The sequence below is a fragment of the uncultured Microscilla sp. genome (assembly GCF_947493425.1).
Taxonomy (GTDB): domain Bacteria; phylum Bacteroidota; class Bacteroidia; order Cytophagales; family Microscillaceae; genus Microscilla.
In genome coordinates, this window is the sequence record NZ_CANLRP010000007.1 from 1 (window position 1) to 57,671 (window position 57,671).

Below are 57,671 nucleotides of genomic sequence, written 5' to 3' on the forward strand. Positions count from 1 at the left end.
TTAAAAATAAGCCCAAGTGCCTATTTAGGACTTGAACAAGTTTCATTTTCTGATTCCCATTTGGGCGAAACGTAAGTGGCGAAGCTTAGAAAACTGCAATAATTTTTCTGGCAACTTACCCAACACATTATTACGCAATTTCAGTTCTTCAAGGTGTCTAAGTTGCAATACCCATGCAGGTATTTCACGCAGGCGGTTATAAGACAAATCCAGTTGTTTGAGTTGCGTAAAAACGCTCCAGTCAATATGTTGGTTTTCTTCTACCTGAGCAGTTGTAAGCCCCTCAAGGTAAGAGAGCTTTTCAAGCTTTTTGGGTATTCGAGCGTGCCTGTTTCCCAGGTTCAAATAGGTACACTGTGGCATTTGCAGTAACAAATCAATCAAATGATCCAAGTCTATGTCGCCATTGTCTGATACATCCAGTCTTTCAAGTTTTTGTAGCTTTACAAAACTGTCGGGTAGCTGATGAAAGTGGAGACGTCTGATGTGTAACCCAAACCGTTGGGTTGCCTTTGCCATTACCTTGCATACATTGAAAAGCGACAAGTCAAAGTTTTCGCTCAAGTCAATCGTATGAAGGCAAGGTAGTTTTGCCATACTTTCGGGCAAAGTGTTCAACTGGTTGGCATAAACAATCAAAGTTTTTAACTGGGTAATGTGGTGAATAGTTTCGGGCAAGGCTTTCAAACGATTACGTCTGATATTCAAAAACTCTAACTGGGGCATTTGCATTAGTACTGCTGGAACCTGGTGTAAATTATTGCTGCCTAGCTTGAGGTGTTTGAGCTTGTGAAGTTGGGCAAACGAGGCAGGCAAATCTTTGAGGTTGTTGTAAGCGAGGTTTATTTTTTCTACATTTTTCAACGTACCTATGTTATCTGGCAACGAACGAATACTTTTTTTAGGTAAGCTGAGTGCTATGACATCCTCAGGGTTTTCTAAGGCTTGTTGTAGGTTGTGGTAGGTTTTCATGGTGTTGGTATAATTAATATACTGCTTATCAGTAGCTTGGCTGTCATTTGTGTTATTTTAGTGATTTTTGCAAGGGCGATTTCTCCATTTTTTTTGCCCTTTGCCAGTAATACTTATTACAAGTCAATAACAACTCCTTTTACCCAACAATTTAACACTATAAACAATGTTATGAAAAATGATTTGTCTTTATTCTCAAAAGCATTTGACTGATAAATAAGCAAGTGTACATACCTGAGCTAATTATCAGTATTTTAAAGTTATCGTAAGTGAAGTATATCGTAAAATGTAAACTGTCAAACACCTTGTCGAGAAATGTCGGCAAGGTGTTTTTTTGTTTTTTTTAAAAGCCCACGCAACCTTTGTTGTTTAGCCTGCATCATTCATGTAAACGCTATTGATCCATTTTAGGAATCGCTACAATATCAATGGCTAAACCCATATAATTTAAAAAGATATGATGCATTTGTTCAAAAAAGTGTGTGTTTTACTGGTACTACAGTTATTGTGGTTACCTGCCACCCAAGCCCAAGACCAAGGCTTTATTTATGGAAAGCTCACCACTGTAGACGGTAAAACCTATACCGGGCAAATTCGCTGGGGCAAAGAAGAAGCCTACTGGAGCGATATGTTCAACTCTTCTAAAACGCATAATGATAACCTTGACCACCTGTCACGCAGTGAAATGAAAGCCCTCAGGAGACAATCACGTCAGCGAGATTATGGTTTCATCAGAGTAGGCAATCACTATAGTTACGAGCATACATTTGCTTGTCGCTTTGGCGATATTCAAACCATTAAAATAACTGGTCGTAATAGGGTAGAGCTATTACTGAAAAACAAGATGCGTATCAAGCTTAAGGGAGGCTCTAACGACATAGGGGCTACGGTAAGAGTGATGGATAAAGAGCTGGGTGAACTGGCTATTAAGTGGAGCCGAATAGACAAAGTAGACTTTATGCCTACGCCAGCCAAACTGAGTGCCAAAATGGGTAATGCTTTGTATGGTACGGTAGAAACCCGTAAAGGTAAATTTACTGGAATTGTGCAGTGGGACCACGACGAACGTTTAAGCACCGATATACTCAATGGTAAGAGCGAAGATGGACGAATGAAAATACCTTTTAAAAACATAAAAGCCATCAAAAAACACCGATGGGGTAGTTTGGTTGTGCTTCGTTCAGGGCGTGAAGTGTACCTTACTGGAACCAATGACGTAGAAGATGGCAACCGAGGTATTATTGTATCACATCACTTGTTTGGTAGGGTAGATATTGACTGGGATGATTTTAAAAAAGTAACCTTTGATTCTAAGGCTCTCTCTGGCAAAGGTTATAACGACTATAAGGCGCCTGTAATGTTGAAAGGTACCATCACTACCACTGACAAGCGTACCTTAAAAGGAAACATTATTTATGACTTAGACGAGAAACTGTCAATTGAAATACTGGACGGTAAAATAGATGACTTAAAGCATCAAATCCCTTTTGGTATCATCAAGAGCATTACACCCAAAAATCGTGTTTCTTCGGAAATAGAACTAAAATCGGGGCAAAAAATGATATTAGGCGAAAGTCAAGACGTTTCTGACCGTCATACAGGCATAATCGTATTGATGGACAAAGAAAACAAAGAATATATTCCTTGGGACAAGGTAGCAAAAGTTAATTTTGAGTAAATAAATATTTATGGAAAAAGCCCTCTAAACACAATGAACTTGTGTTTAGAGGGCTTTTTTATGTTAGTCTGCCACCAGCACCTAAAACAGTTGATACTTTACCCCCAGCATTATTCCAGTAGTTTTGAGGCTTACTTTACCTGCCCCTACTTTGCCTAAAGGTACTTTTAAGAATGGTTCTGCCTGGATGCTCCATTTTTTGTTCAGGTTTTTTTGCCAACCTACCGATAAGTTCAAAATGCTTAACATGTGTTTATTTTCATTATTCGTTCTCCAACCATAGTTATACGTTTTATCTTCATAGCTAAAGTCATAACGCTCACTAAGCATCCAATACGACGATAGTCCACTGCTGATAAATAAACGGTGTTTGGGTTGGTTATGAAAATAGTAACGTAAATTGATGGGAATCTCTAGCACGTTACAAGTTGCCTCGATGTTTTCTGGTATTTTGCCCCATCTCCATTGTCCGTCTTTAGGAGTGTAAGCTTGAGCACTTGCCCCATAAGCCTTCATCGAGTAGTTTACCCCAGTATTTAGGCTTAGGTTTTTGAGCAGTTCATATTCTACCAATACTCCAGCGTTCCAACGGGTATCAGTCATGGCCATTTTATCTACCATGCTCAAGTCAGGTGCTATTTGTGCAATGACACTGAGCCTAGACTTGAACCTTTTCTGGGTAGGTTTTTTAGTCTCTACCTTGGTTTTTTCTGTCGACATAGAAACAGGCAAAACAGCTGTAAGTGGTAGAGTTGATTTATGTGCTATCACTTGGGTTTTATGAAGTTTACGGTTATTCTTTTGCTCGTTACCAAGAATTATCAAATTTTTATTTTGTTGAGGAGCAGGTGTATTGACAGTAGTGTTTGTAATAGTTGGTTTTTTGGGTGGATGGTTTTTACTCAAAGGGGTAAATACTTTGCCATAGGTATACCCTTGCTGGGGTAAGTTAGATGCAGTATTAGATGACACTTTGGGCGACTTTTTGTGCGAGTGTATAGGCTTAGCTTGACTTGTTGCACCAGTTTTTACCTCATCACTTTGTGTCGAGGCTGTTTTTGTGTTTTTTTTAGGTAGCTTTTGCGTGTCTGTTTCCAATTGTTGAGGAGTGATGACAGCCCCTTGGTTTACGCCATTTTTCTGAGCAATGTTATGGTCTGTTTTGGCAGGAGCAACTGCTTCTTGTTTAGCGGGTTGCAATACATAATAATTTACAAAAATAATTGCCAACAACACCAACAACAATCCACCAAGCCAATACATACCCCTACGCTTGGCATTGCTTCGCTTTATATGCTTACGCATGCTTTGCCAGGCTTCTTGCTTAAATTCATACTGTACATTATCGACAGCCGTTTTAAACAATTCGTCCAAATCATTATCGGGCATATCTTGTATATTCATCCTTGTAATTTTCTCTGAGCAACTTTCTTAAGTTGGCTCTGGCTTTTGATAAATTTGACTTGGACGTACCCACCGAAATTTTGAGCATTTCAGCTATTTCTTCATGAGTATATCCATCAATTACATATAAGTTAAACACTGCGCGGTAACCAGGCGAAAGGAGTTGAATCAACGCAACCAGCTCTTTGTATTGCAATTGACTATAAGTGTCGTCTACTGCATGTTTGTCTGATGCATGCTCTATTTCCTGACCTTGTTTATGTTTCAGGTATTTCTTCTGGTTGTTGAGCGCAATATTGATCATAATGCGACGTAGCCACGATTTGAATGGATAAGCAGAATTGTATAGTTTTATTTTTTTAAAAATTCTCATAAAACCATCATTCAGCACCTCCATGGCTTCGTCATAGTTGGCGGTATAGCGCATACAAACGCTTAAGGCATAGGCATAAAAGTGCTTGTACAGTTGTTCCTGTGATTGCACGTTTTTTTTCCTACACCCATCGACCAATTCCTGAATATGTTTTTCTGGTGGGTTCAAATTTTCTCAAGTTTCAAAACCAATACACTAATGGAGGTTGAAATGGTTGGCTGAGGGGTAAAATTTTTTTTAAAAGATATTGAATAGCATAGTACCAACCTCAACCCCTAGCAAAAACCGTGATAGTTTGGGTTTTAGCATTAAAAAAACACTTCACAACCAGGCAATACTTTGCGTAATTGTTCAATTGTATCTAAGGGCAAGGGGTTACGACTGAGGTAAAGCTGGTGGAGATTTGGAAGATGACCAATAGACGAAGGGAGACGAGTAAGTTGGTTTCCTTCCAAACTTAGTTCTTTGAGTTGATACAATTGTCCTACTTCTTCGGGCAAAGTCTGAAGTTGATTTACACTTAAGTCTAACTCTTGTAATGCCTGGAGTTTACCAATGCTTTTAGGAAGTAGAACAAGCTGGTTATGATGCAACCAAAGTATTTGTAGTTGGGCTAAGTCACCAATTTCGGAAGGCACTCGTTGCAAAGCATTAAAGTTTAACTTCAACTCATTCAATTGTGTCAATTGCCCAATTTCGGGGGGGAGTACCTGTATATCAGTATTATACAAAGTAAGCGATTGTAATTTTTGCAAGCGTACGATCTCTGGTGGTAATACCACTTGATGCCCAAATCTACGCAACGCTGGTTGATTAAAAATTACCAAATGGGCGGCTGTAAGTGGAACAGGCCTAACACCTAAGAAACACTCATATAAAGTAGCATAATCTGCCAGGTATTGATCAAAGCCTGAGCGCCCTTTTAATATTTCCAGCCCCACCGCCACCGATTTTTCGTCGGTTGAGTTGAGCAATTGTAAAAGTTTGTCAGTGTGCTCCATAGTTGGCAATATAAGCAAAAAAACGACCCATAAAATGAGCCGTTTTTTACAAAATTTACAATTTATACACAAAATGAGGCCGTTTAACCAACCTCAAAACCTTAAACCCACCCTTCCAAAAATTGAAGATCAAACTTAAAGGGCTTAGCCGTTTCATCTACTATTTTGAATAAATGCGGGTAATATTTTCTCAACTCACGAATGTACAAGTCGTAAGGCAAATCAGCGAAATCGCCATAATCATGTACATATTTCAAATACTTGTGCTTGCGTCTGTGATGTTTTTTAAATAGCTTCTCTTCTGGAATGCCAAAATCCAGCGGGGGCAAGTCCAGGTAGTCACAAGCCTCTCGGTTAAAAGCAGGAGAGAGTTTTACCCAGTGATTGCCCATCCATAGTTCTACATAACTATGAAAAACCAGCATGTCAGACTGTAATACGTTTCCAAGTTGTTCAGCGGTAAGGTTACTACGCAAATTGGCAAAACTTACCCGACTTGGTATACCTACTGCCCTTGCTGCTGCTGCTAACAAAGTACTTTTTTCTATGTCGGTACCTACTCCACGTTTTACCAAAGCACTGGCTTTGAGTTTGCTTGGGTGTAGGTCTATATGTCCTAAATCAAATTTAAAATCGTCGCGCACCGCATAAAAAAGCTCTACAGCTTTTTCGGTGTCATATTTCAATCCATTGGTTACCTGATGTGCATAATCAATCACTGCAGGATTATTACTGTCAATAAACTCAGCAGGTGTTAAGTATGCCTCTAATGCATGATCTGTTCTCATTCTCTCTTAAATTTATATATGCCTTACTTTCTGAGGTTAAAAAATGAACCTCACTGGTTGAAGAGAATTTTTTACTTATTATTTTTCCCCATCAAATGAGGGGTGTGTTATGCTTGAATGACTACCTGAGCATTGAGCCACTCTACACTATCAGCCCAAAGCGAGCCCTTAAATTTTTCTCTGAAAAAACCAAAATGATCAATTCGATTGACACCTAAATCCTGAGGAGCCAGGTGACGATGCGTAATATCAGCTTTTTCGTAGCGATTGAGCAATGCTTTTACTGCCTTGATTGGGGCGTATCCATCATCGGTAAAACTCCACGAAAGCAAGGGTACTTCCAGTTCGCCATGTTGCTTGGGTACTTCAAAATCATACCCAAACAAGTAGTCAGGATGGCTTCCCCATTGACTCCACTCCATTGCCACTCCCTTGGGCAGGTTTTCAAACAACCCTAGTTTTTTTGCTGGAAAATAACCAAACAGCCTAGCCAAAGAGGGAAGCATATACTTCCAAAAAAACTTAAGTTTAGCCCTGCCTTTGTCCCAGTAAGTCCAGTTGCCCACTTGCGAAGCTACCAGCATAACTGCCTGTACCTTTTGGCAAGAAGGAGCCAACCCTAAGGCTTGCCCACCTACGCTGTGTCCTATAGCTGTGAGCGGCAAATTGGGGTGTTGCATGGTGGCGTACTCTATCATTGTATTCACATCTACAATGCCCCACTGGTGAATACTTGCCTCAAAACCTCGCAATGATTTTGGGCTTGACCCACCAATACCGCGATAATCATAGCTGTATACTTGAAACCCTTCATTTGCCAAAAATGCAGCAAACTTATTATAATATTGCCTGAGTACTCCCATTGCGGAGTTAATCAGCACCACCGCTTTAGGAGCGCCTGCCGGGTTAAACGATGTAACCGCAAGTGGGTGACCATCAGGGGTGGTTATTTTTAATTCTTGCATCAGTGTTGTGTGTGAATGAATATTGTTAGTTTTATTTTACATCAAGTCAAATTGTTTCAAATGATGACGGTAGTGTTTGTGATGCAATTGTTGTAATTCTTCAAAAGACAGCGCCCCCATAGTCGGGTTATAAGGTTGTAAGTCAGGGTTTTGTGAAAAAGCCTGATAGAACCGATTTATAGCCTCAACTGCTGCTTCACGGGCTTCGTCAAAAGTAGTATAGTGCAGGTCTTCCAGTTTACCTGTCTTTGCATCATTCTTTTTAAACTCCCCTTCATTTACAAAAGCCTTAAATTTGAGTTGCCCTTCGGTAGGTTCAGCAGGTGGAGTGCCGTATTGTTTGACGCTTGCTTTAGTGATTTTAGCCAGGTGTTCGAGCATGTGTTGGGCAGTCATCATACCCCACTGAGGAGTTGCATCCGCTTTAAGTTTTTGGAGTATGTTGGGTACTTGGGTAGTCAAAAATTCCCGGTGACTGACAGTTGTGTTCATCATAGTATATTGTGTTTTGTTGATTGATTCTGATAATTATCTATTCATTCAGGCGTAAGCACAGCTTATCGCTAATTATTTAGCTGTTTCCATCACAGGTTTTTTCTTATTTTTAGGAATCCATGCCCACAACATCTCACATTCTACAGGTGCCACCCCTGCCTCATCGGTTACCACCACTTTTACCAACACCTCTCCTTTGTCTTCGCTGTGCAGCAATTGGATTTGTTCGGGGGTAAGCGTTGCAATTGCTTTCATCGCCCCTTGCGATCGTTTTACATAATTTACCTTCATTGTTTTCATCAAAGGCAGTTTATCATCCGGCAGGTTCATGCCTACCATCATTCCTGTAGCAGTTTCGGCAAGTAGTGCAGTGGCTGCGGCATGTATTTGTTTGATATGATTGCGAACTTTCTTGCGGTTCTTGAGCGTAATTATTACCTCCTCAGTGCTCATTTTTTCAAACCTGATTCCAGCCGTTCCTACAAATGGCACGGTGCGTCCTATAGTCCAGGAAAGCAAAGGTTTGTACCAGGATTTAGGGTAGCTTTCCAGCTTTTTTACTGCGCGTTGTAATCTATTAGGCTTTGTCATATCAGTTTATTGAATAGTCATTAAAAAATATATAAACTTTATTGTTCTTACTTGGTGCTTTATTTCAGGTTTTTCAACAATTTTACGCTTATAAGTGTATTTTGTAAATAAATTTATTGAACAGTCATTCAATTTTTAATGCAAAAAATAATTGCCAAATTGCTATTTATCTTCAAGTTCTAAAGAACAACTTAACAATCAGGGCTTACTTATAGGCTAATCGAGTAACCTCGTTCCCCTGTCAAGGGCTTTAAAAAAATACTTAGGATCATTGTAGAGTCTCATCAACATAATGCCACCTTCTACATCCTGCACTGCTTGTTCGGCTTTTTCTACAGCAATGGCTTCTACATATTTTTCTTTGAGTAAATGAGCATTGGCGGCAATCCAATCATCAAAAAAGGCACGTATAACCGGGATAAACTGTGGTTGATCTTGTACCATTTCTAACACCGTATTTGCCATAATACAGCCACCTTCGGCTCTTAAAAAGACATCTCTGGTGATCTCTACCATTTCGTTGAGTCGTTCACGTACTGGCTTATCTTCTTGATAAGCAATACAAAACACCTTACGGTTAAAATACCCATGTACTGCTTTTAGTATTTCTTCCAGCAAGTGTTCTTTACTTTTAAAGTAATAGTAAAACAACGATTGTTTAATGCCGCAAGCTTCTGCCAGCTTTTTAATACCTGTATTGTAGTAACCGTCTTTTCGAAATACTTCCAGACAGGTAGATATCATCTCCTTCTTTACGTCAGTATTCTTAGACATAACATTGAATAATATAAAGTGATTTTTCTGATGGTCGCACAATTATATTTATTGAACGATCATTCAAATTTATGAAAACTTCTCTGAAACTCAAAAAATATTTCCTGGAGGTAGTGTAAGATTGGGGCTTATTTGATTTTTTTTGATGAAACTGTAATAATAATTAACCAAGTGTGACTAATCTTTCAGATATTTAAAACCAATCAAACCCATTTTATAAAACTTAAATTACTCTAATGAAAAAATATTTTTCTTTATTAATAGCCTTAATGCTAATCAACGCAGGATTTTGTGTGCAAGCCCAAACAGTAGACAAAATATTGAATAGTTATTTTGAAAATACTGGCGGTAAAGCCAAGTGGAATAAACTGAACTCTATGATTATGGAGGGAAAAGTAGAGGCGCAAGGGCAACAAATTCCGGTAAAAATGTATAACCAACGTCCTAATTTTCAGCGTATGGAAATGGTGTTTCAGGGCAAAACAATAGTGCAACGTGCTTACGATGGCAAAGATGCCTGGGCGTCTAACCCCATTGCTGGCAAAACGGTAAAATTGCCTGAAGAGCAAGCCAAAGAATTAGCCGAAGATATGTTCGAACCTGCTTATCTTAACTATAAGGCCAAAGGGCACAAGATAGTGCTTGATGGTAAAGAAGAGATAGAGGGTACTGAGTGTAACAAGCTAAAGTTAACCAAGAAGAATGGCGACGTAGAGTACTTGTTTTTTGACACTGAAAGCAATGTATTATTAATGCAACGTACTACCGTAAAACAAGGACCTTCTAAAGGTACTCAAATAGACTCTTTTATGAGTGACTACAAAGAAGTAGGTGGCTTAATGATACCTCATGCTTTGACTCAAAAGATGGGTACGAACACGTTTACGGTTACTATGGATAAGATTACGTTGAATTCTAAGATTGATAAGAGCTTGTTTTCTTTCCCAAAAAAGAAATAAAATAAACGCTCAATAAACATTTGACTCCCTTCAATCAGCTATTGGCTCCTTATATTGGCAGGTTTACCCACTTACAATAGCGAGGAAGTGTTTTCATTGGTAGTTTTAGTGATAGATTAAATCATTAAACACACGCTACAATAATGAAAAAACATACCTGGGTTATTCGTGGAATTTTATTGGGAGTTTATTGCCTGGTGGCACAATTGACTTATGCCCAAACACTCAAAGAAGTTATTGCATTGCACCAAAAGAGTGTACAAGCTACTTCGAAGTCAAAGCTTACTTCTATGGTACTCAAAGGTACAACTACTATGGGAGGGATGGAGTTTGTGACTCAAGTATACCGAAAAACACCTCATTTTTTTAAGGTGGAGGTGACTATACAGGGCAAAACTCTGGTCAATGCGTATGACGGGGCCAATGCTTGGCAGATTTATCCTTTTCCAGGGGGCAGTGATAAACCTCAATATATGGCAGGCGCCGCAAAAACAAGTACCATCATAGATGCTGACTTTGAGTATGAGTTTATCGATGCCGCTAAAAAAGGACACAAGGCAACCTTGGAAGGTACCGAAGAGGTAGAAGGGTCTACTTGTTATAAAATAAAAGTGGTAAGAAAAGACCAACAGGTAAAGACTTTCTTTTTGGATACAGACTCAGGGGTTTTGATTATGGCACGAGGCAAGTCGGTACACCCAATGAAACCTGATGTATTGGTAGAAAAAGAAACTTACCAAAGCGATTTCAAAGAAGTGAACGGTTATATGATTGCCCACTATATGGAAGAGCGTATTGATGGAAAAGTAATTGCCAAAATGCAATTTGACAGCGTTCAGGTAAATGAAAAAATCCCTAATAAAATATTTACATTTTCTGAAAAACAATGAGGTATTTGATGTTGTCAAATGGAGCAGTAGATATAATATAAATAACGATTGTCAGGTAATGAAGTAGCGAAGGCATACTTAGTTGTCTGACATTTTTTTTTGAAAAAGAAACTTAAACTTCTCTGAAATGAATATCATACAAAAAACCAAGTGGGCAATGCTTGTTTGGTGTGGAATACTATGGTCTGGAATGACTCTTACCTATGCCCAAACCAAAAAGCCGCTTAAAGGAGGTAAAATATTTGGAACGATGCAAGCGCGTCATATCGGGCCGGCAGTAATGAGTGGACGGGTAAGTGATATTGATGGGGTAAACAGTGACCCTAAAACTTTTTATGTAGGTACAGCGGGTGGTGGAGTATGGAAAACCACCAGCGGAGGTGTTAACTTTCGCCCTGTTTTCGACAAGCACTCACAATCTATAGGCAAGGTAACTGTAGATCAGCAAAACCCTAAAACTATTTGGGTGGGTACTGGTGAGCCTTGGGTACGCAATAGTGTATCGGTGGGCACAGGTTTGTATAAGACTACCGATGGAGGTAAAAATTGGAAGTTGATGGGTTTCAAAGATTCGGAACGAATCAGTGAAATTATTGTACACCCCAAAAACTCTGACATTGTGTATGTGGGTGTATTGGGGCATTTGTGGGACGCACACAGAACCCGTGGAGTGTATAAAACCGAAGATGGAGGTAAAACCTGGAAGCAATTGTTATATGTAGACGAAAATACTGGGTTGGCTGATATGGCAATGGACGCTAAAAACCCAGAGGTAATTTATGCTTCTATGTGGCAGTTTCGTCGCTCTCCCGATTTTTTTGAGTCTGGTGGCAAAGGCAGTGCCTTATATAAAACAACTGATGGGGGAAAAACCTGGAAAAAAATCCATAATGGTTTTCCTAAAGGCGTATTGGGGCGCATGGCAGTACAACCAGCTCCTTCTAAACCAAATATAGTATATGCTACTGTAGAATCAGAAAAAAGAGCAAAAAATGGTTTATATAAGTCTACCGATGGTGGTACTAACTGGAAACTGATTAATACTGATTTTGGGGTAGTAGTACGTCCTTTTTATTTTGCCCGTTTGGTGGTAGACCCAAAAGATGAAAATAAAGTTTTTAAAATGGGGCTAAACCTCATTATAAGTAAAGATGGCGGCAAGCGTTTTCGTACGGTAGGCAGTGGTGTACATTCTGATATGCATACAGTGTGGGTAAATCCGCAAAATACTAAGAATATATTGGTAGGCACCGATGGTGGTGTGTATCAGTCGTTTGATGATGGAATGTTTTTTATGCACTTAAAAAACCTCCCCATCTCTCAGTTTTACCGCGTAAGCGTAGACAATGAACGCCCTTATAATGTATATGGAGGTTTGCAAGACAATGGTAGCTGGGTAGGTCCTTCTCGTTCGTCTAATGGTGTGCAAAACCGTGATTGGAGCAACCTGGGAGGAGGTGATGGTTTTGTGGCAATGCGTCATCCTAAAAACAAAAACCTGGTATACTGCGAAATGCAAGGAGGTAAAATGTGGCGCTATAATCTAAGTTCGGGGCAGCGAAAGACCATTACCCCAATGCCTCAGCAAAACGATCCTAAATATCGTTTTAACTGGAATACACCTGCCGTATTAAGTGTACACAACCCTAATAGATTGTATATGGGGAGCCAGTTTTTGCACATTTCAAATGACAATGGTGAATCGTGGAAAAAAATCTTACCTGATTTAACTACTAATAGCCCCAAACGACAACGACGTGCATCGGGTGGGCTCACGCCTGATGTATCGGCTGCCGAAACCAATACTACTATTTTTACAATTAGTGAATCGGTACTGGACGAAAAAGTGATATGGGTAGGTACTGATGATGGCAACCTACAGGTGACTATGAACGGAGGTAAAAGCTGGATGAACGCTACGCCTAATATCAAAGGTTTACCTAAAAACACTTGGTGTAGTAGTGTAGAAGCCAGCCGTTTTGATAAAAATACAGCTTATGCAACTTTTGATGGGCATCGTACTGGAGACAAGAAAGCGTATGTATACCAAACGACTGATGGGGGCAAAACCTGGAAGTCGCTTGCTACGGCTGATATTAAAGGCTATGCCCACGTGATTCGTGAAGACCTGAAAAGCCGTGATTTATTATTTTTGGGTACTGAGTTGGGCTTGTATATAAGCATAGATCAAGGCAAAAATTGGTCACGTTTTAAAAATAATTTGCCTATGGTAAGTATTCGTGATATGGTACTACAAGCCAACGAAGATGACTTGGTCATGGGTACACACGGACGGGGTATTATTATTATAGATGATATTTCACCTTTGCGACAAATAACGCCTGAAATAGCCAGTAAAAAACTTCACTTCTTAAAGCCTAAACCTATCATTATCCGCACTTTGGGTGGTGGACAAGAGTTTCCTGGAGCAGCAGAATTTGTGGGCGAAAACCCTAACCCTGCTGGAAAGATCATCTATTTTCAGAAGAAACGCCACATTTTTGGTTCTATGAAAATAGAGATATTTGATGCTAAAGGTAAAAAAGTGAGTACTGTACCTGCGGCTAAAAGTGCAGGGCTCAATGTGGTATACTGGAACCCTCGTCTGAAGGCTCCTAAAACGCCCAAAGCCAAAACCTTTACTTTTGGAGCATTCAATGGCCCATTATTGCCTGAAGGTACTTATACAGTAAAGCTAACCAAAGGCAAAGACAAGTTTGAAACTACTATAGAGGTAAAGGCAGATCCCAACTCACCTTATACTGCGGCAGACCGCAAGGCTTACCAACAAACTACCATGCATTTGTACAACCTGATAGAAAAGTTAGCTTATACTGCCAATGTAGTACAAACCATCATGAAAAGTACGGCTGCCAAAGCTAAAAGCGAAGTGAAAAGAAATAAACGTTTAGCAAAAAAGCTTAAAACAATGTCTAATGAAATGGCTGCTTTTAACAGTGAGTTGGTGATCACAAGCGGCGACAACTATACAGATAGTGCTGAAGAACGTTTGAACGAAAAGTTAGCAGCATTGTATGGTGAAGTCAGCGCGTATAGTGGACGCCCTTCAAAAGATCAATTACAGCGTGTTGATGTGTTGGAGAAAAAGGTAGAAGCCGCTTATCAGCGTATGTTGAAGATTAAAAACAAAGATTTAAAAAGTATGAATGCTCGTTTGGCAAAAGCCAATATAGGAGAGATTAAGGTAAAAACAATGGAAGAGTTTAAGAAGAGCGATAAATAGGCACTTATTTTCTTTACTAGTGCATTGGGGATTAAATAAATATATTATTTATTCGATGGTATTTTGTTTGCTGACGCACTTCAAAAAGTGCGCATAGTTAGTTTACAATTCCGATGCATATCGCATTGGTCAGGGCTTAAAATTCCGCCTGTAAAAACCAGCTTCAAGTTGTGTTGAATCACAATTTTTATGGAATCGTTCAAAACTCTTTGCTCGTTTTTATGCCACTTATTACGAATATTAGCCCCAGTGGGGAGAAACCTTGGTAGAAAAAATAAACGAAACGGGACACGGCTCCGTAGGAGTTGCGCCTAAAAGAGTCGTTTTTGATGATTTTGACGGTATTTTAAGTATTCGTAAAATTAAGCTTTGACGCATGCGATGCATATCGGAACCAAAGCTACGTAAGCTTTTTGAAGTAAAGTAAGCGGGCTAAAGACTCCGAATAATATGATAGGAATTTAGTTTCCAGTGCACTGGTTTTATAAACAGGCCCTGTTCATTGAGTTGAGCAGGTTTTTTTATGTTTGGAGAAGGGCACTAAAGTAAAAAACGAGACCCTAACAGAATCTCGTTTTTCTTTCCTAACCACAAAGCTTATTAAATATCTTTGATTAATATATATTCAAACCAGATACCAAAATCATTTTTGCTTAGAAAATATTTTTTAAGTATTTGATAGTCAGTGTTATAAAGTTGTAATTTTTTATTTTCACGAAAGTGAACGGGCTGCAAAATAATTGTTTTTATACGTTATTTCGTAACGATTGCGGTATTTCGTTAATGCTATGGGTTTACTACCCTCCGCGAAGGTCTTTGACCTGAGCAATGCCACTCGAGACATTGTGTACGACTTGTGTAAGAGCTTTTAGGTTAGCAAGTGTGGGTCAAAAGACCAACCCCTGAGACGGTATTTTTTTGTTGAATTGCCTGTGAAATGAACAACGAGTTTAAGGTAAAATAAGGAAGGAGAGTGTAGGGTAATCCTTGTGTTTGCCTTGATGTGTAACCACCAAGTATGATAGATATATAATGATTTGGGAAGAGTACTAAAGTAAAAAACGAGACCCTAACAGAATCTCGTTTTTCTTTCCTAACCACAAAGCTTATTAAATATCTTTGGTTAATATATATTCAAACCAAAGACCAAAAGCTTTTTAGCCTGAAAGTTGTTTTATAAGTAATTGATAATCAGTGAAATAAAATTTTATTTTTTCAATTTCATAAAAATGAGAGAGGCTAAAAGTGAGGATTTTTCTACGTTATTTCGTAACGATTGCGGTATTTCGTTTATGGGTTTACTACCCTCCGCGAAGGTCTTTGACCTGAGCAATGCCACTCGAAACATTGTGTACGACTTGTGTAAGGGCTTTTAGGTTAGCAAGTGTGGGTCAAAAGACCAACCCCTGAGACGATATTTTTTTGTTGAATTGCCTACGAAATGAACAACGAGTTTAAGGTAAAATAAGGAAGGAGAATTCCTTGTGTTTGCCTTGATGTGTAACCACCAAGTATGATAGAGATATAATGATTTGGGAAGGGTACTAAAGTAAAAAACGAGACCCTAACAGAATCTCGTTTTTCTTTCCTAACCACAAAGCTTATTAAATATCTTTGATTAGTATATATTCAAACCAAAGACCAAAATTATTTTTACTTGGAAAATATTTTTTAAGTATCTGATAGTCAGTGTTATAAAGTTGTAATTTTTTATTTTCCCAGAAATGGGATTGGCTAAAAAGAGTGATATTTATACGTTATTTCGTAACGATTGCGGTATTTCGTGTCGAGTATTATCCCATAAATTTGTTACCTTTAAAGCAAACCAATACCATGAAAGAATATGACTATAGAAGAATTGAAACAATTTTTTGACGAACGCCCTTCATTGAGTGTCAATGGGGTAACATTGGAGGCAGGGCTTTCCGAAAGTTATTTGAGTAAAATTTTGAGAGACACTAGACCTTTATCCAGCAAAACAGTGGATAAATTAAAGCCTGTACTAAAAAAATATGGCTACGGTTGTAAATAATTAGTCCCGAAATTCGGTACTTTTTACTCCTTTTTACTATATTTGTATCACTTTTTCGGGTGAGAAAGTAGCCAATGAGTATAGCTTGGAACCTGTCTCATTGGCTTTTATTCACGTTAAACAACACGAATAATGCAATGTACACAACCCTCATTGAATAGTCAAAATATGTCGTTACAAAACGATGCTAAAATACACCTAAACTCCCTTATTGATAATTTATGTTATAGTTTGCAACGCAGGCTTGAAAACATTTCGGCTTTGAGCCAAGACTCGCTAGAGTATTTCCAAGCGCAAAATTCTTCACAAATTGATCATCATTTATTAATGTTAGAGGATGAGCTACGTCTTGCCCGCAACGATTGGGCGTTAATAGAGTGGTTGGGTAGGTAGGCGGTAAAATAGAAACACCTTTTCAGACCACCGCATAACGGTTTTTGAGAAGGTGTTGATTATATGGAAAAGAAACCGAGCCCTAATTAAAACTGTTCTGCTTCTTGAATAATTTCTTCTAACAAGTGAAGCTTTTTATTTTGCAAAGTTTCTATTTGTTGTTGAAGTTCTTTCATTTGCTTCAATTTACCTTGTACTTCACTTGGGGCAGTAATGGCCCCTGTAATCCAGTACTCAGCAATTTTCATTTTTTCGTCCTGAGTTGCAAGCATTTCCATAATTGTACGATTTATACATTCCTTATAAATAACTAGAGTTATTTTATAAATCTAAATTACAGAAATTTATTTTTTATTCCAATAGCTTTCTTTTTCATTAGGGAAGTCCTTTTGCTTAATATCGCTCACGTAATTTTGAATAGACCCCGTAATTACAGAATGTAAGTCGGCATAGCGACGTAAAAAACGCGGTTTGAAATCCTTATTTATTCCCAGCATATCTTGTAGTACCAATACTTGCCCATCAGTATCAACCCCAGCTCCAATACCAACGGTAGGAACTTTCAAGGACTCAGATACTTTTTTGGCAAGTGGCGCAGGTATTTTTTCCAGTACTATTCCAAAACAACCACACTCTTGTAAAATAAGGGCATCTTGAATAAGCTTAGCAGCTTCTTCTTCTTCCTTGGCGCGCACAGTATAAGTACCAAATTTATAAATAGACTGAGGGGTAAGCCCCAAGTGTCCCATGACTGGTACACCAGCACTTAATACCCTCGTTACCGATTCTTTGATTTCGGCACCACCTTCCAGTTTTACTGCGTGGGCGCCCGACTCTTTCATAATACGAATAGCTGAGCGCAATGCCTCTTCGGAGTTGCCCTGGTAAGAGCCAAAAGGCAAATCAACTACAATCAGGGCGCGTTTGGCAGCTCTTACTACTGCCGATGCGTGGTAAATCATTTGATCGAGGGTAATAGGCAAGGTAGTTTCGTGCCCTGCCATTACGTTAGACGCAGAGTCACCTACTAAAATAACATCTACTCCAGCGCCATCTACAATTTTGGCCAGGGAGTAGTCATAAGCGGTAAGCATAGATATTTTTTCGCCTAGGGTTTTCATTTCCTGAAGCGAGTGAGTAGTTACTCGTTTGAGTTCTGCACTATATGTAGACATAAGGTGTTGGTTTTTTTTAAGTAATGCGATTGGGTCAGACGCATGAGGCTTTGGTTAGCCAGTACCCAATAAAGTGATACAAATATTGATAAGAACAGAAGTTTTGGTTGGTTTGATGGTTAATTACTGCAATAAAACTACCTTTACCCCTGTTTTCTGTGAGGGTCAAATGTAGTACAATTTATTGAGAAACCGAGAAAAGATTTGGCAAAGCCATCGGCTATGCAAGGGGTTTTTAGTAGCTTTGTGGAATTTTTTGACACAATAGATCACTAATTTAAGAATGCTTAAAATCAAAAAGATACGGGCATATTATCAGGCATACCGTAAAGATTTGGCAGCTACCCTTAAGCTAAGTTACCCTATTATGATAGGGCAGGTAGGGGTAATGCTCATGTCGTTGATAGATAATGTAATGGTAGGGCAATTGGGCGCAGTGCCTTTGGCAGCTTCTTCTATAGCCAATGCCATATTTTTTATGCTTACCATATTTGGGTTAGGCACTATTTCTATAATAACTCCGCTTGTGGCTACTCGCCACGGCAAGCAAGACAAAGATGCTTGTGGGGCTCTATTTTCTGCGGGCATCAAAGTAGCCTTTGCTTTTGGGGTATTGTTTGTCGGTATTAGCTACTTGTTGGTATCTTATTTTGACATATTTGCTCAACCTGAAAAGGTAGTACCACTTGCCATTGAGTATTTGATTATTATTGCTTTTTCGGCCATTCCTATGATGCTGTTTATGGTAGCCAAACATTTTGCTGAAGGCATATCAGCTACCAAACCTGCCATGTATGTGACCTATGTCAGTGCGATAGTAAATGTTTGTTTGAACTATGTGCTTATTTATGGGAAGTTGGGTGCACCCGCATTAGGGTTGGCTGGAGCAGGGTATGCTACCTTGATTACTCGTGTACTAATGGCAGCAGGTATGTTTTGGTATGTGTTTACTAAGCCACGTTTTCGCCCTTTTCTGCGTACATTTACCCTATTTAAAGCCACTTATTCACAAACTAAAATCATACTTCAGCAAGGCTTGCCGGCTGGTTTTCAGCACTTCTTTGAGGTGTCAGCTTTTGCTGGGGCGGCAATTATGGTAGGTTGGTTGGGTGCCAAACCATTGGCAGCCCATCAAATAGCCCTCAACCTTGCGGCGGTTACGTATATGGCAGCTACTGGGTTAGGGGTAGCAGGTTCTATCAGGGTAGGCAACGCCGCCGGAGAAGGAAGCCCAGCTCGGATATTCAGGGCGGGTACCAGCGCTTTTATGTTAGTATTTATATTTATGAGCATTACTTGTTTGTTGTTTATTTCGTTCAATTACTTTTTGGTAAAAGTATACATAGACGATCAACAAGTAATCAATATAGCCGCTTCGTTAATGATTATTGCAGGTTTTTTTCAATTGTCAGATGGCATTCAAGTAGTAGGTTTGGGGGTATTACGAGGCATAGGCGATGTAAACCTGCCTACTGTTATCACCTTGGTATCTTATTGGTTCATTGCTTTGCCAGTGGGTTATATCTTGTGCTTTCACTTCAATTGGGGCGTAGAAGGCATGTGGGTAGGGCTACTACTAGGGCTTACTGTCTCGGCTATTTTTCTCACTTTACGTTTTTACCGGCTGGTATACGCCAATCGCAAGCAAGAAGCCACAATGCATTAATTATGAATGGGAGGTCTTTGGTGCTTGTCAGAAAACATTATTGCTTGGTTGGTGGTATCTTTCAATGGGGCATAATCAATCGATGGTTGTTCCTTGACCGACTTTATGGGGCGAGCCACTTTTTCCTCATTTTTTTTTAATGCCTCAAGCGCAGCTTTGGCGTGTTGGTGACTAGCATTGATATTGATGATAGGGGCAGGATAGTCTTTGCCAATAGTACATTTATAAAAAGTTTGTTCAATGGTAGTCATCTTGCTCAAATCGTGGATGAGCCCCGCTGGAATGTTTTTAAGCTCAGGTACCCATTTTTTTATAAATTGGGCTTCAGGGTCACACTTTTTAGAGACTTTTATTGGGTTCAAAATTTTCACCTTATGAGTATCTACAGCTCCTGCCTGCGCCTGAAAGCGAACAAAGTGCACACCTGGTTCATAGTCTAAAAACTGTTGGGCAAGGTAATGCACTCCAGTATGCCACGATTGCCACAAGTGGTGGGTAAGAAAAGACACGATTAATGAACGCATTTGGAAGTTGAGATAACCTGTTTGCTGTATACAACGCATGCTTGCATCTACCATAGGAAAACCTGTTTGCCCATTTTTCCAAGCCTCCAGCAGGTCATTTTTACGGGGGTGTTCCAATTGTAGGTATGCCTCATTCCCTGCCTCAAACTCCAGGTAATCTTCCATTTCAAATTTTTGTATGGCTTGACAATGCAGGCGCAAATGATGCAGATATGCCTCAAAGTTGGCTCGATGAGGTGAGTCTACCATCAACTGTTGGCAATGTTGGTATACTTGCCGTACACTCAGGTTTCCCCATGCCAAATAAGGTGATAAATGGCTATTACTCTGGTTGCTTAATGCAGGTTGTTTATGTTGGGTTGTATATTGTACAATACGTTTTTTGCCAAATGCCTTGAGGTACTTTTGAGCACTGCGTATGCCCACTGGTTGGTAGTTCTTGGGGTAAAGATGAATTTTTTGTCCGGTCACATAGTCAAACAAAAAAGCAAAATCAGTCACTTCATAAGGTATAGCATTTAATTGGGCTAAGTTGGGCGTAGCCAGTGGTTCTTTCATAAATATTTGCCAATCTTGTGCCCAACCTCGGCGATTTTTTCTACCCCTTTGTATGCCATTTTGTTCAAACTCTTGCCACTCTATGTCTTTTTGTTCAAAAAAATGTTGTATTTGACGGTCACGGTCATAAGTTAGCCGAATGCCTGTTTCCTGATGCGAAAAAACTTTGTCAATTTGGTGGGTTTTTAATATATATTCGAATACATCAGAGGCTTCAGCATGGAAGCAATGAAGCTTGGCTTGATGGTCTTCCAGTTCAAAATTGAGGTCTTCTATAGATTGATACACAAATTGCCAATGGCGTATGTTCCAGTCGGGGCTTTGTTGCAAAGAGGGCTCAAAAACATATATAAGTAAAACAGGTAAACCCGCTTCGATAGCAGCTTTGAGTGGGGCATGGTCTTCGAGACGCAAATCGCGTTTAAACCATACCACATTGATCATAGAAGTGTCTGTGACAGGGGTATCAGTCGAATCGACATTTTCTTTTGGCTGCTCCATGCAATTACCCAAGGTTTTAGTCATAGTCCAGTGTATAAAAGTGAGGTGCATTGACAACAATATGAGTATTTATAAAGTTTGCCTATCAATGTTTAGCAAAAATACAAAACCCAAACAGATTTTGCTAACTTTTTGTGAGCGTTTGTGTATAAAATGGGCATATAAAGTAAGGCAGGTACTATTTCTTTCAAAATTCCCCAAAACCTCTCTTTAACACTACTTTAACAAGTCAATAACTACTCAGTAACAGGGGTTTTTTGTACAAACTAATATCTTTGAGACTTCAACTTAAAAAAACAAACATCTAATTCTGTAATCTTATGAAAAATCACCTACATTTATTGTTTTCAGCGATTTTCTTTTTGTCTGTTACTACATTGGCCATTGCTCAACCCAAACTACCTGCGCCTAGCCCTGGTGCTGAGGCAATGCAAACTGTAGGTTTAACCGATGTAAAAATTGTATATTCTTCTCCTGCGGTAAAAGGACGTACCATTTGGGGAGGACTCGAAAAGTATGGCAAAGTTTGGCGTGCTGGAGCCAACACTCCTACAAAGATTTCTTTTAGCAATGACGTGAAAATCAACGGTAAAAATATTAAAAAAGGAGACTATGTGTTAATGCTCGACCTCAAAGACGCGAATAACTGGGAGTGGATGTTGGCTACTAAAGGGAGCGCCTTTGGTTTTAAGGAAGCCGATGTAGTAGTAAGAACTAAAGCTACTGTCACTAAAGGTTTACGTAACAGAGAGCGTTTGACTTATTATATTTCTGCTGGTACCAATGGCGAAGGCACCGTGAACCTTCGCTGGGAAAAAATAGAAGCTTCTTTCTCTTTTACAAGCGATATAAAAGGACCTTTGATGGCAAGTGTAAAGAAATTTGCTGGTCAGGCAAACTGGTTTAACTTAGGGAATACTGGTTACCAAGTGGTGTTAAACTCTGACAAAGAAAAAGACCTGAAACTAGCCAAAGGTATGATTGATGCTTCGGTAGCTATGGGCGGCGAAAATATGATTAACACTTGGTGGAAGGCCGAATTGATGGCTAAAATGGGCGAGAAAAAAGAAGCTTATAAACTAGGTAAAAAAGTAAAAGAGCTATACGCCAAAGAGAAACGCAACGGTTGGAAAAACTTCTACAAAAACACCATTGATCCAAGTCTTTCTAAAGGAATGAAAGCGTGGAAATAATTTGAATATATTGATATATTATCGAGGGGAAATGAGAATTTCCCTTTTTTTGTGGCTTTTTTGTAACAATGCCTACAACAGGTGCATTGAATTATGCGAAGAAGTTGTATCGAATAGGTCATATCCTTATTAATCAAAATACATATTATATTCTTATGGCAAAACACAATACTTTGTTTTTACTGGTTTTGACCTTGGTTTTTGGGAACTGCCTGATGGCAAAAGCCCAATCTTTGGCAGAACCCCGCCCCCAAATGAATGTTGCTGAAATAAAACTGGCGCTCAAAAAACTACAGGTAACAGGTACCGCCATGTACCTTGCTGCTCACCCTGACGATGAGAACACCCGTTTGATTGCCTACCTTGCCAAAGGAAGGTTATACCGAACGGCTTACTTAGCCTTGACACGTGGCGATGGAGGGCAAAACCTGATAGGTACCGAAGTAAGAGAGTTGTTGGGAGTTATTCGCACTCAGGAGCTACTGGCGGCTCGCCGTACCGATGGAGGGCAGCAGTTTTTTACCCGTGCCAATGACTTTGGTTACTCAAAGAATACCCAGGAAACCCAGCAAATATGGGACAAAGAAAAAGTAAAGGCCGATATGGTATGGGTAATTCGTAAGTTTCAACCTGATGTAATTATCACCCGCTTTTCGCACAACGAATTTACCAAGCGCAACCATGGTCATCATGTGACCTCGGCAGTATTTGGTGCCGAAATAAGCAAGTTAGCCGCTGATCCTACCAAATACCCTGAACAATTGAAGTATGTAAAAGTATGGAAGCCCAAGCGGGTTGTTTGGAACACCTATCGTCACTATATGAGGTTTACCGGGGCAAAAACAAAACCTGATATGTCGAAATATCCTAAAGTAGACGCAGGTGCATACAATGTGCTGTTAGGCAAAGGTTATGGTGAAATAGCTGCCGAAAGTCGTAGCATGCACCGTAGCCAGGGGTTTGGATCTGCCAAACGTCGTGGGGTTCAATATGAATACTTTGAGCATGTAGACGGCAACAAAGTAAGTGGTGGACAAGCCGATTTGTTTGAAGGGATAGATGTTACCTGGAAGCGGGTCAAAGGAGGCAAAAAGTTAATCCCGATATTGGCGAAAGCTTATAAAGAGTTTGATGTGCAAAACCCTGCTAAAATAATTCCTACCTTGACTAAAGCCTATAAGTTGATGCAAAACCTCCCCCAATCGGCATTGGTAGAGGCCAAGCTAGAAGAACTTAAAAATGTGATTTTTCAATGTGCAGGAGTATGGTACGAGGCACTCAGTCCAGTATATGGAGTAGCTGCTGGTGACAAGGTTCAGCTAAATATGCAGGTAATCAAGCGTTCAAACTATCCAGTTACTTTACAAAAAGTAGATGCCATATTTGCGCAAAGCAATGCATCTAAAGAGCTTAAGAATAATCATTTAGAACGAATTAAATTAAGTGTAACAATACCCACCAATGCTCAAAACTCTCAGCCTTATTGGTTGCACGAGCGTGCCAATAAGGGAATGTTTAAGGTAAAAGAACAAACGCTGATTGGTTTGCCCGAAAATAAGCCTGCCATTCCAGTAAAGTTTACCTTTAAGATTGGTGGCTTGGTGTTGACAGATATAGTTCCTGTATTTCATAAGTGGGTGATTCCGCAAAGGGGTGAGCGTTACCGTGCCTTAGAGATTACGCCACCAGTGACTGCCAATATTGCCAATCCAGTATATTTATTTACCAGTAAAGTTCAAAGCATAGAGGTGGTAGTAAAAGCGCATACCCACAATTTTGTTGGGAAAGTAGCCTTACAACTGCCCAAAGGCTGGAAAAGCAGCCCTGCATCGGTAGAAGTAAACCTGAAAGAGAAGTCCCAAGAGCAAAAGGTTAGCTTTAAAGTAACCCCTCCTGCCCAGGCGTCCGAAGGAGTAGCAAAGGCAATAGTAACGGCAGGAGGCAAAGCTTATACTTATGGTTTGCTCACCATTGATTATCCTCATATCCCTATCCAAACTATATTTCCGGTAGCAGAAGCCAAAATTGCCAAGCTTAAAATTGCCAAAAAAGGGGAGTTGATTGGGTATATTATGGGAGCAGGCGACAAAGTCCCTGAGTCGTTGCGTCAGATTGGTTATAAGGTAGATTTATTAAAAGATGCTGATATTACAGCAGCCAACCTAAAAAAATACGATGCTGTAATGGTAGGTATCAGGGCATATAATACTAAGAAACGGATGAAGTTTCACCAAAAAACATTGCTTGAATATGTGAAAAATGGAGGCAATATGGTCGTACAATACAACACTAGTCGCCGTACAGTTACCAAGCAATTGGGGCCTTACCCTTTGAAGCTTTCGCGCGATAGAGTGACTGTAGAAGAGGCAAAAATGAGTTTTGTTGCGCCCAAACATCCAGTGCTAAACACTCCCAATAAGTTGACTGCAGCTGATTTTGACCATTGGGTACAAGAGCGTGGATTGTATTTTCCTAATCAGTGGGATGAAAAATACCAACCTATTTTTTCGTGTAATGATCCAGGCGAAAGCCCCAAAAAAGGTAGCTTACTGATTGCCAAATACGGCAAAGGTTATTATGCTTATACTGGTTTGTCGTTTTTCCGAGAATTGCCAGCAGGTGTAGCAGGAGCCTATCGTTTACTTGCCAACATCTTGTCGTTGGGTAAGTAAAAGAGAGCATATCCTCCCAAGAAGTGCAATTGGGAGGATATCATTTTTATGTTCCCAGAATTATTTGAGAGAGGCAAGAACAAGTTGCATGATTTTCTCAATACTTACCAGTTTTAGTTTCAAGTCTGCTACTTCATCTTGCAATGATGTGATTTTTGCTGACAACTCCTGCTCAAGAGCGGTGTTTCCGGATAACGGTTGATTCAAATCTCTCATGCCTTCTTGCGAATTGTTTGAGTTAACTTGAGTTTTTGGTGATACAGAGGCAGAATGAATCTTTATTCCCTTGGGTATTTCGCCAAGTAAACGATCTACTTCAGCCATTTCGGCTTCCACATCTATCCTAAACTCGGCAACGCTTGTATAGTTTGTATACGAATCGTTGATTTCCAGCACATCTCGTTTTGCAGATGAATTAAGAGTAGTAGCAGGAGTAGATGTTTGATTGAGCGATTGTGTAGCAGAATTGGAATCCAGGTGAGCAAACAATCGGTCAACCTCGGCCATTTCAGCTTCTACATCTAACCTAAACTCAGGCAGATTAGTGAAGTTGGTATAATCGTCGTTAATATTTAAGTTATGCTTGTTTTCCAATTCTTTAGCAGTTAAATCAAGGTTTTCAAGTTGTTTGTCAAGTGATTGTTACGCAATAATTGCTCCTTTTTACTTTAATTAGCTTGGCAGCGTTGACGCTTTGTTTTGTAGCTTTGTCTCCTTAAAAAAACAGTCAAGTAGCATAGCAAGCTTCAGCTCAACAAAGCTAAAAGGGAACCTGTATTTTGCATAGGTCACTAAATACACTGGAACTTAAATTTTTATTTTAGACTTAAACAAAAGTGGTTTTTTGGACATATTTTGACCAATTGTCTGAATACCAACATTAATCAACCTAAGCTATTTCTAAATCCCGGTTCATCGGGGCAGCTTTGCTTTGCTGAGCTCTGCTTCAGCTAATCCTGTAAATCTTAAAACCGAGTCTACAGCTTGCTGTGACGAGCTCACCACAGGTAATCACTTTAATCTTAGTATAATGATGGATTTTTAAAATTTAAACCACCTTAAAACCAGCTATTTAGTTCTGACAGGTTTTTGCAGCCTGTCAGAACTGGTCAAGTGTTATAGTGTTAAATTATTTTTGTTCCAAGGTACTTGTATACATTGTCTAATAAGTTTGATAATATTCCATTTCTTGTATGGTCTTATCGAAACGAGACAATACAATGTCCTCTTTGGCAAAGGCTTGGAGAGTTTTTAAGAAAAATATCAAGTCATTTAACGCAATGTACTAAGTCTTAGCGCATCATTTCCCGGTAAGGAGGAAAATACTCAGTTGCTTTATGTTGGTATTTAAATACCTCCTCTACTACTTTCATTCCCCGGTGGGTAATGCTCGCCTGGTACTGTGTTTGACTTCCAGTGCCAGAAGTAGCCATAGAAGGATGCATACGTATCAATTCGTGCATATACAAATACTTGTAGGCAGCTTGAAAAGCCATATTACTAATACCTACATTAGAGGCCAATTCCTGAATATTGGCTATAAAATCCATGTCAGAATTGCTAGTCTTGTATAATTCCATAAGAATCTGAAAACGATAAATTTGATTCTCTTGCACAATATTTTGCATGTACGTTGATATTTTAAAAAGTTAATACTATCTAGAAAAGAAATAAAATGAATACAACCATATGAACAAGCGTCAAATTACCTTCAAGTTATTGGCCAATAAAGCGAAATACCTGGCGGTTCATATCGTAGCACTTCATCAAGATCTAACCCTCAATCATAAGGAGTTTTACTTATCCCAAAAGCTCATAGAAAATGGGACAATCATTGGCGAAAAAATCACAGAAATGTCAAGCTTACCTTCTAAAGAAGCGATTCTCCAACATATTTCTCAGGTTTTAGACTATTTGCATAAAACACACTATTGGCTCAATCTACTTTTTGAATCAGGTAGAGTAAATGAACCTGATTATGAACTTGTAAATCAGGAACTTGCTCAGCTTGAACAAATTATTCAGGAGAATTTCACAATTACTTAAGTACTGTATGTTAGCGTACAAAGTGATGCAATGTTTGAGGCTCTGAAATACATTTTTTGCACGACAAAAACCAATAACTGTAAGGCAATGCCTATGACTAAAATTATTGTCATCAACCCCTCTTTATCACATTGTGAGCAAATCAAAGGTGAGTATTTCTCACCCAGGGCAGCCAGGCTAACAAGTACTCAATGTTGCATCTCACGAAAAGCCGGAAAGTAATACGTTGGCTCGTTTTCGTTCAAGAAGACTTCTTCTATGGCTTTGAGGCCCGAATGGGTCAAACAAGCTTGATACCTTCTTGTTGATCCTCCAAAGCGTACTCGAATAAGTTCTTCCATTTGTAAATATTTCCAGGCAGGCAAAAAGTCCAGTAGTTTGATTCCCTGGCTCATAGAAAGCTCCCGTAAATCATATACTGTATCTATATCGGCGTTGCTCCTCTTATAAAGCTCGAAGAGAATCCGAAAACGATGCCATTGCCGGTCGAACACTATTTGAAACATGGCATAAATTGTTTATTATTAATTGTTTAAGTTGTAATTGCTTCCTTGAGAGACTCGCACATTTTAATATCCATTTGATGCACTGTGCTATTAGGGTATTTTCTCCTTATTTCGGTTCGTCCTACTTCCACACATTTGCGAAACCATTCTTCAGTAGTAAATAGCTTTCGATGTATTCTCAACCCAAATTTTTCTTCCATTTTAGGCTTCCAAACTGCATAATACCATTCCATGGAAGGTTGATGAAATCCTCTAATTACTCGTTTATCGAAGATGAATTTTCTACAACCAAATTGCTTGATGAGTAGTCCTTTTTGTAATAGTAGATTTTTAAAATCCTCGATAGGCATGTATGGCAGTAATACTTCACATATAAAAATTTGTGTGCTTTGACTCACATAAATTTTTCCAGTTTTATCTTCATACTGAGTAACAAAACCATTTTCCTGAAGGATTCTTAAGTCATCTTGTATCATCTTAATTCGTGAATTTTCGTGTTAAAACAGCAAAAGTGAATCAATTGGCTAAAATCCAAAGCCAGATATGAAATACTCATGAATATTGTTGGTGGATATTTGGGTGTTTAGCCACTGATTGAGGTGCTCTTTTTGGGTTACAAACTCAGTGTGACCTATTTCTTGTACTTTTTGAATAGCTTCTGAACGAAATTCCCCGACTTGAGGGAATACATAAAAGCGACTACCTCTTTGAATCTGTAGGCTTTGTTTTTCATTCAAATCACTGTGACTAGATGAGCTACCCAACATGGGAGGACTTGTGTATTCCTGAAAACTATCTTGTTGAAAAGACAGCAAGGTCATGTTGGAGCCAATATAGTCTAAACGAGAGTTTATTTTGTCAATGACACAAACCCCATATTGAATCGTATCGCGGAACTGCTGACGGTCATTATGCATCTTGTTCAAATAAAAATCAACTCTATTAAGGATAGATTTTACATCTATTAAATGGCTTTCCAGTACAATGGTGTTGGTCAAGTGATTACAAACAATCGCTTGTTGCAATCTGTCACTATCGGTACCCTCGCAAAAAGCAAAGATTAGATAGACAAGACCCATTTTTTCTTTTGCCCACACAAAGCTCCCCTTCAGATTGTCCTGAGACGCCTGTAAAAAGAAAGATTGAGGAAGTAACTGCTGAAGTTGATGTTCAGTAGTAAAAAGAACATCTCCCAAGTAGTCAAACTTAGAGGAGGAGGGCAAAGATGCCTGTTCATTATTAATAGCAGAATAGTTTTGCGTAGTGTACTGACTAAGCTCTTGCGCCAGACCGTTTATGGTCATTTCTGCCATCTTAATTGTGGAATCCAGTTGCTCCTCGAGGTACTCGATACGTTCTTGCATGGCTTTTACATTTTGATCTGTTTCATTAGAGGAAGAATCGTCATTTGACCCATAATGAGACAAATCACGAGATAAACTACCCAACTCCTCAGTCTTGAGGTTTTTCTGTTGTAATAGTTGTTTTATCAACTGCAATATTTGGAAGTCTTCGTTGCTCATACTGTTTAATATCCAGTAGAAAATGTTCAACAAAATTAATCGTGGTAAACGAGAAAAAATGTGAATTTATATATTAAAAATAAGAGAAAATGATGCCAAAAGCTTGTTTTTTGTGTTAAATTTTCTGAAAGTATTGGATTTTTAGAAATATAATTGTTTTACTTTAGATATATAATGTTAAACAGTTTATTTCCTCTTTTTGGAAACTAAAATTAGCTTTTAAAGCTTGTTTAAAATTAACAGTTAGTAGGACATCGAATCAAGTTTGGTAGGTCTCCAATGCATCGAGACTGTGAGTCTTTACGCAACTTTTCTGATTGTATTTTGTCAAACCCGTTTTGCTGTGGTGAACTCAATGAAGTCAGTTTAGCTAAAGCAGAGCTATGTAGCCTTGAGTTTTTCAAATTAGTATAAGTACTAACTTTTCAAAGGTGAAACAAAGCTCCTAAACTTAATTTGGATGATTTAGAAACTTGCTAAAACTTGATTTGATGCATCTAACCAAAAAAGACATTATAAAATACCTTTTAAACAAGTTCTAAGCTGCTAAAAATCGAAATTGAAATCATTAAACTCCCCAGGTTGACTGTCAATCTTATCAGGGCGGTGAGCAGGGGTTGATTGATCAGGTTCAGTAGATGGCTTTAGTGGTAAAGCTTCTTTTGCTGTTGAAATAAAACTGTCTTCCTGATCAAGGTGTTGAGGTGTTGGGGGGAGTTCTTTTTGGGGAATAAAATCTGGCTGAGCAGGGGTAGGTTTTGAGGGAGTGTCTACTTGGAAGCTTTCTTGTCCAAATTGACTGGCGTCTAAATCTAGTGATCCCCAAGGGCTGCTTTCTGGAGAAGCCTCAGTAGTAGATGTTAGAGCAGGAACAACAGATCCTGCATGTTTATCAATTAAATAATCGATAAGTGTTAAAGCTAATTGAATATTATTCATAATTGTTCGTTTGAAGTAAGATATGTCTTCATTATCAAAAATTCAACCAATTTGTTATTTATTTAAGGTAAAATTAGAAAGAATATTGAGTGGGGCGATGTGTATCAAATTATCTAATATTGACACTGTTTCTTAAAAGGTAAAAGCCCCCCTAGATTGTATATAATTATATGGCAGATCAGGCACCTACTGATCACATTCCTGAAGCCACCTCACCGCATGAACTTTGTCAGCAATAGGCATAATATGTAAGCAGCCACTTGGGAACAGTTTATTCAAACGACGCGAGAATCCAAATTGATAAATCACATTTTCAGGAAAAGTAAAGGCGATGTGGTGCTTACAACCTATGGCTTTGGTAATTTTAGGAATCCATTCATCAACTACCCAATCAATGTCTTCAGGGCTTGCTGAAAAATTTTGTAAGTCTAAAAACCATTTACCCACTTGGTATTTCTTGGCATGCTGACCAACTTCTTGAAATAGACCTCTGAAATCTTTGCTAGGACAATGTCCTTTGCTTTCAATAATGAAAATTCCCTCTGCAGTAATTAAATCAGCATTGATGTAACTGCTTCTATAAATTTCGGTAACCTTAGTGTTTGCTATTGCTGTAATGCTCATTGTTAATGATTAATCGTAAAATTTTGTATTAAGTATTTGGTTTGATAGTTGGCAAAAATTAAGCAAGGAGCATAACTTGTTGATTATAAGACGTTTAATTTATAAAGAGTAAAAATAAAAGTGCCATTTAGAGAAAATATTCCCTATTTGGGAAAAAAGTTAAACTGTGCTATTAATTGGTGGAAGGTAGAGGTGGCAAACCTCCAGGAAAGATGAATTTTGTAGATAATGAATGTAATGCCTTATAATAAGTTTAAAAACATCACACTTAACTGTTTTAAAGGTACACCCTTTACTGTTTATGAGTATTAATACTTAGTGTTTAGCTTTTTTGTTTACCTTATCCAAGTACCTTTTCTTATGTAATTTATTTTGTGTTTAGCTTTTTATAATAAAAAATTTAGTTTCATCTGATTTAATAGAAACAACTTCTTAGCTAATAGTATTGTTATACTCTAGGCTTTTGGATGTACATTTAAAATGTTTGTTTGAATACTGATCACTGAAAGTAAGTTAGTTAAAATACAGTAATTAGAGCAGAGAAAGGATGCAAATGCTTGTTTCCTGATTATAGTTTGATCTCGTTTAAGTAGATAGTTTTGCTATTTAATATTATGTAAGTTTTTTTACAAAAAAACATATAGTCCAGTTTGCCTTTCCGAAACCTGTTGATTTTCCACAAAATTTTATGAATTATTTAACAAGCTATAACCCTCTTTGTGAAGGAGCAAGCTTTAAAAATCTTCAAGATTTCCTTACCTTGGGCAAGAAGTAGCATACTCATGAACAAAAAAACCACGTATGACCAACCAAGAAACCCCGCAAGAAGAGCAAATAAACACAGAAGAAGATGAAAAAATAGGCTTACCTTCTATATTTAAAAACTGGACACAGATGTATGTATTTGTATTGGGCGAGCTTGCCCTACTGATATGCCTGTTTTACATATTTACTAAACTATTCGAATAGCTTACCTAACAAGTAATTATCAGGTACTACAGGTTAATCTTACCTGTAACTTATGGCTAATTGCTTACCACTACTTTTAATCTCAAAAAAATCACCTTTTAAAACATGGGCACTTTAGACTGGGTAGTTCTTATCCTTACCCAATTATTGATTGTAGGCTATGGCTTGTGGAAGAGCCAGGGAAGCAAAAATATGCAAGCGTATTTGTTGGGCAACCGCGAAATGACCTGGTTTACCATCGGGTTGTCTATTATGGCAACTCAGGCAAGCGCTATTACTTTTTTATCGGCACCTGGCTTGGGTTATGACGATGGAATGCGCTTTGTCCAATTTTACTTTGGTTTGCCATTGGCAATGGTCATTATTTCAGCAGTTATTGTCCCTATTTACCGCCGCTTGAATGTGTACACTGCCTATGAGTATTTAGAGAAACGTTTTGATCTTCGCACCCGCGCTTTTGCTGCTTTTTTGTTTTTGCTGCAACGTGGTCTGGCAGCAGGCTTTACTATTTTTGCACCTTCACTTATTTTATCTGCATTGTTGGGTTGGAACATCTATTGGACCAATTTTTTTACTGGTTTAGTGGTGATCATTTACACTGTATCAGGAGGTACCAAAGCGGTAAGCCAAACCCAAAAGGTGCAAATGGTGATTATCTTGCTTGGAATGGTGGTGGCTGGCTATATGGTGGTCAATGGTTTGCCTAAGGAAGTTTCGTTCAATGATGCCTTACATTTGGCGGGTAAAATGGGTAAACTTAATGTGGTAGACTTCGAGGTAGACCTGACTACCAAGTATAATTTCTGGTCGGGCATTATCGGTGGTTTTTTTCTTGCCCTGTCTTATTTTGGCACTGATCAGTCTCAAGTACAGCGCTACCTGGGGGGGCAATCGGCAGCCCAAAGCCGTTTGGGATTGTTGTTCAATGGTATGATCAAAATCCCTATGCAGTTTGCCATCTTGTTTATAGGTGCTATGATGTTTGTTTTTTATATGTTTCAGGCACCCCCTATTTCTTTTAAACGCAACCTGGTAGAAAACACCCGCAACTCAGCGTATAAGCAAGAGTTTAAAGCCCTGGAACAAGCGTATGATAAAAACTCTGCGGATAAAAAAGCGTATGCTTTGGCAATGGTGAAGGCACGTAAAGAAAAAAACTACGATGCTGAACAAGCAGCAGTAGCAGGGCTTCGTGCCAGTGAAAAGAAAGCCAAAGAAATAAAAGGAAAAGCCAACGCGGTAATGGTAAAAGCAGATAATACGGCTGATACCCGCGATATTAACTATATTTTTATTAGCTATGTGATGAAGTACCTCCCATTGGGCTTGGTAGGTTTGCTGGTATCAGTGATTATTTCGGCATCTATGTCTTCTACTGCCTCCGAACTAAATGCCCTTGCCTCTACTACCGTTATTGATATTTACAAACGAATGATTAAGCCTGAAGCCTCCGACCAACACTATTTACGCATGAGTAAAGTATTGACTATAGGGTGGGGACTATACGCCATTGTACTATCTATGTTTGCCAATAGGTTAGGTGCCTTGATAGAAGCGGTAAACCTAATAGGCTCGTTGGTGTATGGAACTATTTTGGGCATATTTCTGGTAGCATTTTTCTTGAAAAAAGTAGGTTCTAAAGAAGTATTTATTGCCGCAGTTTTTTCCGAGTTGTTGGTCATCTATTGTCATACTTCTCAGTATATCAATGCCTTTTTTGCGGCAAAGGGGGTAGATGTAGGCTGGTTTTTCCCTAATATCAATATTCCATTTTTGTGGTACAATGTCATCGGTTGTTTGCCACTTATTTTTGTTGCTTGGCTATTGCATCAATCTAAGTTTTTTAAAAAATAAAGGTATTTGTTCAAGGGAGAGGAGGCGTGTAAAAAAATGAGCGATTTTTTCATAATTGCCTGTTTTTTGTGTATTATATATTACCAGCCCAAAACAAACCCATTCCCTGTTATTTATACATTAAACCTATGAGATGTTTGTTTGTTCTCTTTGTATGTTTATGTATCCACATCAATAGCTTTGCTCAAAATACTATTTACCTCAACAACCTGGATGGGTTGATGTGGGTAGGTAAAAAAATGATGGTGCTTGAAGATAAAACCAGCACGCTTGCTATCAGTGATATTACAAAGCCTCAGTATCAGCAAACATTCAAACCCCTGCCTAAAAACATATTTAGCCACCCTGTTTCTACCTCTGCTTTTTGGTTTAAAATTATTATAGAAAATAAATCAAACAAAGATGTTTGGTTAAGCATAGCAGATACTCGTTTAAAATATATTGATTTTTATACCCCTAAAATTGACGGTACTTATTCCTCCCCCTTGTTGTTAGGGGCTAGTCGCCCACAGCAAAACAGAGTGTTTCCGTCTGCGTTTTATTGTGTCCCTATCCATCAACATCTTTCTCCTCAAACATATTATTTAAGAGTTAAAGGAAGTCTCAACCTATTACTTCCTTTTAAGGTTGGGACCACTCAGAGTTTGATTAAAAAATTTGACACTTACGACCAAATTCTAAATATTTTTATAGGCTTGGTATTGTCTATGTTAGTTTACAATCTGTTTTTGTTTTTTGCTACCCACGACAGACTCTATCTCATTTATGTAAGCTACCTTGCCATGGTATTTTTGGTGACACCCTTTAGTAATGGTCAAGCAATGTTTTTTTATAGTTGGTTTTGGGACAACTTTTTGGTGTGGCAAAGCCCATTGTTTTGGACGATTACTCTGTTTGTTGATCTTTATTTAAACCTTAAACAGCATGCGCCTAAACTAAAGCGTTGGCTTTGGGCGCTTACTATATGTTTAGGAGTGTTTTTTCCTTTACTTAATTTGCTGGGTATCCACATGACCTATTACCTTAAGTTTTTTCAATTGACGGTATTAGTTTATTCTTTTAGCCTACTTATTTGTGGCGTATACCTTTGGCTCAAGGGGCATAAAAATGCCCGATTTTATATTTTGGGGTGGAGTTCGGTGATCATTGCTTCTTTTGTTTATTTATTTACATCAAATGGATTATTGCCACTCAATACATTTACCCGACAATCGCTCTACTTTGGGTTTGGTTTAGAGGCGTTGATGTTTTCTTTGGCGTTGGGTGATCGGTTAAATATACTCAAAAAAGAAAAAGATGAGGCATTGGCGCAAAACTTACAGCTGATTACCAATCAAAAAGAAGCCCTAGAGCATAAGGTAAAAGAGCGTACTCTTGAGATACAAGAACAAAATGAGGAAATGGAGGCTCAAAACCAAATGATGAAAGCCACCCATCAAGAACTTCAAGAAACTTATCAAGAAATAAATAAGAAAAATGAGAATTTGCTCGCTTCTATTAACTACGCCAAAACCATTCAGAATGCATTATTGTCTTTACGCAAGGGGGTAATAAATGCATTGGGAGCCGATAATTTTTTCATTTTGTTCAAACCCCGCGACATTGTTTCAGGAGACTTTCACTATATAGAAGTTTTGGAAGACGAGCGATTGTTGCTTGCTGCGATTGATTGTACTGGGCACGGCATACCGGGGGCATTTATGTCTATGATTGGGTACGAAGTGATGACTGAAATAGTGAAGGTAAGAAAAGAAACCAAACCCAATACAATACTAGAGTTGTTGCACCGCTATATTGCCAGTGTACTTAAACAATCGGAAACTAATAACAAGGATGGAATGGATGCGGCGCTGGTGGTGATAGATAAACAAAAGCACTTGATGGAGTTTGCCGGAGCTAAAAACCCTTTAGTGTATATCCAAAATGAACAATTGACACTTATCAAAGGGGACAAACGCAGCATAGGAGGGCAAGTGAGGCAACTCAAGGAGTTTAGATGCCATCAAGTAGATATTAGCACACCCACTATTTTTTATTTATTTTCTGATGGTTATCAAGACCAGTTTGGGGGCGAAGAAAATAAAAAATTCATGTTAGCAAGGTTAAAGAACTTATTAATGGATGTGCATTTGAAAGAAATGGAAGAGCAGCAAAAAATACTAGATACAACCCTGGAACAATGGATGCAACAAGGGAACGAAACACAAATAGACGATGTGTTGGTAATGGGGGTGAAGGTGTAATTTGTTTAATCTGTATTTATGGTTACTTGGATGGCCAAAGCTACCAATGGGTAATCAGGGCAAGGGTGTATAGCATATTTAATCAATGTTCCGGTTCGGCGTACAATGTCTGTGGTGCCCTGTAAAAAAGGATGGATAGGATTTTTTCGTCGGTAAAGGCGACTTGGTTTTTGCATAGTCCACAAGTCATCTATAGTTTTGTTGCTCTGTTGAATGTAAAAGATTAACTTACTGAGCTTTTCTGGTTCCCAAACGTCTTGTAGGAAAATCTGATAGTATTTGGGGTGTTGTTGCACCACCAATTTTATTTGATGGTTACTTTCTCTTGTTTGATAGGTTTTCTCAAAACACAATAACTGAATGATAATCGAGCTGAGTTTGCGTTGAGGTATTGTTTCGTCTTGTTGCCAGAGTTTTTCCACGAGTGGCTTCCATGTATCGACAATAGATATAATTGATGCCTCATTTTTTATCCCTTGATAAGTGTACAAGGCGTTGGGTTGTTGAAAACCTTTCAGCAAATCATTGCCTAGGAGTTGATCGTCTTGTGGAGGGTAGACAAAGGTCTCGTAAGAGTTGATCAAGTATATGGCAAGTAAAATACTCGCTTCGTCTTCGCTTTTGAGCAAGGCTAATATAGATTGGAGTTGTTTGGGAGGGATCATTTGTGGAGGAGAGAGGAAGAATAGAGAGGAAAACTAATTGTTAAGAACACCTATTTTTAATACCAAACCTGCCTGATCAGGTTGCCAGGCAGGAAATAACGCATACTGAATTTTAGACTTTGATTTACGGACTATATCCAGCAAGTCAAGGAAATGATGGTCATTTTTGGTTTTAGCTAAAATACCCTTGCCATGCAGACTTGTACTGTATTCCTTTTGTAGGTTGGGCAAATCTTTCGAAAGTTTGTTAGCCTTATGAATGTAAGGCAGTAAAGTACTTAGATTTTTTAAATACCAATTTTCTTTGAGCCACAACTCGAACTTATCCCCTGTTTTATTAATTACTAATTTAATGGCATTATCAGGCACTTGAGTATCATATCGGTTTTCAAGGTAAAGTAAATTCAACAATACATGAAAGGTTTTGCGTTTTACTTTTTTATGCTCTTCTGAGGTTTCCAATAATTGGTCCCACACCCCTAGTATATTTATAACAGTTTCACTGGTTTTTACTCCTTGGTAGGTATATAGTGCCTCCATAGTATCGAGACTCTTGTGTGATATATTGCCAAGGTATTCATCACTGTATTGGGCGATGTCTTCGAAAGCATCCAGTGATGTAATGAGGTTTAACGCTAAAAGAATGTTAATCTCATCACCACTATTGAAGAGTGATAATATTTTTTCTGCTTGTCTTTTTGTGATCATTATCTATAGAAACGAATAAATACAAAAAAAGTGCTGTTCAATTTGTTGAACAGCACCATAAGCCTTTGCATAAATACTTTGTTTGCTTAAGTATACTCAAGCAAACAAAGCCTGAAAACATTATTCTTGAGAGCCTTTTTTCTCTTTCATTTTCTTAAAACCTGACTTACTCATTTCTGCACGAGGAAAAGCATTGTTTTTAGTATCAATGTCAGCAGTTTCGCCATTAGGATCTACTACAAACTTCACTACTTCTTTTTTAGTCATCAATACCTTAGACACTTTTACCGGGTCTTTTTTCCAGATTTCTGCAGGTATTTTTACGTTTTGCTGGCTTCCATCCTTATACTGCATTTTTACAATAATTGGCATCAGCAAACCACCCTTGTTTTTAAAGTCTAATTGATAAAAGAAGCTGTTAGGGCTCATTGCCTCTTTATCCCCTTTGTTGAGTGTTAAGCCACGTCGTTTGACAATCGCAGTAATGTTATTGATTTGGTCTTGAGTATAAAATGTGGGCTTAAATACCATTTTACTTGCCACAGTTTTGTTTTTATCGCTTTCTACCTGAAACAATTTCACACCTTCGAGCGAAATATCACAAGGTTCGGTAGAATAAAACCAACCTCTCCAGAACCAATCTAAGTCAACCCCAGAGGCATCTTCCATAGTACGGAAAAAATCGGCAGGTTTTGGGTGTTTAAACATCCACTTTTGCGAATACTCACGGAAAGCATAGTCAAACAATTCTGGTCCCATAATGGTGTTGCGTAAGATGTTCAACGCGGTGGCAGGTTTGCTGTAGGCATTAGGCCCAAAATAAGGAATCGACTCAGAATTACTCATGATAGGTACCATTTTCTTAGGGTCAATACGCATATAGCGAATAATATTTTTTGGGTTGCGTGAACCTTCAGGGAAGCCGTTTTTCTTGTAGACATCTGGTGCCCACGAAAGCGATTGAATTTCACGTTCGGCAAGCGTTTGTACAAAAGAGTTAAGCCCTTCATCCATCCACGTCCATTGTCTTTCGTCAGAGTTTACAATCATTGGAAAGAAGTTGTGACCAACTTCGTGAATAATTACCCCAAACATACCATTACGCATGCGTGCACTAGTGACTCCCTGGGCATTAGGGCGACCATAATTGAAACAAATCATAGGATATTCCATACCATTGGATGCTTCTACTGAAATGGCTACTGGGTAAGGGTAGTCAAAGGTATACTTAGAGTAAACTTTAAGTGTATGCGCTACAATATGAGTAGAGTAGTTGCCCCACAGTGGGTTAGCCTCTTTGGGGTAGTAAGACATAGCCCATACATTTTTACCTCCTACATTTACGCCCATGGCATCCCAGATTAGCTTGCGTGAACTGGTAAAGGCAAAATCACGAACATTTTTAGCTTTGAATATCCAAGTCTTAGTTTGAGTACTTTTGGTCTTTTCTTTAGCTTCGGCTTCTTTTTGAGTCACAATTACTACAGGGTTTTTAGCGTTTTTAGCTTTTTCCCAACGTTTGATCTGCTCAGAAGACAATACCTTTTTAGCATTTTGCAGCTCTCCGGTTGCACCTACGATATGGTCGGCAGGCACAGTAAGTGCTACTTCATAGTCGCCAAAAGTCAAAGCAAACTCACCGCGTCCTAAAAATTGCTTATTTTGCCAACCATTTACGTCATCATACACACACATACGAGGAAACCATTGTGCTATAGCGTATACATTGTTGCCATCTTTAGGAAAGTGTTCATAACCACCACGTCCACCAATTTTTAAGCGTTCGCGAATTTTGTTTTTCCAATCTAGCGAAAACGTAAACGAACCACCTTTGGCTTTGATAGGCTGAGGTAGTTCAAGGCGCATCATGGTACCATTGATGGTATACTTCAGTTTTTTGCCACTTTTATCTTTTACATTAGAAATGGTATACCCGTAGTCGTCTTTGGTAAGTGATACCCAGCGAAAAAGCCTTTGTACACTACCATTGCTCTTGGTAAGCTTCATTGGGTTTGCCTTTTGTGCAGTAGCATCCCCGGCAAAGCGATTTTGATCGAGTTGTATCCATAAATACCGCAATGGGATAGGGGCATTGTTATAGTAGGTGATTGTTTCCGATCCGGTAATTACATTCTTTGCTTCATCCAAGGTAGCCTTAATCTTATAGTCAGCCTTTTGTTGCCAATAGTTTGGGCCTGGAGAACCATCTCCTGTACGGTATACATTGGGAGTGGGGAGTTCCTGGCCTAATTGAGCAAATTTAGAACTTACATACTTGGGGAGAGGAGCTTCTTGGTCAGATGTCGATGGCTTTTTCTGAGCCAAAGCATTTACCGTTATACATGATAGTAATAGTAATAGTAGTTTTTTCATATGGGTAAAATATTAAAAATGAATAGGTCTTCTTATGATGAGAACCAGACTGTCTAAACAAATTTAGCTAGAAAAGGGAGAATTATTAGGCGTATTAAGACTTTTTTAACATTATGTTTATTTAAAAGCCCTGATTGCAAAATTATTATAGTTCAATATTTGGCTTGAGTGGCCGTTGAGTATGTACAAATTGTAGGCTATTTTTGTGTGTTTCTTTATGTTTTTATAGATTATTGCCCTTATATATTTATAAAAGCTTGAGTAGTACAAAACTGTAAAAGAGTATAACCCTAATTCACGTATATTTTATGATAAAAACATTTGTATTAATTTTTTATATGGCCTTGAACATTGTTCCTTCCAGAGTAAAACAGTTTAAGATTGAAGTAAAAAATCCTGCCAATCAAATAGAAAAAATTCAGTTGAATTTTACCCGCAACAAAAAACAATGGCAGGTAATAGCCAGTCATAAACCACAAGATACATTATATTTTCATTTCGACCAAGCCCGGTACTGTTATGTCAGAGAAGGCAGCAATGGAAAAGAGAGTAAGGTAGATCTATTGACGAAGGTAGATATTAAACGCAATCACAGAAGATGGCGCAAGGTTTCCAGGGTAGAGTTTGTGCCCAAACAAGGTAAATATAATGATCGGAAGTCAGGACTTGTATTTGCTATTAGCCGCAAAAAAAGGCGAAAAAAAATGATTGAAGTTGATAGAACCAGTGCCCCCGAAATGAGTAAAGTAATGCCTGATATGTTACTAAGTTGGTGATATTGTGCCTTGATGGGGTAAAAAAGCAAAAGCAGCTCCTTTTTTGGGAGCTGCTTTCTGTTGATAAGGGCTGACTTATGAGACAACCTCTTTTTTATGGTGGTATATGGTTTGTGCTTAATCTTCGGTTTGGTCATCCCACCAAACACCTGCATTGACTGTTACATTAGGAACATTTGCCGCGTTATTGCTCAATTCTCCAGTAGTGTAAGGAAACCTTCGTGGTGCAGGACCAGCAGTATTAGTAAGCGTAGGGATTCCAGTTCGGCGATAGTCGTTGTATGCCTCTATAGGCTGGAATAGCCAAAATGAAATATACTTCTGCGTAATAATTTCGTTCAAAGTTACATTTGCAGGAGAAACATTTGCTTGTGCCAGGTAAGCAGTAATAGCAGCCGCAGACACTCCCTGACGTGTCATAGCAGCAGTCACTGCAGCTTGATAAGCAGTATTGGCTGCTGCCTGATTACCTAACCTTAAATTTGCCTCAGCCTCGATAAATTTCATTTCATCAAAAGTAAACAATTGTAAAGGTGCGGTTGCATTTACTATAGTACCTGAGGCTCTAGAGTATAAATTACCTGATTGATCATTTTGGGCTGATCCATTGGGAGCATAAGACCTTGTACCTCCTGCGATAGTATCTACCATCATTGTCAGTCTAGGATCATTTAATCCAGCAAGCAAGTCACCAAATGTCTTACTTACTGCATGGTGACTTCTATCGTTTGACTCTTGATACCAAGGGTGCTCTCCAGTAGGAGCTGTAGTAAAACTTGTAAAAATACAGCTTTCACTAGCATCACTATAGGCATTGCCAATGGCATTCAATGCATTGGTTGCTGAACCAGTAGGGTCTACCTTACTCAATCTATTATATAAACGTGCTTTCAATGCCCAGGCAGTTTTGGTCCATTTGGTTACATCTCCGCCGTAAAGCATGTCATCGCCAGTAGGCTTAGCCACAGAAGTCTTTGCCAAATCAGCAATTGCTTCATCCAAAATTGATTGCAATGTAGTATAGATATCTTGTTGGTTGTCATACTTTGGTGTAGTGTTCTCAGAGCCTTTGATCGCTTCTGAGTAAGGAACTCTACCCCAAAGATCAGTAGCAATGCTAAGGTTATATGCCTTCAGGATTTTTGCAATGCCAGTATAGTGAGCGTTACCAGCTTTGGTAGATTGTTTGATTAATATGTCAATATCAGTCAATACACCTGCATAAAGAGCATTCCAAGAGTTATCACCAATAGTGGCATTTACTCCAGTACGTTTATCACCTTGTTCCAGCTGCCCATGAACACCTGTTGTATGCTCTACAAAAACAGAGCTATACCAAGCCAGGTCAGTTCCCGATATTGAAAATACAGTACTGGTAATAATACTTGTTAATAGCATATTATCAGGTACAGCGGTTGGGTTATTAGGGTTTGTATCTATTTTGTCTAATACATCGTCAGTACAAGCCGATGTAAAAGTAAAGAGCGCAAGAAATATATATATGAATGCTTTTTTCATGATCTTATTATAAAGTTTTGAAGTGGATTAAATCGAACTTTGTTAGCCCCATTTTATAGAGGGGTAACAAAGTTCTGGATACACTTTACGAACTTAGAATGTGGTTTTTAAGCTTACACCATAGCTTTTGGTTTGAGGAAGAGATACATACTCTAACCCTTGACCATTGATGGCTCCTCCTAAGTTGGTTTCAGGATCGAACCCTGGATAATTGGTAAACAACAATAGGTTACGGCCTATCACAGACAGAGACAAGGTGTTTAATCTTAGTCTCTTCAGCCAAGCCGACGGGAACTGGTAGGTAAGTGCAACCTCTCTCAATCTTACAAAACCCGCATCAAACACGTGAGCCTCATCGATATTGCTTAAGACATTTACCCAGTAAGTTTGATTACGCGCTATAGCAATACTGTTGCTAGGCAAGTTGGTATATACAGGGTTACCACTGGCATCTACTTCTCCGTTCCAAGATACCGCATCAGGTACTACATAATTGGTAGCCTCACGATCTTCGGTTTCCTCAGTTTGCCCATATAATCTAGCCAAACGAGTGTTTCCTGAGTACGCTTGCCCGCCTTTTCTCCAGTCTACTTGTGTGGTCAAAGTAAAACCTTTGAATGAGAAACTATTGGTAATAGCCATGGTAAAATCAGGTTGAACATTGCCTATGACCTTAGGGTTAGGGTCAGCTATTGGCATACCATAAGTGGCGTTTGTATTGGCGTCACCTCTACCATCTACTACTACACGTCCTTGACCATCTCTTTGATAAGCCACTCCAAACAAAGAGGGGTAAGTTCTTCCGGCAAAGGCACGAGAGCTAGGCGTAGTAAAACCTGCCAGGAATATATTAGCCACCCCCTCTTCTAAACGAATTACACGGTTAGAGAACGAAGTAAAGTTTACTCCAAGGTTCCATCCAAAACCACCTTGTTTGGCTGGTTGGATAATTTGTGCATTTACGGCAAGTTCATGACCTTTCGTTTCTACCTCCCCAGCATTACGTGTTTCGCTGGTAAAACCAGTAGAACCAGGAACAGGCACACTAAATATCTGGTCAGTGGTATTGTTTACATAATAGCTATAATCAAGGCTAATTCTGTTGTTTAAGAACTTCAATTCTGTACCTACTTCATAAGTCACAGTATTTTGGGGTCTTAAATTTTCGTTTCTAATAATATTGCTTTGGGTAAACCCAACTTGCCCATTGAAAGGATATGCAATACCATCTGTTAAGAAGCCACTATTTGGATTGCCTTGTACAAAAATATTAGTAGTAGAGTATGGAGCTGTTCCTGAACCTACTTGAGCATAATTCAAACGAATTTTACCAAAAGTTAAAATATTCTGAGGTACTTCAAATGTTTCGGTAAATGCCCAACTTACACCTACAGATGGGTAGAAAAATCTGCGGTTATTTCTAGCAAGATAAGATACATAGTCTTGACGACCAGAAGCTGTCAGGAACAGTGTGTTTCTCCATGATAACTCGAAGTTACTAAAGAAACCAACCACTCTTTGTGCAGTACTTATTTCAGTAGTTACTTGATTGCTAGTATTTGACATGTTGCGAAACCCACCAATCGTAATACCTGTACCTGTTACGCTCAGCGATTGCGTGCGAATATCATAAAACTCATTGCCTAATAGTAAACTTGCATTGAAGTCTTTACCAAAGCTTTGGTTCAACATTACCGTAAAGTTTGAGTTTACCTGACGACGAGTAAAGGTGTAGTCTTGAATTTGTCCACCTGATGGAGTTGTTGTTCTTCCACCAGTACCTCCAGAGCCAAGTTCGTACACTTCTTTGCCACCAGTAACGTAAAAATCATTCCCTAAACGATAATTTACTGTAAGCCACTTTAAGGGTTTGTAGGTTAATTGTACATTACCAAAAGCCCTGCGGTTGGTCTCGTCAAACTGATTGTTTGCCAAAGACCATCTTGGATTATCCATTGCTCCACGGTAGTGAATTTGCTTATAAGGGTTTCCATCTTCTGCATAAGGGGTACCCCATAAGTCATAAGAACTTGGTGCCCAATAGGTAGTAAACAAGGGGTTAGATAAATTACTACCACCTGCTACCTTGTCAATCAAAAGATCAGAGAAGTTCAGCGAAGCCTCTACTTTTAGGTCAGTAGTTAGTTGGTAACCACCCGCTACTTTACCATTGATTCTGCGCATGCCAGTAGTTGGAAGAATACCCTCTTGTTTGGTATAGCCAAATCCTACTGCATAGTGCCCCTTGGCAGTAGCAGCAGATGCTGATAACCCAAGGTTATATGTTCCACCTGTTTGGAATAGTGGCGAAACATTGTCATAGGCCTGTCCTGTTACTTCTTGTCCAACGTTATTGATGTAGGTAGTTCCATTTCCAGTAGCATTAGGGTTTACATTGGGGTCGCCAAGTTGAGAAATTTTTGGCCCCCAAGACAGCGATGTTCCAGGGTTAAACGTTCCAGCACTTCCTTGTGCATAAATCTTTTGGGCCTTGGGCAAACGAGTTACCTGATCCCAGGTGTAACCAGTATTAAGCGTAATGTTAGTTCTGCCTTTTTTGGCATTTTTACCACTTTTGGTAGTAATCAAAACCACACCATTAGAAGCTCTTAAGCCATAAAGTGCAGAGGCTGCTCCCCCTTTTAGAATACTAACAGACTCAATATCATTGGGGTTGATATCTAGAGAACGACTTGAGCCATCTGTACCACTTACACCTGGTGTAAAGTCAGAAGTACTTGAAATAGGTACCCCATCTACTACAAACAAAGGTTGATTGTTACCAGTTAAAGAAGAGTTACCACGAACAGTAATTAAAGAAGATGCACCAGGCATACCACTGGTTTGTCGTAGCTGTACACCAGCTGCCTTGCCTTGTAGCGCATTAGACAAGTTTGGGTTATCAACCGCAGTGATTGCGTCTGCTTTTACCTCTTGTACCGCATAACTCAAGGCTTTTTTCTCTTTCTTAATACCAAAAGCTGTCACTACTACTTGAGCCAATGCCCCTTCTTCCTGAAGAACAACATCAATGTTTGTTTGTGCACCCACCGCTACTTTCTGAGTTTGCATTCCTACAAATGAAAATACGAGCGTATCATTCGGTGAAACATCAGCTAATGTATATGTTCCATCGTTATTGGTTGCGGTTCCTTGCGTAGTACCTTTAATTAAAATTGTTACGCCTGGTAGACCACCACCTTCTTTGTCTTTTACTGTTCCCGAAACAGTAATACTTTGTGAAAAGACATAGGTTGTTAGCCCCACCATAAGAAATAGGGTGAGTAAAAGTTTACTTTTCATAAGTAATTGCTTAAATTATTTTACCATAATACACTTAATGTGTTGAGGTGAGCATTATTCTTCTATTCAGCTTATTTGTAATGATGTCCTTTTCTGCCCATCAGGACTACAAATAATGCTGTTATAGTTTGGGTAATGCTCTATTTATCAACTCATTAGATACTTAACCATGCTGGTTGGCTTGGATAAAGTTCTTCTGAAGTTTTTCTTGAAAAAATTATAGAGTGTATGCCCGGTCCTTTAAATCTTTCCAGTGGATGTACTGTAAGACAAACTTTTTGATAAAATGAAAATCAAGAAAGTTTTAAGGAAAGGTGTGAAGCACTGTGCTTCATGTAAAAAGATGTGAAGTAGTTTTTTTACATATAGATCGAATTTGATTATACCATAATAAACCATAATGCATTGTAGGTTGCCCAAGCTATAGTTTATTATATGCCACGTTGTAATGATTGTCTGCCCAACATCATTACTGCATAGATAAACTGCCTTAGGGAACTTTAATACTTAGTAGATCACTAAATGATTCGCTTCCCCTATCTTGACATGCATTTTTTTTAAAAAATATGTTAAAAAAACACTGGCTTTGCTTTGTGCTGCCTGCCAAGAAATACCAATTACCTTGAGACATATAGCACAATGAAAAGCACAAGTCGTAGTGATTATTATAGCAATGCTGATAATTCATCTCTATAAAAATTTAGAAAAGGATGTTATTTGGTTTGTTATCAGTACTTTATGATACTAAAAGGGCGTACATTAGTATTGGTAGGTAATCAATGCTTTAGTCATTGGTGGGTATAGAAGTTGGCATAAAGTTTTTACTCAAAAAATAGGCATAATGACCAAAAATTAAGACTTGTGCTTGCCATTAGCCGTAAAAGGAGACAATGATGTGACAAGTGTCTCCAAAATAAGTAAAGCATACGTTACTAAGTAAGCAATAAGCTTTGTGATCACCTTAATAAGCAACTTATAAATTCAAATCTTACAATTATGATTCAAATCTTTGTATTCATTTTTTACTTGGCGCTCAACTTAGTGCCTGCCAAAACTACCCAGTTTAAGATGGAAATGCACAATCCCGATAATTATAAAGAGGTAGTAGTGCTGGAGTTTAAACAGCAAAAAGATCAATGGACAGTAGTGCCCAGTCATAAGCCTGATGATGTGCTATTTTTCCGGTTTGATAAACAACAGTATTGTTATATCAAAGATGGGGTAAAAGGTAAGGAAGAAAAGGTAGACTTGTTGAACAAAATGCATATTGTCCCTAATCATAAAAAATGGAAAAAAGTGACAAAAGTTGTTTTTGACTTAAAGAAAGAACAAGAGGGAAGCCCTCGTCATTTGGTTTTTATGGTGGCTAAAGATGGAAAGAAAAAACGCATTATTTCTATTGACAAAAAGACTGTACCTGATATGAGTAAAGCAATGCCTGAAATGCATTTGACTTGGAAATAATTTACGAACTTTTAAAATATATACTTCTATGGATATGACATTTGTAATGTTGTTTTATATACTTACCAGCATAGTACCTGCCAATAAAGATCAGTTTAAGGTAACGGCTGCCAATCCTGAAAATAAAACAGAAACCATCATACTTAACTTTACCCGCTCATCAAATGAGTGGAGAGTAGTACCAAGTAATCAAAAAGACGAAGACATGTTTTTTTATTTCAAGGGCAAAACTGCCTATATCAAGCCTTCTGCCAGTGCTGCCTATGAGAAAGTAGATTTGCTGGAGAAAACCCAAATTGTGCCCAACCATAAAAAATGGAGTAAGGTAACAGAAGTGGCTTTTAAAGAAAAAGAGAGCGACCCCCGATCAGAGAGCTTGGTGTTTTTGGTAGTAAATAAAGGCAAAAACAAACGAATAGTGAAGATAGATAAGACCAATCACCCAGAGTTAACCGAGAAAGAGGCACCCACCATGCATTTAAGTTGGAAATAAACAAATAAAACTATGAGGATAGCATTTGAGCTTATTTTTTATATCATTATCAATCTGGTGCCTGGTAAGGTAGATCACTTTCAGGCAGACTTTAAAAAAGATGATGAAAAGGTCATGCTTGAGTTTACCCGTGAACCTAATAATCATTGGAAGGTGTTAGGGCAGGTAAAAGGGCAAAAGAGAAAAGAGGCGCTTTACTTTTGGTTTGATAAAGACCTATCCAAGTATCATCAAAAAACCGAAAGGCGTACAAAAACCTACCCTTTTGCAGTACGCTACAATATCAAACGTAACCACAGAAAGTGGCGTAAAACTTCGTTAATCACTTATACGATGAAGTCTTCAAGCACAAAATTCCTTAGCTTTAAAATAAGTAAGCAGAGCAAGCACCGTTACCATGTTGCACCTGCAGAAGGCGATGCAGAGCTAAAAGACTTTCCTGAGTTTTGGGTGTATTGGAAGTGAAAATTATGGCTTTATTACACTTTTTTGCTAATAAATAAAAGCCTTGATGATTAGATTTGTCAAGGCTTTTGTTTGTTCAATTATTCAATGTCTTTTAGGTATATGTATCTTTTTTAGAGGTTGTTCCACAATTAAATGCTTCGCTGTAGTTTGGTTGTGTCATTTGTAGATAGTGAACTTCTAATTGTTAATACCCCCCCTGATATTTACGGGTAACCCACTCTATAGTAGCAAGTGCCATCAACACAAAGAAAATCCATTTAAGGTGAATCATCTCTTGGATTTCTTCGCTGCTATGCAATACATTAGGTTTGCGGGTGTTTAACACTGCTTTTTTGAGTTCAGCAGTTTGGTTCATAGTAAAAAACCTGCCAGCAGTTTTTTTAGATAACTGTCTTAACAAGTTGTGGTCAGCTGTATTGTTCAATGCTTCCAGTTGTAAACTCTTGATTGTAAACTCGCCGCTAGAAACTTCATTTTTATTTTTTATAGTGGCAGCAGCACTGTATTTATAAACCCCCTTACCCAATCCACTAATCTCAAAGCGTGAGCTGCCCTCAGTGGGAGTAAATGAGTAAGTAGACGTTTTGCCCTTTTCATTGGTCAGGGCAAGGTTTACCTTGACGTCATAAATACGCTCGTATAACTTGTTATACATTTCGGTTTCAAATACCACCTTTTCAAAGTCATAAAACTCATTATTGATGGGGTATACCCGTAAACGTCGTTTATCTTCTTTAGTAGAAAGGTATTGTACTACTTTGCTTACAATTTCGTCTACAATTTCGTGTTTTTCATTCAGGGCATATTCTTCCTGACGCCATTCCCACAAGCCTTCGCCTGCCATTACTGCCGATTTTACTCCATTCAGCTCATTAATTACCAATAAAGGTTTAGAGGTTTCTATGCTTCCTACTCTTTGATGCAAAATTACTTGGGCACTATTACTTACTCCATAATTGCCAAAAGGTACCGATGCCGGAGGAAGCTTTTTAAATACTTTTACTTTTTCTCGCTCAAAATTAAATGTATTAAATTTATCATTAAAAATTGGGGTTACTTCGTCCATTTGACGCCCCCTTCTATTGACGCGTAAGCCTGCATTGAGACTGTTAAAAGTGTTAAGGTCACTTTGGGAACCTAAAATATAAAAAATGGGTGTACCTTGTTTACGAAAACGTGCCAATAGATTTCTGCCATTGCGGTAAATATTAGGTACCTGGTGGGCTATTATCAAATCATATTTTTCGTTTTTAAGCTTCGTAATCCCCGGAATGTGCATGTCAAAACTATAATTATCATTTTTGGTAATTGCACTTTTGAGTGCCTTAATATCAGGGTGAGGAGTAGGGGCAATCACCAAAATTTTTTCCTTACCATCTATCACCTCAATGTATACATCACGGGCATTGTTGGTTTTGGTAAACTCATTTTCCAGCGCGTCTACATATACCATGTAGCGTTGCATTCCTTTATACTTGGCTTCGGTCAAAAACGTCACTTGTTGTAACTCACCATCTTCTTTAAACGTGACCTTTTTCCTGCCTAAAACCTGTCCATTTTGACTCAAATACACATTGACTGAGCGCCCAGAGTAGCCTATATTTTCTACCTCTGCTACTACCGGAAACTTATTGCCTAGATAAGCTACCTTATTGGCAAGCACTGCCGCCAGTTTTATGTCACGTTTTTGGGTGGTATCGCCCACTCCTACAGTATACACCGGAAAACTATAATCTTGAAAAATGGGTGAAATGCCTTGATTGTAAATGCCATCCGACACCAATACGACTTTGTCAAGGTTACGGTTTTCATAATTGTTTTTGATGGTATTGAGAATAGCACTCAGGTTAGAACTGGCAAAGTTGAGGGGAGTTTGGATAATGTTTTTGGCAATACTGGTAATGTCCAGGTTTTGAATATCAATATTTACATTGTCTTTTTTTAGGGCGTCACCTAAGTTTTCAAGCTCTTTATAGAGATTTCTTATCTTCACTGAGTCGTTGGTGGTAGCTATAGACTGAGAGTTATCTATGGCAAATACTACAGTAGGTTTTTCTATAGTATTGCTTACCTGCCGTAAGTAAGGGTTGAGTAATAGCAGCAAGCATAAAATAGTGACCAATACAAATCTGAGTGTACCTAGTATACGATTGGTGGTTTTCGACCAATTGGCTTTTTTAGAGTACAACAGCAATGCATAAGCCAAACCAATGGCTACGCACACCAGAATAAGCCAGGGAGATGCCTGGGTGATCAGTTTAAGTTTTTCCATACAATATTTATGATTCAGCGTCCGTAGCCTTTACAAGTGGTGAGCCATTGGGTGTCCCTTGTTATGGGGTTGGGTATAGCCCTCATTGGCGGTTGGTTTTACCCTTTGCTGTTTAGGTGTATGTAGAGATTGGGGCAAAGGGTTTGAAATGACTATTATTTCGGACTCATTGAGCTAATATTTAGTGTCTTACAAAAACTCCAAGATAAAAAACAATCTTTATAAATTGTATAATGGCTTCATTAAAATTACACTAAATATGCAAAAAGCCTTGTTAGCGATTTGTTAAAACACATATTTATCTATAACCATAGGTTCTCACAGAGCAGAGTTGAGTTAATAACCTGTTTTCATAGAAGTTGCCTTTACCAATGACTGAATGGTTTCTACCGCCTGTTCACAATCTTGTTGCGTTATATCCAGGTGAGTTACCAAACGAATGCGTTGATCAGACACACATAAAAATAACACTCCCTGGTCACGGGCTTTTTGTTCAAGTGTTTGTGCAGGCAAACGTTCGTCAGTTAGGTCTGCCATGACTATATTGGTGTGGGTATTATCAATATTTACCCTAAGCCCTTCAATTTCATTCAGCGATTTTGCCAAAAACTGAGCGTTGGCGTGGTCTTCTGCCAATCTTGTGCGGTGATGTCGTATCGCATACAACCCACCTGCGGCAATAATGCCTGCTTGCCGCATAGCTCCCCCCATAATTCGTCGGTAACGATAAGCTTTTTCAATCAACTCACTGTTTCCAGCAAGCAATGAACCTACAGGAGCTCCCAAACCCTTTGATAAACATACTGATACAGTATCAAACCCTTGAGTAAGTGTGTGTAGTTCTGTACCATAATAAGTGGCGGCATTCCATAGACGGGCACCATCCAGGTGTTTGGCCATTTTTAGCTCATCGGCAGTAGCCAATACCTGGGCAATCTCACCTTGGCTCCACACCAACCCACCGCCTACATTGTGGGTGTTTTCTATAGAAACCAATCTTGTGGGAGCAAAATGATAAGGAACCTGGTTAGGTTTATAAGCTGCTTTCATATCTTGAGCAGTAAACCGACCATCGCCTGTCAGAGGGGTAAGCTGTACGGAAGAGATAAACCCTGCTGCCCCCGATTCAAACATCCAATTATGGGCATGATTACCCACTATCATTCCGTCGCCGGGTTGGGTGAGTAGTTTGATAGCTATTTGATTTGCCATGCTACCTGTGGGTACATACAGGGCTTTTTCTTTGCCCAACAAATCAGCTACTTCTTCTTGTAGTGCGTTTACTGTGGGGTCTTCCTGATACATATCATCGCCTACTTTGGCCTCGGCTATGAAGCGCCTCATGTCAGCCGTAGGCTGAGTCACAGTATCTGATCTTAAGTCTATTTTTTTTGTAACCTGGGTCATTTTATGGTTTGTATGTTTAAAAGTGTCTTTGGGTGTAAAGAAGCAAATTACATTAACTGCTACTACAAATATCAGCAAACTATCTGAATAGTACCTCAAAGCCTTTTTTGAAAAAAATAATACTTGTTTTTGGCTACACTTCAAACCTGACGAATATCATATTTTTTTTGCCCCTTATTGCCCACATTTGTAGCACTAAAGAAAGACATAATCATTAATACTCGTTGCTTGTCCCTTACTGTCAGCAACTTAAGACTAAATATATGCTCCAGGCAGAAACCCATACCGCGCTCCAGTGCTATCATTGCGGCGAAACTTGTGCCGATGACCACATCCATCTGGACGAGAAATTTTTTTGTTGTGATGGTTGTAAAACTGTATTTGAAATCTTAGACGAAAACGGGCTATGTAATTATTATGACCTGGAACAATCGCCTGGAATTCAACTCAAGATACGCAATTGGGGTACCCGTTATGATTTTCTCGATAATGCTGACATTGCTCACCAATTACTTGATTTTTCTGAAGGTAATACCCAAAAAATTACTTGGTTTGTTCCAGCTATTCACTGTAGCTCCTGTATTTGGTTGCTCGAAAACCTCTACAAGCTTCAGCCAGGTATTCAATACTCAAGGGTAAACTTTGTGCGCAAAGAGGTTATGCTTACCTATGACTCCAGTCAGATTTCTTTACGTAAGCTTGCCGAACTACTTGCCACATTGGGTTATGCCCCAAAAATTCAATTAGATGACTTAAAGCCTGACAATGGTTCTCAAAAGAAAAAGTTGAGCACAGAAGAGAAAAAGCTATATTTTAAAATCGGAATTACCGGGTTTGCCTTTGGCAATATTATGCTGTTGAGTTTTCCTGAGTACCTTGATTGGGTAGGAACCGACTATCAGAATTTTTTTGGTTATTTGAATATATTGCTTGCCCTGCCAGTATTTTTTTATTGTAGTTCCGACTATCTCCTGTCAGCGTTTAAAGCCTTACGTGCCAAGACGATCAACTTGGATGTGCCCATTTCTATGGGAATTATTGCCTTATTTGGGCGTAGTTTATACGAAATCTTAACCCATACTGGTGCTGGTTTTATGGATTCGTTGGCGGGCTTAATCTTTTTTTTGCTTGTAGGCAAGTGGTTTCAAAGCAAAACTTACCAAAGCCTTTCGTTTGAACGCGATTATAAGTCTTACTTTCCTTTGGCAGTACAATTAAAGCAACGCAAGGGGCAAGGCAGTAAGTCTACGAGCAGTATTCCGGTAACTGACATCAAAAAAAACGATCACATCATTATCCGAAACCAAGAACTTATTCCTACTGATAGTATTTTACTGAGCAAAGATGCTTTCATTGATTACAGTTTTGTGACTGGCGAGGCAGAACCAATCCATAAAAGACAAGGCGACTATTTATATGCCGGGGGGAGGCAAGTAGGTGCCAGTATCACACTTGAAGTACAAAAAGAAGTAGCTCAAAGTTATCTTACCCAATTGTGGAACAACGATGTGTTTAGCAAAGAGGGTGGTACCCAAAAGCAATTTCAACAAAAAGTAGCACGCTTCAGTCAGTATTTTACTCTAGTAGTACTTGCTATAGCCTTTGGAGCAGCTTTATACTGGAATTTTACCAATCCTGCTAAAATCTGGAATACCTTTACAGCGGTATTAATTGTGGCGTGTCCCTGTGCTCTGGCGTTGTCTATGCCTTTTACATTGGGCAATACAATGCGTATTTTTGGACGTAATCGTTTGTATCTAAAAAATGCTGAAGTAGTAGCAGATTTAGCCGGCATTAACCACTTAGTATTTGACAAAACAGGCACTATTACTCACCCTAACGAAACCAAAATAAGCTTTGAAGCTAATCAAAACCAAGGTTTAAGCCCTGAACAAGCAGTACATATTGCATCATTAGTCAAACATTCTACGCACCCTCTAAGCCAACGAATTTTTAAGCATTTGAACATTCAAAACCTGGCAGAAGTAACTCAGTTTAAAGAAATACCGGGCAAGGGTATCAAGGGTAAAGTAGGGGGCGTTGAGGTTAGTGTAGGTAGCGAACAATGGATCAAAGGTGAGGAGTTTGCGCCTCAAAACGTCGCCCAATTACAAACCAAAGTTTTTGTAAAGTTGAGCGATGAAGTAGTAGGAGGTTTTGTGATGCAACATGAGTATCGGCAAGGCTTAGGTAAGCTTATCCAAAGAATGCAAAGCCAATATGATACTGCGCTCATCTCTGGTGATAACGATGCAGAAGCTGAGCGTTTAAAATCATTCTTTGGTCAACAAAGTATCCTTAAGTTTCAACAAAAGCCTGCTGATAAACTAGCCTTTATCAATGAGTTACAGCAAGAAGGCAAACAAGTAATGATGATGGGTGATGGTTTGAACGATGCTGGTGCTTTGCAACAAAGTCATGTAGGCATTGCTGTTTCAGAGGATACTTCGTCGTTTTCGCCAGCATGTGATGCTATTTTAGATGCTAGAGTATTTGATAAACTGCCTGAGTTTCTAAAGTTCTCAAAAACCAGTCTTAAGGTAGTAAAAATGAGTTTTGTACTTTCATTGCTTTACAACCTGATAGGTGTTGCTTTTGCCGTAAGCGGTAACTTATCGCCTGTAGTAGCGGCCATTCTGATGCCTTTGAGTTCTATTACCGTAGTGAGTTTTGTAATCGTAACGACTAACGCCTTGGCTAAGTATCAAGGTTTGGTCATAGGAGATACCCTGTCAAAAAACTAAAAAGAAAGAAATATGTCTGTCATTGTTATTTTAATTATTGCAAGTATACTAGTGGCCATTGGTTTTTTAACCGCCTTTATATGGTCAGTAAAAAGCGGTCAATACGACGATACCTATTCACCTAGTGTGCGTATTTTATTTGATGACACCGCTCCAAAAAAAGACTTGGCTAAAAAGCCGAAGTAAAGACTTATAAGGAAAAACTTGATTGTTTTTCCTTTTTTTATGCTGCTTTGTCTATTTATTCAATCTTTGACGCTGGACTGATCGTTGATTATCAATACAACAAAATACAATCTTCGAATTATGAAAGTCAACATTATTGTTACAGTTACTCTTTCCCTCTGGAGTTTATCCACTCAAGCACAAACCTGTTACCTCCCTAATACTCAAATTACCCATTGGGACATTAATCAGAATACCCTACCTCGCTATGTAGTTGCTTCTATAAAGGCAATGGGTGAGGCCTCTCCTGATGGATTTATCATGATGCTGGGTACTACTAGCCAAGGCGTGTATACTATAGAAGGAGGGAGTCCTTCGGATGCAGTAGCCGGAGAGCAATCATCTGCGACATTGGTATTTACACCTTATACAGGGCAGCGCAAAATGTATGAATTGTACAAACATCAAGATTTGAGCAAGTTAGATGAAAAAAAACTGCTGCGTTTGCTCTGGAAATATGATCGGGATAAGATTTATCCACTGAAAGCTCTAAAAAGAATTGATTATCAAATTAACCCCAAAAGCCAAGCAACCAAGCAAACCCTTGCCAGCACTGTCAAATGGACAATGAAAATAGTACATCCAAAAACTAACACCACCTTGTTTTGGCACCTCAGCGTAAAATCAAATATGTCTCATTGTTTTTACCAGTGGAAGTTTTTTAGAAAAAAAGGGATGTGAAAAAAGGAGAGTATACAAACAAAAAAGCTTCTCACAATCTATACGATTGGAGAAGCTTTTTGTACCAGGGGCGGGACTTGAACCCGCACGACCCAAGGGTCACAAGATTTTAAGTCTTGCGTGTCTACCAATTCCACCACCCCGGCAGGTAGAAAAAATTTTACCCCAAGTATGTTGGGGTAAAATGTGGAGCGAAAGACGAGATTCGAACTCGCGACCCTCACCTTGGCAAGGTGATGCTCTACCAGCTGAGCTACTTTCGCTTAATAAAGTATGTCTCTTTGTTTTTGTGTGCACAAAGGTACAAGAGAAATCTGAATTTGCAAACACTCTCTGAAAAAAAACTTGATATTTTTTACGTTTTTTTTGAAAAAGCACGTTAACAGCACGCTTAGGCAGTTTTTATTTTTGGGTTTTTGTGAAAAAACTACTCTCGTTTGTTCAAACTACTTTCACTTTTCGTCTTTCCTTTTTTTTTTCGTTTTTGCTTTTTAAGCTTTTTCAAATCTTTCTTGGTGAGTTTTTTATGGTTGTAACGCAATTTATTGATAAAAGCCACCTCTTTTCTGATACCTATGCCAGCGGCTTTGCGATCAAATACAACCTGCTTGCCCCAAAGCAAAAAAACATCTCCGTACCAATGGATAAAGTGCTGGTTGGTAGCAGAATAAATACGATCATCAGGGTTAGGGTTTACCACTTCGTCCTCTGTTTCTTTTTTGATTGTTTTGTTCTTGTGTATCAGCTTAGACCAAAGAACAGGGACTGAACTTTCGCGGTACTGCCTCATGTATGCCAGTATTACTGAGTCACCTTTGAACCCCACCCTTATTTGCGGCTTAAGGTTTAGGGTAGTTATGCTGGGTTTAATTTTGATGGTGTTGTCCCAAAGCCTTTTGCCGTTGTGATTAATAGCACTAATAGAGGCTGAGGTAAATTGAAACTGTCCTTGGGTAATTACCCTTGGTAAAGCACTAGGACGACGTATGCTGGAAGACACCACCCGGTTATGATACCAATAGCGTTCTGCGATTACTAATAAGTTGTCTTTGTTTTCAAACTCTACAATATTGCCCAAAAGCATTTTAGACCTTAAGGTGTATTCTTTGCCTTGGGCTTCTTTTTTTAAAGCCCTACGGCGGATACGCTTAATTTTTTTTTCCGAATAAAAGTTGAGAAAATTTCTGAAATCAAGAAACTTATGTAGACGAAGCCGTGACTGACGACCGCTTTTGATAAGCATTGTGGCCAAACCTTGTGGGTAAGGTTGACATTTAATACTGTAGGTACCTAGCAATAAGCTCTTAGTGGCACTAAGGGGGTATACGTGTGCCGAATGCAGGGTATATCTTCGGGGTAACTCCACTGTTTTACCTGGTTGCAAACCCACAATATTAGAAATAGTATGTACTTGTGTATTGCAGTTTCTGGTATTTCGCATCAGATAAAAACCTGAATTGATAGTAGGGTGGCTGTATACATCTAGACTATTGTAAGTTTTGCTGTAAGTAGCGGGTACTATCTTGGTGGTGCCATCTAACATATTGAACCTAAGTGCTGCTATGTCTGAGTTAAAAGTTCCTGTAAAAAAAGCATAATTACCTGCAACTCTTACTTTTTTCAACTCCACTTTTAAAGGCAGTGTCCCATCAAATACTTCTGTTGTCCCATTTTTGATGTTTAATTTTACGATTTTAAATTGCTTTTTCTCTTCCCTGGTCATCAAAAAATAAACAAACTTGTATTGGTCGTAGTAAGCATGGATAGGGGAAAAAAACTTATCAAATTTTTCTCCTTTTTTCCACACTTGACGCATTGTAGTATCCATGCGGATGAGTTCCCAACTCATTTGTTTATCATTCCACTTTTCGCGAATTGCCAAAAACAAGACTCCTTTTTGTTTGAGCGAAGTTACCATAAAATCTTCACTGATCCGCTTTTGTGTTACAGGCATTTCGAAGCGCTCTTGTGGAGTAAATTGCGCTTGCACATTGATTGTGAGCAATAAACAAAATACGTAGCAAAGCGTCCATTTTATGCAATAAAAAATATTTGTCAAGATTCGTGATTTTTAAAGTGTTATAGATTGAGTTTTTATAATTTTACCCTTTTGCTTATTAAAGAAGTGTCTTTGGTGAGTTTGCCCCTATCAAACAGGGAGTATTTTATACAAAATAATAAAAAAAAGTGTGGGTGTGTAGAATATATTGCTTTTTTGTATTTAAAATCGATGATTTTTATCAACAAGTGAATGATCACTTTTTACCAGAGGAAGTATGATTAAAGTAAAATTGATTGTGACTGATGAACAGCGCAAGGTAGCTTTTAATGTTAGAAACGAGGTTTTTGTAAAGGAACAGCAGGTGTCGAGAGAAGATGAGTTTGATGAGTTTGAAAATGAATCTCGACACTTTTTGGCAACTATTCATCAACAACCTTGTGGAGCTGCTCGTTGGCGTTACACCCAAAAAGGCATCAAACTAGAACGCTTTGCTGTATTGTCTTCTTTTCGTCGTCAGGGAGTAGCTTCTGCATTGTTGCAGGCGGTGATAGATGATGTACGTGCACACCCCAACACTGAAGGTAAACTGATGTATATGCATGCCCAAACAACTGCCCTCCCTTTGTACAAAAAATTTGGATTTAAAGTTCAAGGTGATTTATTTGTAGAATGTGACATTGAGCATTACCTGATGACCAAAGTGGTCAAAGCATAAATCGTGGTAGGTTAGGCAAGAAATTACTTGCTTAGCCGTTTTAAAAACTATTACTACCAAAACAACATTCATAACGAGTTCTAGTATGGGGCGTATTTATCCATTATTGTTAGTTCTAAGCCTACTCTTAGGCATGTCATCGTTGTATGGGCAGTCAAACACACCCACAAAAAATAAATCTAACGACGAAGGTGCAGCGCAGGTGTGGAATCGCTCCACAACTATCGACAAGGTTGATGCAACTATTCAAGTACAAAGAGCGAGAGTTTCCAAAGCCCATAAGTACTCTTTAAAACGCAAACTTA

49 protein-coding genes and 2 tRNA genes (1 of these 51 running past the window's edge) are annotated in these 57,671 nt (G+C 38.7%); 22 read left to right on the forward strand and 29 right to left on the reverse strand.

Annotated features, from left to right (window positions below):
- Positions 1 to 42: 42 nt before the first annotated feature.
- A complete protein-coding gene (locus Q0954_RS03580; RefSeq protein ID WP_299453720.1) occupies positions 43 to 972 on the reverse strand; it encodes a hypothetical protein in 930 nt (309 codons plus the stop codon).
- A gap of 457 nt (positions 973 to 1,429) precedes the next feature.
- Between Q0954_RS03580 and Q0954_RS03585 the strand changes: the two genes are divergently transcribed.
- Positions 1,430 to 2,650 (forward strand): hypothetical protein, encoded by a 1,221-nt coding sequence (locus Q0954_RS03585; RefSeq protein ID WP_299453722.1) that lies wholly within the window; start codon positions 1,430 to 1,432, stop codon positions 2,648 to 2,650.
- A gap of 81 nt (positions 2,651 to 2,731) precedes the next feature.
- On the opposite strand, the gene Q0954_RS03590 is transcribed toward Q0954_RS03585, so the two are convergent.
- The 8 genes from Q0954_RS03590 to Q0954_RS03625 all read right to left on the reverse strand — a co-directional run bounded on the left by Q0954_RS03590 (position 2,732) and on the right by Q0954_RS03625 (position 9,041).
- Positions 2,732 to 4,054 carry an outer membrane beta-barrel protein gene (locus Q0954_RS03590; protein ID WP_299453725.1) on the reverse strand — a complete coding sequence of 441 codons (1,323 nt, stop codon included), beginning with the start codon at positions 4,052 to 4,054 and terminating at the stop codon, positions 2,732 to 2,734.
- Complete coding sequence (locus Q0954_RS03595; protein ID WP_299453728.1) at positions 4,029 to 4,595, reverse strand: sigma-70 family RNA polymerase sigma factor; 567 nt, start codon at positions 4,593 to 4,595, stop codon at positions 4,029 to 4,031. The genes Q0954_RS03590 and Q0954_RS03595 overlap by 26 nt, the downstream gene beginning before the upstream one ends.
- A gap of 140 nt (positions 4,596 to 4,735) precedes the next feature.
- Positions 4,736 to 5,428, reverse strand: coding sequence for a leucine-rich repeat domain-containing protein (locus tag Q0954_RS03600; RefSeq protein WP_299453730.1), 693 nt, complete (start codon positions 5,426 to 5,428; stop codon positions 4,736 to 4,738).
- 101 nt (positions 5,429 to 5,529) lie between these two features.
- Entirely contained in the window at positions 5,530 to 6,216 is a 687-nt protein-coding gene (locus Q0954_RS03605) for a transglutaminase-like domain-containing protein (RefSeq protein WP_299453733.1), read from the reverse strand.
- Positions 6,217 to 6,323: 107 nt separating this feature from the next.
- On the reverse strand, positions 6,324 to 7,181 hold the full coding sequence (locus tag Q0954_RS03610; protein ID WP_299453736.1) for an alpha/beta fold hydrolase: 858 nt from the start codon (positions 7,179 to 7,181) through the stop codon (positions 6,324 to 6,326).
- Between the two features lie 36 nt (positions 7,182 to 7,217).
- Entirely contained in the window at positions 7,218 to 7,676 is a 459-nt protein-coding gene (locus Q0954_RS03615; RefSeq protein ID WP_299453738.1) for a DUF1569 domain-containing protein, read from the reverse strand.
- 72 nt (positions 7,677 to 7,748) lie between these two features.
- On the reverse strand, positions 7,749 to 8,267 hold the full coding sequence (locus Q0954_RS03620; RefSeq protein ID WP_299453740.1) for a DUF4442 domain-containing protein: 519 nt from the start codon (positions 8,265 to 8,267) through the stop codon (positions 7,749 to 7,751).
- 216 nt (positions 8,268 to 8,483) lie between these two features.
- The gene (locus tag Q0954_RS03625; protein ID WP_299453744.1) at positions 8,484 to 9,041 is read right to left on the reverse strand and encodes a TetR/AcrR family transcriptional regulator; all 558 of its coding nucleotides are present in this window, start codon (positions 9,039 to 9,041) and stop codon (positions 8,484 to 8,486) included.
- Between the two features lie 236 nt (positions 9,042 to 9,277).
- Here Q0954_RS03625 and Q0954_RS03630 point away from each other — a divergent pair, with 236 nt between their 5' ends.
- The 5 genes from Q0954_RS03630 to Q0954_RS03650 all read left to right on the forward strand — a co-directional run bounded on the left by Q0954_RS03630 (position 9,278) and on the right by Q0954_RS03650 (position 16,559).
- On the forward strand, positions 9,278 to 10,000 hold the full coding sequence (locus tag Q0954_RS03630) for an outer membrane lipoprotein-sorting protein (RefSeq protein WP_299453746.1): 723 nt from the start codon (positions 9,278 to 9,280) through the stop codon (positions 9,998 to 10,000).
- Positions 10,001 to 10,143: 143 nt separating this feature from the next.
- Positions 10,144 to 10,890, forward strand: coding sequence for an outer membrane lipoprotein-sorting protein (locus tag Q0954_RS03635; protein ID WP_299453748.1), 747 nt, complete (start codon positions 10,144 to 10,146; stop codon positions 10,888 to 10,890).
- Positions 10,891 to 11,017: 127 nt separating this feature from the next.
- Positions 11,018 to 14,134: a hypothetical protein gene (locus Q0954_RS03640; protein ID WP_299453750.1), complete on the forward strand. Its 3,117-nt coding sequence runs from the start codon at positions 11,018 to 11,020 to the stop codon at positions 14,132 to 14,134.
- A 1,843-nt stretch (positions 14,135 to 15,977) separates the two neighbouring features.
- On the forward strand, positions 15,978 to 16,166 hold the full coding sequence (locus Q0954_RS03645) for a DeoR family transcriptional regulator (protein WP_299453753.1): 189 nt from the start codon (positions 15,978 to 15,980) through the stop codon (positions 16,164 to 16,166).
- A 168-nt stretch (positions 16,167 to 16,334) separates the two neighbouring features.
- Positions 16,335 to 16,559 carry a hypothetical protein gene (locus Q0954_RS03650; protein ID WP_299453755.1) on the forward strand — a complete coding sequence of 75 codons (225 nt, stop codon included), beginning with the start codon at positions 16,335 to 16,337 and terminating at the stop codon, positions 16,557 to 16,559.
- An 86-nt stretch (positions 16,560 to 16,645) separates the two neighbouring features.
- On the opposite strand, the gene Q0954_RS03655 is transcribed toward Q0954_RS03650, so the two are convergent.
- Entirely contained in the window at positions 16,646 to 16,837 is a 192-nt protein-coding gene (locus Q0954_RS03655) for a hypothetical protein (protein WP_299453756.1), read from the reverse strand.
- Between the two features lie 66 nt (positions 16,838 to 16,903).
- Positions 16,904 to 17,734, reverse strand: a complete 831-nt coding sequence (panB, locus tag Q0954_RS03660) for a 3-methyl-2-oxobutanoate hydroxymethyltransferase (protein ID WP_299453758.1) — start codon at positions 17,732 to 17,734, stop codon at positions 16,904 to 16,906.
- A gap of 283 nt (positions 17,735 to 18,017) precedes the next feature.
- Between panB and Q0954_RS03665 the strand changes: the two genes are divergently transcribed.
- Positions 18,018 to 19,400 carry an MATE family efflux transporter gene (locus tag Q0954_RS03665; protein ID WP_299453760.1) on the forward strand — a complete coding sequence of 461 codons (1,383 nt, stop codon included), beginning with the start codon at positions 18,018 to 18,020 and terminating at the stop codon, positions 19,398 to 19,400.
- Here the strand turns inward: Q0954_RS03665 and Q0954_RS03670 are convergent.
- Entirely contained in the window at positions 19,397 to 20,983 is a 1,587-nt protein-coding gene (locus tag Q0954_RS03670) for an FAD-binding domain-containing protein (RefSeq protein ID WP_299453763.1), read from the reverse strand. The two genes, Q0954_RS03665 and Q0954_RS03670, sit on opposite strands and share 4 nt — an antisense overlap.
- A gap of 320 nt (positions 20,984 to 21,303) precedes the next feature.
- On the opposite strand from Q0954_RS03670, the gene Q0954_RS03675 reads away from it, so the two are divergent.
- Together Q0954_RS03675 and Q0954_RS03680 are read left to right on the forward strand one after the other, a co-directional pair.
- On the forward strand, positions 21,304 to 22,176 hold the full coding sequence (locus Q0954_RS03675; RefSeq protein WP_299453766.1) for a DUF2911 domain-containing protein: 873 nt from the start codon (positions 21,304 to 21,306) through the stop codon (positions 22,174 to 22,176).
- Between the two features lie 155 nt (positions 22,177 to 22,331).
- Complete coding sequence (locus tag Q0954_RS03680; protein ID WP_299453769.1) at positions 22,332 to 24,848, forward strand: PIG-L family deacetylase; 2,517 nt, start codon at positions 22,332 to 22,334, stop codon at positions 24,846 to 24,848.
- A 60-nt stretch (positions 24,849 to 24,908) separates the two neighbouring features.
- Here the strand turns inward: Q0954_RS03680 and Q0954_RS03685 are convergent, their stop codons facing one another.
- Both Q0954_RS03685 and Q0954_RS03690 read right to left on the reverse strand, forming a co-directional pair.
- Complete coding sequence (locus tag Q0954_RS03685) at positions 24,909 to 25,442, reverse strand: hypothetical protein (protein ID WP_299453770.1); 534 nt, start codon at positions 25,440 to 25,442, stop codon at positions 24,909 to 24,911.
- A gap of 698 nt (positions 25,443 to 26,140) precedes the next feature.
- Entirely contained in the window at positions 26,141 to 26,476 is a 336-nt protein-coding gene (locus Q0954_RS03690; protein ID WP_299453773.1) for a hypothetical protein, read from the reverse strand.
- A 61-nt stretch (positions 26,477 to 26,537) separates the two neighbouring features.
- On the opposite strand from Q0954_RS03690, the gene Q0954_RS03695 reads away from it, so the two are divergent.
- Complete coding sequence (locus Q0954_RS03695; RefSeq protein WP_299453776.1) at positions 26,538 to 26,894, forward strand: four helix bundle protein; 357 nt, start codon at positions 26,538 to 26,540, stop codon at positions 26,892 to 26,894.
- Positions 26,895 to 27,082: 188 nt separating this feature from the next.
- On the opposite strand, the gene Q0954_RS03700 is transcribed toward Q0954_RS03695, so the two are convergent.
- The 5 genes from Q0954_RS03700 to Q0954_RS03720 form a co-directional block, all read right to left on the reverse strand.
- Positions 27,083 to 27,400, reverse strand: coding sequence for a hypothetical protein (locus tag Q0954_RS03700; RefSeq protein ID WP_299453779.1), 318 nt, complete (start codon positions 27,398 to 27,400; stop codon positions 27,083 to 27,085).
- Between the two features lie 26 nt (positions 27,401 to 27,426).
- Complete coding sequence (locus Q0954_RS03705; RefSeq protein ID WP_299453781.1) at positions 27,427 to 27,876, reverse strand: hypothetical protein; 450 nt, start codon at positions 27,874 to 27,876, stop codon at positions 27,427 to 27,429.
- Between the two features lie 48 nt (positions 27,877 to 27,924).
- Positions 27,925 to 28,923 carry a hypothetical protein gene (locus tag Q0954_RS03710; protein WP_299453782.1) on the reverse strand — a complete coding sequence of 333 codons (999 nt, stop codon included), beginning with the start codon at positions 28,921 to 28,923 and terminating at the stop codon, positions 27,925 to 27,927.
- 546 nt (positions 28,924 to 29,469) lie between these two features.
- Positions 29,470 to 29,862, reverse strand: coding sequence for a hypothetical protein (locus Q0954_RS03715; protein WP_299453784.1), 393 nt, complete (start codon positions 29,860 to 29,862; stop codon positions 29,470 to 29,472).
- A gap of 186 nt (positions 29,863 to 30,048) precedes the next feature.
- Positions 30,049 to 30,486 carry a hypothetical protein gene (locus Q0954_RS03720; RefSeq protein WP_299453786.1) on the reverse strand — a complete coding sequence of 146 codons (438 nt, stop codon included), beginning with the start codon at positions 30,484 to 30,486 and terminating at the stop codon, positions 30,049 to 30,051.
- Positions 30,487 to 31,287: 801 nt separating this feature from the next.
- Between Q0954_RS03720 and Q0954_RS03725 the strand changes: the two genes are divergently transcribed.
- The 3 genes from Q0954_RS03725 (at position 31,288) to Q0954_RS03735 (ending at position 35,552) form a co-directional block, all read left to right on the forward strand.
- The gene (locus tag Q0954_RS03725; protein ID WP_299453789.1) at positions 31,288 to 31,455 is read left to right on the forward strand and encodes a hypothetical protein; all 168 of its coding nucleotides are present in this window, start codon (positions 31,288 to 31,290) and stop codon (positions 31,453 to 31,455) included.
- A gap of 105 nt (positions 31,456 to 31,560) precedes the next feature.
- Entirely contained in the window at positions 31,561 to 33,309 is a 1,749-nt protein-coding gene (locus Q0954_RS03730; protein ID WP_299453793.1) for a sodium:solute symporter, read from the forward strand.
- Positions 33,310 to 33,446: 137 nt separating this feature from the next.
- Entirely contained in the window at positions 33,447 to 35,552 is a 2,106-nt protein-coding gene (locus Q0954_RS03735; protein ID WP_299453796.1) for a 7TM diverse intracellular signaling domain-containing protein, read from the forward strand.
- A gap of 5 nt (positions 35,553 to 35,557) precedes the next feature.
- Here Q0954_RS03735 and Q0954_RS03740 read toward each other — a convergent pair whose 3' ends face one another.
- The 3 genes from Q0954_RS03740 to Q0954_RS03750 all read right to left on the reverse strand — a co-directional run bounded on the left by Q0954_RS03740 (position 35,558) and on the right by Q0954_RS03750 (position 39,298).
- The gene (locus tag Q0954_RS03740; RefSeq protein ID WP_299453799.1) at positions 35,558 to 36,217 is read right to left on the reverse strand and encodes a hypothetical protein; all 660 of its coding nucleotides are present in this window, start codon (positions 36,215 to 36,217) and stop codon (positions 35,558 to 35,560) included.
- Between the two features lie 33 nt (positions 36,218 to 36,250).
- Complete coding sequence (locus tag Q0954_RS03745) at positions 36,251 to 36,925, reverse strand: hypothetical protein (protein WP_299453802.1); 675 nt, start codon at positions 36,923 to 36,925, stop codon at positions 36,251 to 36,253.
- A 120-nt stretch (positions 36,926 to 37,045) separates the two neighbouring features.
- A complete protein-coding gene (locus tag Q0954_RS03750; RefSeq protein ID WP_299453804.1) occupies positions 37,046 to 39,298 on the reverse strand; it encodes a M1 family metallopeptidase in 2,253 nt (750 codons plus the stop codon).
- Positions 39,299 to 39,606: 308 nt separating this feature from the next.
- Here Q0954_RS03750 and Q0954_RS03755 point away from each other — a divergent pair, with 308 nt between their 5' ends.
- The gene (locus tag Q0954_RS03755; protein ID WP_299453805.1) at positions 39,607 to 40,074 is read left to right on the forward strand and encodes a hypothetical protein; all 468 of its coding nucleotides are present in this window, start codon (positions 39,607 to 39,609) and stop codon (positions 40,072 to 40,074) included.
- Positions 40,075 to 40,191: 117 nt separating this feature from the next.
- On the opposite strand, the gene Q0954_RS03760 is transcribed toward Q0954_RS03755, so the two are convergent.
- Positions 40,192 to 41,592, reverse strand: coding sequence for a SusD/RagB family nutrient-binding outer membrane lipoprotein (locus Q0954_RS03760; RefSeq protein ID WP_299453807.1), 1,401 nt, complete (start codon positions 41,590 to 41,592; stop codon positions 40,192 to 40,194).
- A gap of 93 nt (positions 41,593 to 41,685) precedes the next feature.
- Positions 41,686 to 44,895, reverse strand: a complete 3,210-nt coding sequence (locus tag Q0954_RS03765; protein WP_299453810.1) for a SusC/RagA family TonB-linked outer membrane protein — start codon at positions 44,893 to 44,895, stop codon at positions 41,686 to 41,688.
- A gap of 996 nt (positions 44,896 to 45,891) precedes the next feature.
- On the opposite strand from Q0954_RS03765, the gene Q0954_RS03770 reads away from it, so the two are divergent.
- The 3 genes from Q0954_RS03770 to Q0954_RS03780 are packed head-to-tail and all read left to right on the forward strand — an operon-like array spanning position 45,892 to position 47,317.
- Positions 45,892 to 46,359, forward strand: coding sequence for a hypothetical protein (locus Q0954_RS03770; RefSeq protein ID WP_299453813.1), 468 nt, complete (start codon positions 45,892 to 45,894; stop codon positions 46,357 to 46,359).
- A gap of 28 nt (positions 46,360 to 46,387) precedes the next feature.
- Positions 46,388 to 46,852, forward strand: a complete 465-nt coding sequence (locus Q0954_RS03775) for a hypothetical protein (protein WP_299453815.1) — start codon at positions 46,388 to 46,390, stop codon at positions 46,850 to 46,852.
- 12 nt (positions 46,853 to 46,864) lie between these two features.
- Positions 46,865 to 47,317, forward strand: a complete 453-nt coding sequence (locus Q0954_RS03780; RefSeq protein WP_299453818.1) for a hypothetical protein — start codon at positions 46,865 to 46,867, stop codon at positions 47,315 to 47,317.
- 187 nt (positions 47,318 to 47,504) lie between these two features.
- Here Q0954_RS03780 and Q0954_RS03785 read toward each other — a convergent pair whose 3' ends face one another.
- Both Q0954_RS03785 and ltaE read right to left on the reverse strand, forming a co-directional pair.
- Positions 47,505 to 49,592 (reverse strand): VWA domain-containing protein, encoded by a 2,088-nt coding sequence (locus Q0954_RS03785; protein WP_299453821.1) that lies wholly within the window; start codon positions 49,590 to 49,592, stop codon positions 47,505 to 47,507.
- A gap of 336 nt (positions 49,593 to 49,928) precedes the next feature.
- Positions 49,929 to 50,999: a low-specificity L-threonine aldolase gene (gene ltaE / locus Q0954_RS03790; protein WP_299453824.1), complete on the reverse strand. Its 1,071-nt coding sequence runs from the start codon at positions 50,997 to 50,999 to the stop codon at positions 49,929 to 49,931.
- A gap of 263 nt (positions 51,000 to 51,262) precedes the next feature.
- Here ltaE and Q0954_RS03795 point away from each other — a divergent pair, with 263 nt between their 5' ends.
- From Q0954_RS03795 to Q0954_RS03805, 3 genes are all read left to right on the forward strand, one after another.
- Entirely contained in the window at positions 51,263 to 53,743 is a 2,481-nt protein-coding gene (locus Q0954_RS03795) for a heavy metal translocating P-type ATPase metal-binding domain-containing protein (RefSeq protein ID WP_299453827.1), read from the forward strand.
- Positions 53,744 to 53,755: 12 nt separating this feature from the next.
- Positions 53,756 to 53,929, forward strand: coding sequence for a cbb3-type cytochrome oxidase assembly protein CcoS (ccoS, locus tag Q0954_RS03800; protein WP_299453830.1), 174 nt, complete (start codon positions 53,756 to 53,758; stop codon positions 53,927 to 53,929).
- Positions 53,930 to 54,049: 120 nt separating this feature from the next.
- Positions 54,050 to 54,649 carry a hypothetical protein gene (locus tag Q0954_RS03805; RefSeq protein WP_299453833.1) on the forward strand — a complete coding sequence of 200 codons (600 nt, stop codon included), beginning with the start codon at positions 54,050 to 54,052 and terminating at the stop codon, positions 54,647 to 54,649.
- A gap of 62 nt (positions 54,650 to 54,711) precedes the next feature.
- On the opposite strand, the gene Q0954_RS03810 is transcribed toward Q0954_RS03805, so the two are convergent.
- The 3 genes from Q0954_RS03810 to Q0954_RS03820 form a co-directional block, all read right to left on the reverse strand.
- A tRNA-Leu gene (locus tag Q0954_RS03810) sits at positions 54,712 to 54,795 on the reverse strand.
- Positions 54,796 to 54,836: 41 nt separating this feature from the next.
- A tRNA-Gly gene (locus tag Q0954_RS03815) sits at positions 54,837 to 54,912 on the reverse strand.
- Between the two features lie 164 nt (positions 54,913 to 55,076).
- Positions 55,077 to 56,603, reverse strand: coding sequence for a hypothetical protein (locus Q0954_RS03820; RefSeq protein WP_299453835.1), 1,527 nt, complete (start codon positions 56,601 to 56,603; stop codon positions 55,077 to 55,079).
- A 322-nt stretch (positions 56,604 to 56,925) separates the two neighbouring features.
- Here Q0954_RS03820 and Q0954_RS03825 point away from each other — a divergent pair, with 322 nt between their 5' ends.
- Positions 56,926 to 57,366 carry a GNAT family N-acetyltransferase gene (locus tag Q0954_RS03825; protein ID WP_299453838.1) on the forward strand — a complete coding sequence of 147 codons (441 nt, stop codon included), beginning with the start codon at positions 56,926 to 56,928 and terminating at the stop codon, positions 57,364 to 57,366.
- A gap of 85 nt (positions 57,367 to 57,451) precedes the next feature.
- Positions 57,452 to 57,671: the 5' portion of a hypothetical protein gene (locus Q0954_RS03830; RefSeq protein WP_299453840.1), read on the forward strand. Its footprint extends 503 nt past the window's final position; the window shows 220 of its 723 coding nt (coding positions 1-220); it begins with the start codon at positions 57,452 to 57,454; the stop codon falls past the right edge of the window.

Bases quoted from the DNA above. Each gene is read 5' to 3' on its own strand.
- panB (WP_299453758.1), bottom strand. From the start codon at position 17,734: ATGTCTACATATAGTGCAGAACTCAAACGAGTAACTACTCACTCGCTT.
- Q0954_RS03585 (WP_299453722.1), top strand. From the start codon at position 1,430: ATGATGCATTTGTTCAAAAAAGTGTGTGTTTTACTGGTACTACAGTTA.
- Q0954_RS03705 (WP_299453781.1), bottom strand. From the start codon at position 27,876: ATGATACAAGATGACTTAAGAATCCTTCAGGAAAATGGTTTTGTTACT.
- Q0954_RS03610 (WP_299453736.1), bottom strand. From the start codon at position 7,181: ATGCAAGAATTAAAAATAACCACCCCTGATGGTCACCCACTTGCGGTT.
- Q0954_RS03785 (WP_299453821.1), bottom strand. From the start codon at position 49,592: ATGGAAAAACTTAAACTGATCACCCAGGCATCTCCCTGGCTTATTCTG.
- Q0954_RS03670 (WP_299453763.1), bottom strand. From the start codon at position 20,983: ATGGAGCAGCCAAAAGAAAATGTCGATTCGACTGATACCCCTGTCACA.
- Q0954_RS03620 (WP_299453740.1), bottom strand. From the start codon at position 8,267: ATGACAAAGCCTAATAGATTACAACGCGCAGTAAAAAAGCTGGAAAGC.
- Q0954_RS03755 (WP_299453805.1), top strand. From the start codon at position 39,607: ATGATAAAAACATTTGTATTAATTTTTTATATGGCCTTGAACATTGTT.
- Q0954_RS03615 (WP_299453738.1), bottom strand. From the start codon at position 7,676: ATGATGAACACAACTGTCAGTCACCGGGAATTTTTGACTACCCAAGTA.
- Q0954_RS03750 (WP_299453804.1), bottom strand. From the start codon at position 39,298: ATGAAAAAACTACTATTACTATTACTATCATGTATAACGGTAAATGCT.
- Q0954_RS03775 (WP_299453815.1), top strand. From the start codon at position 46,388: ATGGATATGACATTTGTAATGTTGTTTTATATACTTACCAGCATAGTA.
- Q0954_RS03580 (WP_299453720.1), bottom strand. From the start codon at position 972: ATGAAAACCTACCACAACCTACAACAAGCCTTAGAAAACCCTGAGGAT.
- Q0954_RS03680 (WP_299453769.1), top strand. From the start codon at position 22,332: ATGGCAAAACACAATACTTTGTTTTTACTGGTTTTGACCTTGGTTTTT.
- ltaE (WP_299453824.1), bottom strand. From the start codon at position 50,999: ATGACCCAGGTTACAAAAAAAATAGACTTAAGATCAGATACTGTGACT.
- Q0954_RS03625 (WP_299453744.1), bottom strand. From the start codon at position 9,041: ATGTCTAAGAATACTGACGTAAAGAAGGAGATGATATCTACCTGTCTG.
- Q0954_RS03655 (WP_299453756.1), bottom strand. From the start codon at position 16,837: ATGGAAATGCTTGCAACTCAGGACGAAAAAATGAAAATTGCTGAGTAC.
- Q0954_RS03590 (WP_299453725.1), bottom strand. From the start codon at position 4,054: ATGAATATACAAGATATGCCCGATAATGATTTGGACGAATTGTTTAAA.
- Q0954_RS03720 (WP_299453786.1), bottom strand. From the start codon at position 30,486: ATGAGCATTACAGCAATAGCAAACACTAAGGTTACCGAAATTTATAGA.
- Q0954_RS03690 (WP_299453773.1), bottom strand. From the start codon at position 26,476: ATGCAAAATATTGTGCAAGAGAATCAAATTTATCGTTTTCAGATTCTT.
- Q0954_RS03745 (WP_299453802.1), bottom strand. From the start codon at position 36,925: ATGATCACAAAAAGACAAGCAGAAAAAATATTATCACTCTTCAATAGT.
- ccoS (WP_299453830.1), top strand. From the start codon at position 53,756: ATGTCTGTCATTGTTATTTTAATTATTGCAAGTATACTAGTGGCCATT.
- Q0954_RS03630 (WP_299453746.1), top strand. From the start codon at position 9,278: ATGAAAAAATATTTTTCTTTATTAATAGCCTTAATGCTAATCAACGCA.
- Q0954_RS03715 (WP_299453784.1), bottom strand. From the start codon at position 29,862: ATGAATAATATTCAATTAGCTTTAACACTTATCGATTATTTAATTGAT.
- Q0954_RS03740 (WP_299453799.1), bottom strand. From the start codon at position 36,217: ATGATCCCTCCCAAACAACTCCAATCTATATTAGCCTTGCTCAAAAGC.
- Q0954_RS03825 (WP_299453838.1), top strand. From the start codon at position 56,926: ATGATTAAAGTAAAATTGATTGTGACTGATGAACAGCGCAAGGTAGCT.
- Q0954_RS03650 (WP_299453755.1), top strand. From the start codon at position 16,335: ATGTCGTTACAAAACGATGCTAAAATACACCTAAACTCCCTTATTGAT.
- Q0954_RS03760 (WP_299453807.1), bottom strand. From the start codon at position 41,592: ATGAAAAAAGCATTCATATATATATTTCTTGCGCTCTTTACTTTTACA.
- Q0954_RS03605 (WP_299453733.1), bottom strand. From the start codon at position 6,216: ATGAGAACAGATCATGCATTAGAGGCATACTTAACACCTGCTGAGTTT.
- Q0954_RS03780 (WP_299453818.1), top strand. From the start codon at position 46,865: ATGAGGATAGCATTTGAGCTTATTTTTTATATCATTATCAATCTGGTG.
- Q0954_RS03725 (WP_299453789.1), top strand. From the start codon at position 31,288: ATGACCAACCAAGAAACCCCGCAAGAAGAGCAAATAAACACAGAAGAA.
- Q0954_RS03665 (WP_299453760.1), top strand. From the start codon at position 18,018: ATGCTTAAAATCAAAAAGATACGGGCATATTATCAGGCATACCGTAAA.
- Q0954_RS03645 (WP_299453753.1), top strand. From the start codon at position 15,978: ATGACTATAGAAGAATTGAAACAATTTTTTGACGAACGCCCTTCATTG.
- Q0954_RS03805 (WP_299453833.1), top strand. From the start codon at position 54,050: ATGAAAGTCAACATTATTGTTACAGTTACTCTTTCCCTCTGGAGTTTA.
- Q0954_RS03820 (WP_299453835.1), bottom strand. From the start codon at position 56,603: ATGCCTGTAACACAAAAGCGGATCAGTGAAGATTTTATGGTAACTTCG.
- Q0954_RS03640 (WP_299453750.1), top strand. From the start codon at position 11,018: ATGAATATCATACAAAAAACCAAGTGGGCAATGCTTGTTTGGTGTGGA.
- Q0954_RS03675 (WP_299453766.1), top strand. From the start codon at position 21,304: ATGAAAAATCACCTACATTTATTGTTTTCAGCGATTTTCTTTTTGTCT.
- Q0954_RS03795 (WP_299453827.1), top strand. From the start codon at position 51,263: ATGCTCCAGGCAGAAACCCATACCGCGCTCCAGTGCTATCATTGCGGC.
- Q0954_RS03600 (WP_299453730.1), bottom strand. From the start codon at position 5,428: ATGGAGCACACTGACAAACTTTTACAATTGCTCAACTCAACCGACGAA.
- Q0954_RS03765 (WP_299453810.1), bottom strand. From the start codon at position 44,895: ATGAAAAGTAAACTTTTACTCACCCTATTTCTTATGGTGGGGCTAACA.
- Q0954_RS03700 (WP_299453779.1), bottom strand. From the start codon at position 27,400: ATGTTTCAAATAGTGTTCGACCGGCAATGGCATCGTTTTCGGATTCTC.
- Q0954_RS03710 (WP_299453782.1), bottom strand. From the start codon at position 28,923: ATGAGCAACGAAGACTTCCAAATATTGCAGTTGATAAAACAACTATTA.
- Q0954_RS03635 (WP_299453748.1), top strand. From the start codon at position 10,144: ATGAAAAAACATACCTGGGTTATTCGTGGAATTTTATTGGGAGTTTAT.
- Q0954_RS03695 (WP_299453776.1), top strand. From the start codon at position 26,538: ATGAACAAGCGTCAAATTACCTTCAAGTTATTGGCCAATAAAGCGAAA.
- Q0954_RS03770 (WP_299453813.1), top strand. From the start codon at position 45,892: ATGATTCAAATCTTTGTATTCATTTTTTACTTGGCGCTCAACTTAGTG.
- Q0954_RS03730 (WP_299453793.1), top strand. From the start codon at position 31,561: ATGGGCACTTTAGACTGGGTAGTTCTTATCCTTACCCAATTATTGATT.